Genomic DNA, 57175 nt, shown 5'->3' with positions numbered 1-57175 from the left:
CCAGCCTCGAACGTCCAGCAGCCCAGGAGGAGAACCATGGTTGGGCCCTTCAGGGCCACCATAGAAGGCTTCCGCGTTGTAAATCGGGTTCATCAACTCAGCCACACTCCCCCACCCAGCCGACGGGCGTTGTTGTGCCGATCCGATGGAATCGTGGTCGCTGCCGACGCCGTCGTGCAAATAGTCCATGGAACCGGGGACTGCAAGATTCGCCAGCATCCTAAGCCCCGATTCCTGCAAGGACATCATGATGGCAATCTGGATCCCTTCGATGGGCACGCCGCGGGAAATGCCGACGCCGATGTACGCTCTGGCAACGGCAACCTGAGCAGCAGTGAAGTTGATGGGCGGCCCGGATGCCACAGGTATCGACAGCCCGGCGGTCGGCCCCGTATTGGCGGCAGTGGCAGGCGACGTCGACGCCGCGGTGAGGCACGCGGTCGTCGTTATCTGCGCACCGGCAGCAAGGACGACCAAGCCGCCACAAAGTGCCATGACCATGAGCAGAACCATGGCACTCGCAGCGCCCGCCACAAGCCTGGCCAGAGCGCGGCGTTTGAGAGCGGCCAGCAGGAATGCCGGCGCAGCCATCAGTACACGATCCTGTCCGGAGTTGCATAGAAGCCGACCATGGCACAGCGTCCCTCCGGTGCCGTGGGCGCCGGCGGGCAATTGACCATGATGCTGACCGGAAGCGTGTACGAGTTGGTTCCGCCGGCCTGGTGCTCGGTGACGTTGAGGGTGGCTGTACAGACGTGCAGACCCACCCAGGGTGCGGGATGTTGCCTAACTTCGGCCAACTGGCCGTCGCAGGCGGACCTCGCGACGACCGCCGTTCGGTAGGCCTGGGCACCAGACAGCGTGGCGAACGAGACGGCGTTGATACCTGTTGCTTCAAACTCTTGCGCGAACACAGTGAGCGGGTTCGAGCCGTCCGGCAAAACTTCCCACCACGTCCTCAACGCCGTGTACACATCCGAGTAAGTGGATGTCCTGGTGTCCCAGGTGTAGATGGCTTCGGCAGCTGCCAGCGCTAGAACACGGTAGTCCAGTGTCGCCGGGATGCCTCGGGGCATGGCCGCTGGCTCTAGGCTTTGGGGGTGGGCCAATGGCGTCATCGCTGCCGTCGGGATGGCCGTCGGAGCCGCAATGGAAGGTCCGGAGCTGGTGGATGGCGCGGACTGGGCGGGGCCGGGCGCCCGAACAGCGAAAAGAAGAACGACGGCGGCTGCGATCATCCCCATGACAAGCGGGACCACCAACAGTCTCCGGCGCCCTGCGATGTATCGAGCCCAGCGTGATATCTGCTCCACTAATCCCCCTCTGACAACGTCCATGACAGTGCTGGAGTCCTACGGGAGGACCGGGCTATGCTCCGCGGCAACATCGTCGTCGTCCGACTCGATTTCACCTTGCCAGTTAGCTCGACCCGCTCGCTCCAGAACGTCTCGTGCCGCGTTGTAGAGGTTTCGGGCGTGCCCGATCTTGACCTCGATGTAGCGGACGCTGACACCAACTTCGGCAGACAGCTCTGCAATCGCCTGGGTCCTGGCTGGACCGCTGACGCCGGTCAGAACCAACCGCTCTGCAACCAACCGCAGTAGCGGATTGGGCAGGCAGCCGACCGCGATGGGGTTCAGGGATTCGTCTGCGCCCAGAAGGACCATCTCAACCTCGAAGGCCGCTTTGATGGTCAACGCTGTCTGGCGGAGCACCGTGACGGCGTGCCACCGCCGGCGATCGTCAGCGTCCGACCGCTCGGCCGGCATCCTGTCTCGCGGCGTAGTCAGGCTGTGAACGGCCAGGTCCCACGTTTCCTCCGAAACATGCCTCCGAGCGGCCTCCAGGACCTCCCCCACCCACTCCCGCTCCGCGACCCTGTCCATGCTTTCGGTGGGGGCAAAGTCAACGGGCGATACCGCCGCCGTTTCGGCGTCGAACATCAGAGGAAGCGTCATGTGGGACATCTCCCTCCGGATGAATTCGGCGCACAGATGCCCGGCGATGCCCTGGACCCAGGCCGCAAACGACACCCCAGGAAACTCCCGGTAGCGCTGCCTGGCGAGCCCGTCCCATGCCGCCAGCCGGATGTCCTGCATAACGTCGTCGACGTCGTCGAGTCGGCTCAGGCGCCGCAGCCGCGCGCAAACGTAGGGTCTCGTGCTCTCGACGGCCAACATCAGCTGGTCTGTGGGGATGTCCGGGACGGGCGGGCGCGTCAACGACGCGTCGACTCCCCCGTTGGGCGTAGTGGATTCTGCTGGCTTGGATTTGAGACCCATGGTCTTCACCGCTTCGTACATTTAGTGGCCGCTCGGGAACGGCGTCGCAGTCGACACCGCCTCTGGAGATCCGCTTCAGGCGGCTGTCCGCCGGAACGAGATCGAGTTGGTTGGCCCCAACTCATGCGGCGGGATCCGAGATTCATCGTGTGGCCGCCGCGGCATAAGACTATGAAAGCCAGTGTCGAAGCTAACTAAAGTATTGTCAAGAGTCCATAGCTTATATTGTGGACAACTCTGGGGCAGAATGGTGCCATGCCACGCATAACGCACCCGGGAGATGAGGCCTGGTCCTCCGACGTCGAGGCCGCCGTGGCCACGTTCGGCAACCGTGGGCGAAACGAGATCCTGCGGTTCCTTGCAGCGCATGGGCCCGCTTCCCGCGGGGACATCGTGGCCGCCGTCAGCTCCGGCGAACCCAGCGTGGCCAAGCACCTGCTCGCGCTTGAGGCGGCCGGTGTGGTGACCGCCGACGTCGAACCCGGCCGACGCCATGGCCGTTCGCCGCGCTACTCAGCCGACCAGGAGCGGATCAAGGAGCTGCTGGCAGCTCACCTTCGCTACCTGCTGGAGGAATAGCCGCGGCCTGTTCGCCCTCGGGATGGAGCTGGATGTCCCTGTTCAGGTACTCGGTGATGGCGCGCAAAGTTTCCGGCGACACGTCGCCAAGCGTGCGGGCCGCAAATGACTTGACCCGAGCCGCGCGTAGGGACTTCACGAACTCGAGCTGGGAATCGATGCGTTGCGGTAGCTCGGAGTCTGATTCGCCCAGTAGGTAGGCTGGGTCAACGCCGAAGATCTCGCAGATCGCGGACAGGAGCCGGCGATCCGAGACCAGGCGGCCGGTGCCGTCCTTCATATAGAACCAGCGAGCCCGCGACAGGCTGATGCCCTGGGCTGCCAGCTGGTCCTGTACCTCGCGGAAGGTCACGGGGGTTCCGCGCTCGGCAACGACAACATCCATCAGCAGATTCAACCGGCGGGCCAGAACCGACTGGGCAGACTGGTCCACTGATGTGGCCTCGCCCTCATCCCCCATGGCCGGCTCCTGGTCGTGGTCGCGGCGGCACCGCCGACCGACGATCAGTACGGCGTTCCCTTACGGTCCCCAGTATTGCGCGATGGCGATGCTGCCGCAACGCGGCGGCGCACCGCCTCATCAAGCGCGGTCATCAGGACTAGCTCGGCGTTGGCTTCATCCAGGCCAGGAACTCTTCGTGCGCCCACGGCGGACTGATATGCGGCCAATCCAGCGGAACTCAGGACGTGGCACGAGTCCAGGTGGTAGCAGACCTCGGTGGCCACCTCCGCCAATGCTTGCAGGAACGCGATATCGTCTTCGCTGTTGCGCCGCCAGTAGCGCTCAGCCTTCATCAAAGCCGCGGCCTGCCGAAAGGCCTCAATCTGTGGATGCTCGTTCATTCCATAGCTCCCGTCCTTCGCTGGCCACCCACAACGCCGTGGCCTGCAAGCTTGTTCAACTGCCCGTTCATCGGCGGGCCCACCACTTCCCTCATGATCCGAGGCGGCGTACATTGTTCGGTGTAGACGGGTCTACGATGACCAGCCGGGAGATTTCTGCCTAAGGACGTGGCAAGTGATGTCCAGTGTTTTGTTGAATCGCACACGGAGCCGGATCATCCGGTGTCTCGTTCGGCACGGCCCGGCGGATGCCATGCAGATCGGCCGGTACACCGGACTCTCGGATTCCACGGTGCGTTTCAATGTTCGAATGCTCCAACAGAACGGTCTGGTGCAGGTATCGCTTCCACATACCCTGGTAGGCGCCGGGCAGCGGCATTTCGTTGCGGACCAGTCAGCGGTTCGACAGCACCTGATCGATTTGGCGCAGCAAACCTCGGTAGGTGAGGTCACGTAGTGTTGGTGTCCCTCCGCGATGAATGGGCAAAGATTCGCACCAGCGGCCAAGACAGCAAGCCTGGACCGGCCACCATGAGGAGCCAGCCATGTCTATCGCCCACGATCCAGCAACGGCTATCACAACCGAGCCGGTTGAAGACCAGTGGCTCACGCCCAAGGACATCTGCCGGCTGCTTCAGATTCCCGAGCAGACCTTCTACCAGTGGCGGGTCAAGCACACTGGCCCCCGCGCCCACAGGATTGGCCGGCACCTGCGCATCAGCCGCGCGGACTTCAACGCGTGGCTCGCTTCGACGGAAGACGATCAGATCTAGAACAATGCTACCAATCGGCACATGAAGGTAAGCGAGACGAGACCATCCCACGAACCTAAACATGATTGCCGCGGGCTATAGGTCGCCACATTGCGAGAAGACGGCCCGCAGACCCTGGCAGTTGACGGCTCAGACATTTCGAAGTGCCCGTTCATTCTGCGGCGCCGCGAGCGGCCCAACACCTGCAGACGGTTAATCTGGGGGCGATTCCCTCCAGATGACGCGGCAGGATAGTGAGGGGCCATTCGACTCTCCGGCCCGTACATCCAGATGAACGTGAGTTCAAGAGACAGAGTCCAGCTTTCTCCTCCCCCAGATACTTGGGCGCTCTACTCTATTCCTTCAACGGAAAGTTCTCCGGTGAGTGTTCTGGTGCCAGTACGTATAGTGATGAAAAAGGCGTACCTATAGCGGAATTTGGCCTCGTACGCCCGAAGTTTGAACTTACCCCAGACTTCTGCGTCGCGTGACCTAGCATTGGCTGGCAAGCCGCTGTCCTTCTTCGCTTCAATGACTAGGAAGTTGTGGTTATCGTCACCGCGATGGTAAACCACGATGTCCGGAAATACGGTTCAGAGACCAAGGCGATGATGTTGGAAGATTGACGAAACTCAGCGATCTGACTCTTCTGGATATCCTCAGTTGGTCAAAATAGAATCGGCGGCTTGTTGCTTGGCTGCCTGGGAAGCAGGTAGTCTCTGGGCCGACCATAACCGTTCAGTGCCTGATTGCGCTAATACGGCCCTGTGTATTGCACTATTCAGCGTCTCGGAGTCGCCATCCTTGGCGGATATCGATGATCGCCTCATCCTCAACGTCGCCTGCCCCGTGGATTGTGAAGACCTTATGGTTGGAGCCGAAGTTGCACGTCTTCGAGTAACCGTCACCGTCTGGCGCCTTGCCAGTGACTAGCACGACTCCTTCGGAAGACAGGAAGCTTTGAACAAGTCGTGTCCATGGGCCCCAATCCAAGATGAAGCGGTGGAGCAGGCCTACGTTTTCCGGAAGTGGCTTAACCTGGATCCATACCATGCCTCGATACGGAGCTGGCCAGTCCACTGCATGACGATAGCTGGCGACACCGTAATCCTCACGCCACGGATTCCATTTTGGGCGCCAGAGCGTGCGAAGCGACATCTTGACCCATCCTTCTGCTTCATATAGCTCATCGAGATGCTCTGCGTATGTCAATGAGGGAAGTAGCACACCCTGCTCGTACCTGAAGAGCTGGGACTTGGATAGCACGAGTCGGCCCGGCCCGACCTCCTGCCGACGCGCCAATTTCAGCAGCCCCACCGTACGGAGCGCACGCAATCCATTGCCGAACTCAGTTGGTGACGATGGGATCGCATAGAGCGCCAGTCTATTTTCTTGCACGCTTGTCCCTCTTCTGTCCCCTTTGACTCTCCCGCCAGCGAGCTGTGCGAGTCTGGGATCACGCTACCAGCGGAGGCCAGCGGAGTCGAAGATACACCTGATGGTAGAGCGGCGGAACAAGGCGAGCGAGGGAGGTGATTGAGGTGGGCAACAAAGAAGGAGAGCAGTTCGACCTAGGCGGCGGCGAAAGGCTGACGGTGAACCCGACCGACAACCCTAACTACCCCGGCGGGTGGTACCAAACAACAACCGATGCCGATGGGAATAAGTCAACTGCGGTATACGACAAGGACGGCAACATGCCCTCTGGCAAAGGCACCGGCGACAACGGTTCCTATCGTTGATTTATTGTATAATAAAAATGTGGACTGATTCGCTCGACAGGCATCAGTTAAACGACTTGGAGAGACGCCAAGCATCCACGAGGCGACCATTAAAATTCGGATGGTCGCCTTTTATTTTGGAACAATTCTAAAGCAAGTGATGTTTTGCTTCAGATGCCAACTAAGCACTCGTTTCGAGCCCTTAGATTCCCTAATAATATCGAGCGGCAGCGCCGATGGGATTAGCCATATCTATACTAAAGAGACCCACCATGAGGACTCTTCATAATTAGGCATGGCTGGGAGTTATTCTCTGGACTATTCTTGATCCATCCGAATTTTGATCCGCACCAATCACTGAATTTCCCCAAATCCGCGACGAAATAGCCCTGTGAAAGATATTGACTAACAACTAATGCTCGCCAAACCGCGTTCTAGCGTATCGGAAGCTAATCGAGATCTAGGAGAAATTGTTCCTTGAAACGGGTCATACTGAAAGAGGCTGATCGAATTATCATTTGCAAAATCGATCGCTCCACTCGTGTATCCTCCGAGGGAGAAGAACAGAGCATGCTTTGAGGTACTAGCGGCAACACCAAAGATCTGTCGGACAAAACTGACCCCAACCGGGGCCTGGCGATGCTTGACCTCCGCCACATGATGTGCCGAGACGACGTCGGCTCCTCCGTCACGTGTTGCCTGGGTTACGCGGCATTCAGTGGCACCCAGGAATCTCATCCACTGAGCAGCAATGTACTCGGCCTCTCGTGGGTTACAAGACGACATCGGGGATGGAGGCGGCTCCAAGGGCTGCCAAAAGCCATGAACTAGCTGACGAAGAGCAGCCGGCGACAAATCCGGTGAAAATCGGTGTTTGTCGTATTCAGCGGCCACATGTAGCCCGATCCCGACAAGAGCCTTGCCCAGCACCGCTCTCGACCCTCGGTGATCGTCTGGAATGGGAGCCAGTTGAGGGGTAGGAATCGAATTGTAGTTCGATGAAAATAGCCATCCGAGGCCTCCGCCGATGCCAATGAACCACCAGATTGAGTCATGGGCTTGAACAAATATGCCAAGGACGAATGCCGTGACCATCCAGGCCAGAACGTGTTCGTAGAAGCGACGGGACCTCTTTGATGGCACAGGTCGGGTGTCAACGGGCAAGGGATGCGTGTCGACAGCTACTGAACTTGCCCAGCGTTCCAAATCTGCTCTGACCATTCGACCGTAACCTTGTACTCCTTGAGATGGGTTGTCTGCCCATGTTGATGTGACGGTCGCGTGACTGAGCCAGACTCGGTGGGACTCAGCGACTGCAATCTCGGCAAGATTTGCCGACTGGGGACCGAATCCACCAACGTCACGAATATGGTCTTGTGCTGAAGCAATGAGGGACGCCCGAAGGGCATTCTCGGCACGCTCTTTGACCCTTCCAAGTGGCTCAACCCGCTGAAATGTCGAGTCGTTGTCTTTACGATCAGTGGCCTGAATTTCGAGAGCCTCGGAGGCATCTTCATTCTCAATAAAGCTATCATCTTTGTCAGGCTCACATAATTCCTCAACGGTGTCGCCGGGGGGAACGACAATTCCGCGATCCACATCCCGATTATCAACGCGATTCCTGATCACAGCGCGTTGGAGGAGTTCCTTCTCCATGTTTGAAAGCTCCGGTTTATCAACTTCAAACCTTGGCAGCTCGAGACTTTCGTGGACACTATCGCCAAACGCTTCAACTGCTTCTTCATATGACGAGACCCACAGCCGGGACCTCAAGTCGTTCAGTTCGGTTGCGTCGTTCCAATATTCCCGAATGATATCCGCACTTGTCGCGAGAAGCTGGGATACCGTTTGATCTGCACCCTGGTCTCCCTCAAATTGCACATATATCAGAGACGGGGCGATGAGGCCAAGCGCTTCAAAGATTTCACCCTCGTTGAGAAAAGTTGTAAATTCATCAAAGATTGTGGTGGTATTTTCAAACTCATCCTCGTAATACTCCTCATCTGGGTTGGACTCGTCATAATGTTCTAATGCGATCCTGTTGGCCCCGGAATCCGGACCCGTGTAATCTTGCTGAACTTGAACCGCGAGTTTTAAGAATTCTTCAACGTCGGCTTCGCTCGGTTGCCTATCAAGGCATTTTTCGATGGCAAAGTAAAAACTCGAGATCCTGGGTGCATCCGCGCACTCGGGATGATATCCGGCGAGGCTCTTCCATCCATCAATCCACCCTCGTTGGCGGCTTCTTGATGCTCCAACGTCAACTCGGACGGCGGATGCCAACGGTCCTACTGAATCGAGAACGAATTGAAGGGCTGCGTTGTCGAAGTCTCGGTCCAACCGTATGTCAGCGCACTCAACCCCCAAGTTACCTGTCCGGATAAGATTTCGAAGAAGGAATCTTTCATTCTGCGAAGGGGTATTCGCGGCCGCGACAGCGGCGAGGGCCATGAGATCCATCGCGCACTCGGTGTCACCCGAGCGCAACACCTTGCAAAATTCTTCATAGATGAGGTCCAGCGGTCGTGATTGTGAGGTCACCATCCCGACATTCTAGGTGGAATTCATGCAGGACCGATCCCGGAGACGTTGACTAGATACCAAGAGCCTGTCGCCATCGCATTGCCCGATGCAAGTCCATTCCTACCTACACCCCACCATCCACCTGCATTCACCAGATCTGCGCACGACTTACGGCTGAGGAAGATGGCAATCGATGGCCAGCCATCGTGCCGGCCATGCCGTCTCGCCCTGGAAACCCTAGGGCAAAGAATATGACAGGTACCAACAACAATCTTGATTGGAAATTCTCCTGGTACGAGGCCAATTTTCGGCTAGGGAACTTCAAGAACGCCGTGGCGAGCGGTGTACTCCTTGAAAAATCAAGCCACCGCTTTCGACGGCTGCGACGTGGGTCGGCGTCAAGGACAACGGGTTCATCCCGACAACTGGCTAAAACTACTGACTTCGGAAACTAATCTGCTCAGACGCCACCCGTCTGACCCACGGCACTCAGATGTCCAGACGCATCGATTTCCCCGGCCCTCCAACCTGAGGCAGGACTGCCACACACTGACTAGGCCTACCTGATCATGTTGACGGTCTGGAAAACGGCCATGATCCATCCATGAGGGAATCCACCAACGAGGGTGGTGGCCCGTTCGGGGCAGCGCTAGGACGGAAGGACAGAGTGACTTCATGAAGCTCGAATTCTTTGAACCGGCCGAGGCTGCAGCTCTCCTGCGATGCTCGGAAGCCTGGCTGAGGGATGGAGCCGCCAGAGGCGACTTCCCCCACACCATCTGGGGCAAGGGAAAGGTCATCTTCACGTCTGCCCAGCTAAAGCAGATCGCGCTATTGCGCGAAGTGCCAATCAGAAAGCCAGAACCCACAACGACAAGGATGATCGGGACACGAGCACAGTCCCGCCAGAGGTATTCGTAGCGCCCAAGTCGTTGGACGTTATCGACGCCACACATTCGCGGACCGCTCGACGGCGTCTGCGGCGTCTTGAAGTGCCTGGGGCATCAAGTGCCCGTACACCTGCTCCGTAGTGCGCGTAGAGGCGTGCCCAAGCCTTCTGGAGATGGTGAACAGCGATACCCCGTCCTGAATCAACCACGACGCATGCGTGTGCCGCAGATCGTGGATCCGCGGGTCCTTCTTCAACCCCGCCGCCTTGGCCGCTTTGATGGCCGGCACCCAATTGTTGCGCCAGAAGGTGGTATGCGAGATCCGGGTGCCATTCCGTGTGGTGAACAGCAGGTCTGCCCCCTGCCGACTCGCGACCAAGGGAATCAGAATCTCTACCAGCTGCGGGTTCAATGACACGGTGCGCTTTCCAGCGCCTGTCTTGGTAGGACCCACATAGAAGCTGTTCACGCCATCTCGCTTCCAAGCCTTGTTGATACGCACCGTGGCTGGCTTGGACAGGAGGTCCACATCGGCCACGGTCACTGCCGTTGCCTCGCCGAAGCGAGTGCCGGTCATGACGAGAAACGCCGTGAAGTCCTTGTACCGCTCCCCCATGCATTCGAGGATCAGCCCGAATTCCGCATGGGTAAGAAACCTCACCTCATCCTCCGCCTTCTCCCCCGACGGCAGCTGGACGCCACGGCACGGATTGTCCAGCCGGTACTTGAGCATCACAGCCGTCTCCATGGCGGAGAAGATCAGCGCGTGGTTGTTGCGGATGGTTTTGGCTGACCGGCCCTTCTTCTGCATCTCGCGGATCCAGTGGGTGATCTGGCGGTAGTCCAGCTTGTCGACGGGGACTGCGCCCAGGACGTCGTTGATGTGCAGGTTCAGCATGGTCTGGTAAGTGCGAATGGTGCCCGCTGACGGGCGAACGAGCAGATCGAGGTGTTCCTGGATCACCTCGGCCACTGTGGGGAGGTTTGATTCCTTCGCGACGAGCGCATCCTGGGCAATTTCGAAGGACTGGCCATTGGCGTCAAGGAGCTTCTTCACCGTGGTGGCTTCGGACTCGGTGGCAAAGGTGATGCCCTGCTCGGTGCGGGTCTTGGGATCCCGCCACCGGACGGTATAGGTCTTGGACCCGTCCAATTTTGAGCGAACTCGGATGGAAGCCATGCCTAAAATGCTACGCCGCTGTCCACACTTTTGGGAGATTTGTCCACAGTCAGAGGCCCAAAGGGCCTCTGACCTGCGGAAACACTGTGCCCGAGGTGGGACTCGAACCCACACACCTCTCGATACTGCATTTTGAGTGCAGCGCGTCTGCCATTCCGCCACTCGGGCATGCACCATGTGGTGCAAAGCACAGCACTTGAAACGGGACTCATTCCCGAACAAGTGCGCGAAACTACTCTACATGCCGATAGGCTAATTCACAGAACCGGCGCAGCAGAGCCGGCCATTGCCAGCGGATTTACGGTCCGCCTTACCGAAGTATTGCTTCCAAGGAGCCCCTGTGTCTGAACAAACGGAATCCGCACCCGCCACCCCCGCACCCGCACGCCGTGTGATCGTGGCCGAGGATGAGACCTTGATCCGTCTGGACATCATGGAGATCCTGCGCGGCGAGGGCTACGACGTCGTCGGCGAGGCTGACAACGGCGAGAAGGCCGTTCAGCTGGCCGAGGAGCTCCGCCCCGATCTGGTCCTGATGGATGTCAAGATGCCCGTCATGGACGGCATTACGGCCGCTGAGAAGATCGTGAAGGCCCGCATTGCCCCCGTGGTGCTGTTGACCGCTTTCAGCCAGAAGGAGCTCGTTGAGCGGGCACGTGACGCCGGCGCGATGGCCTACGTGGTCAAGCCGTTCACCCCGGCCGATCTGATCCCCGCGCTGGAAATCGCGCTGTCCCGCCACGAGGAGATCCGTGCGCTCGAGCTGGAGGTGACGGACCTGCAGGAGCAGTTCGCCACCCGCAAGCTCGTGGAGCGCGCCAAGAGCCTGCTGACCACCAAGATGGGCCTGACGGAGCCGGAGGCCTTCCGCTGGATCCAGAAGACGTCGATGGACCGCCGCCTGAGCATGCGCGAAGTGGCCGAGACCATCATCAACCAGGTCAACTAGCACGACGGCGGCGGGCCGGGTCCCGGCGCACGTCACCAGGTCTCGACAAGTTCGACCAGCGAGGCTAGAACGCAGAGGCGGTCCGCACCAATGGGTGCGGACCGCCTCTGCGTTTCCTACGAAGAAATTATGCGGTGGGCCAGGGGCCGACCTTCTCCTTCTTGCTTTCGCCGCTCTTGGTGGTGTCGGCGAGGTCGCCAACCTTGTGCACCTTCAGGGAGTTGGTGGAACCGGCCTGTCCGGGAGGGGAACCGGCGGCGATGATGACGAGGTCGCCATCCACAGCCAGCTTCATCTCCAAGAGCGTGCGGTCAACCTGCTCGGTCATCTCGTCCGTGTGGTGAACCATCGGCACCAGCACCGGCTGGATGCCCCAGGTGAGGGCCAGCTGGTTGCGGACCTGCTCCACGGGGGTGAAGGCCAGCACCGGCTTCTTGGGGCGCAGGCGGGACAGGCGGCGTGCGGAGTCGCCGGACTGGGTGAATGCCGCAATGTACTTGGCATCCAGCTGGTCGGCGATTTCCACTGCGGCGCGGGTGATGGCGCCGCCGCGGGTCTTGGGCTTGGTGCCCAGTTCCGGCACGCGCTCCATGCCGTGGACCTCGGTGGATTCGATGATCCGGGCCATGACCTTGACGGTCTCGATCGGGAACTTGCCGACGCTGGTCTCACCGGAGAGCATGACGGCGTCTGCACCATCGAGCACGGCGTTGGCGCAGTCGGAGGCCTCGGCACGCGTCGGGCGCGGGTTGTCGATCATGGATTCGAGGACCTGGGTGGCCACGATGACCGGCTTGGCCCAGCGGCGGGCGAGCTCGATGGCGCGCTTCTGGACGATCGGCACTTCCTCCAGGGGAAGCTCCACACCGAGGTCGCCACGGGCCACCATGATGGCGTCGAAGGAGTCGATGATCTCGGACAGGTGCTCCACGGCCTGGGGCTTCTCGACCTTGGCGATGACGGGAACGCGGCGGCCTTCGGCATCCATGATCTCGTGTACGCGGGTGATGTCGGTGGCGTCGCGGACGAAGGAAAGGGCAACGAGGTCGACGCCGCGGCGCAGGGCCCAGCGGAGGTCGTCCTCATCCTTCTCGCTCAGTGCTGGCACGTTGACGGCCACGCCGGGCAGGTTGATGCCCTTGTTGTTGGACACCATGCCGGGCACGGTGACCTTGGTGACAACCTTCACGCCGTCGACGGCAGTGGCAACCAGGGACACCTTGCCGTCGTCGATCAGAAGGGTGTCGCCTACGTTGACGTCCTCGGTGAGGCTCTTCAGCGTGGTGGAGCAGATGTCCTTGGTGCCGGGGACGTCTTCGGTGGTGATGGTGAAGACATCGCCCACCTCCAGCTTGTGGGGGCCGTCTACGAAGCGGCCCAGACGGATCTTCGGTCCCTGAAGGTCGGCCATGATGGCCACGGCCTTGCCCAGCTGGGTTGCCGCCTTGCGGACGTTTTCATACGTGTTGTCGTGCACGGCGTAGTCACCGTGGCTCATGTTCATGCGGGCGACGTCGACGCCGGCCTCAAGCACCGCGAGGGTGTTCTCATAGCTGGCGATGGCCGGCCCGAAGGTTGCAACAATCTTTGCGCGTCTCATATACCTAACCCTAATGGTGTGGATTCTCTTCGAAAAACTTGTCTCAGATGGTGGGTGCGGTTTAGACCTAGAAAGCGTTGAGCGCCACATCCGTGGGCGCCACCGGCGCCGACAGGATGGTCCAGCCGTCCAAGTACTTGTCCACGGCAGCGGCGGCCGAACGGCCCTCCGCGATGGCCCAGACAATCAGGGACTGTCCACGGCCGGCATCGCCGGCGACAAAGACGCCGTCGGTGTTGGTCATGTAGTACCCGTCGCGGATGATGTTTCCGCGCTCGTCCAGCTCCACCTTGATCTGCTCGGTGACGCCGGCCGGCTCCGGGCCGGTGAAGCCCAGGGACAGGAAGACCAGGTCAGCCGGGATTTCCCGCTCGGTGCCCGCCTTGGGCACGCGGCGGCCGTTGACGAACTCCGTCTCGGCAACCTTGATCGCCTTCAGCACGCCGTCCTCCCCGATGAACTCGACGGTGGAGGCCAGGTAGGTGCGCTCACCGCCCTCTTCGTGGGCGCTGGCGACCTCGAACAGGGTCGGGAACGTCGGCCAGGGCTGGTGCGAGGGGCGCTCGGCCGGCGGCTGCTTGCCGATGGCCAGCGTGGTCACGGACGCTGCCTGCTGGCGGTGCGCGGTGCCGAGGCAGTCGGCACCGGTGTCGCCGCCGCCGAGGATGACGACGTGCTTGCCGCGGGCATCGATCTGGCCCTCGACGACGTCGCCGGCCACCACGCGGTTGGCCTGGACGAGGTAGTCCATGGCGAAGTGCACGCCCGACAGCTCGCGGCCGGGGATGGAAAGATCCCGCGGCACGGTGGAGCCGGTGGCGATCAGCACGGCGTCATAGCGGCGGCGCAGCTGGTCCCAGCTGATGTCCTTGCCCACCTCGACACCCGGACGGAACCGGGTGCCCTCGGCGGTCATCTGGGCCAGGCGGCGGTCCAGGTGCTCCTTCTCCATCTTGAAGTCGGGGATGCCGTAGCGCAGCAGGCCGCCGATGCGGTCGTCGCGCTCGTACACGGCCACGGTGTGGCCGGTGCGGGTCAGCTGCTGGGCGGCGGCCAGGCCGGCCGGACCGGAGCCGATGACGGCGACGGTCTTGCCCGTCAGGCGGGCCGGCTGCATGGGCTTGACCCAGTCATTGTCGAACGCCGCGTCGATGATGGACACCTCGACCTGCTTGATGGTCACTGCGGGCTGGTTGATGCCCAGCACGCAGGAGGACTCGCAGGGTGCTGGACAGAGCCGGCCGGTGAACTCGGGGAAGTTGTTGGTGGCATGCAGCCGCTCAATGGCTTCCTCCCCCTTGTCGCGCCAGACGAGGTCGTTCCATTCCGGAATGAGGTTGCCCAGCGGGCAGCCCTGGTGGCAGAACGGCACGCCGCAGTCCATGCAGCGGCCGGCCTGGCTCTTCAGGACGCCCTTCTCCTGGGCCTCGTACACCTCTTTCCAGTCCATGATGCGCACCGGAACGGGCCGGCGCGGCTGGGTCTGGCGTTCGCGGACCTTCAAAAACCCCCGGGGATCAGCCACCGGTAACCTCCAAAATCTTCTGCCAAACTTCCTCGGAATCCGGGTCGATGCCCGCATCCGATGCAGCAAGGCGTGTTTCCAGTACGGCGGCGTAGTCGCGCGGGAGCACCTTGGTGATGCGCGCCGCGGCAGCGTCGAAATCTTCCAGCAACCGGGCGGCGACGGCGGAATCCGTCTCCTCGCGGTGCTTGACCAGCAGGCCACGGACAATGTCCCTGTCCTCGGCATCCAGTTCCACCAGCTGCAATTCGCCGGAGTCCAGGGCTGCCTTGTTGACCTTGGCCGGCTGCAGGTCCAGCACAAAGGCCGTTCCACCGGACATGCCGGCACCGAAGTTGCGTCCGGTGCGGCCCAGGACCAATGCCTGCCCGCCGGTCATGTACTCGCAACCGTGGTCGCCAATGCCCTCGACGACGGCGGTGGCGCCGGAGTTGCGCACCAGGAACCGCTCCCCCACCTGGCCGCGGATGAACATCTCGCCGCTGGTGGCGCCGTAGCCGATGACGTTTCCGGCGATGACGTTCTCTTCGGCCGGGAAGACATTGGTGCGGTCCGGTCGGACGATGATGCGCCCGCCGGAAAGACCCTTGCCGACGTAGTCGTTGGAGTCGCCGAACATGCGCAGCGTGATGCCGGCCGGCAGGAAGGCACCCAGCGACTGGCCGGCCTGGCCGGTCAGCGTGATGTCGATGGTGTCGTGCCCGAGCACCTGCGTGCCGAACGTCTTGGTGACGTTGTAGCCCAGCATGGTGCCGACCGAGCGGTCCGTGTTGACCACGGGCACCGAGATCTTCACCGGCGTGCGGTCCGCCAGGGCGTCGCCGCTCATGGCGATCAGCTGGACGTCGAAGTGCTTCTCCAGCTCGTGGTTCTGCGGCACCAGATTGCGCAGGGGTGCGTCGGCGTCGAACTCGATGCCGTGCAGGATCGGATCCAGGTCCAGACCCTCGGTCTTCCAGTGGCTGATGGCCTTGGCCGCGTCCAGGGACTCGGCGTGGCCGATGGCCTCCTGCAGGCTCCGGAAACCAAGGGAGGCGAGGATCTCGCGCACCTCCTGGGCCAGGAACTCGAAGAAGTTCACCACAAACTCCGGCTTGCCGGTGAAGCGCTGGCGCAGCTCGGGGTTCTGGGTGGCCACGCCCACCGGACAGGTGTCCAGGTGGCAGACGCGCATCATGATGCAGCCCGAGACCACCAGCGGAGCGGTGGCAAAGCCGTACTCCTCGGCACCCAGCAGGGCGGCGATGACGACGTCGCGGCCGGTCTTCAGCTGGCCATCCACCTGCACCACCACGCGGTCGCGCAGGCCGTTGAGCATCAGCGTCTGCTGGGTCTCGGCCAGGCCGAGCTCCCACGGGACGCCGGCGTGCTTGAGCGAGTTCAGCGGGCTGGCACCCGTTCCGCCGTCGTGCCCGGACACCAGCACGACGTCGGCCTTGGCCTTGGTCACGCCGGCGGCCACGGTGCCGATCCCCACTTCGGAGACCAGCTTCACGTGCACACGGGCCGTGGGGTTGGCGCGCTTGCAGTCATAGATGAGCTGCGCCAGGTCCTCGATGGAGTAGATGTCGTGGTGCGGTGGCGGGGAGATGAGTCCGACGCCGGGGGTCGAGTGCCGGGTGCGTGCCACCCAGGGGTAGACCTTGCGGGCCATCAGCTGGCCGCCCTCGCCGGGCTTGGCGCCCTGGGCCATCTTGATCTGGATGTCCTCGGCGTTGGTCAGATACAGGCTGGTGACACCGAAGCGTCCGGAGGCCACCTGCTTGATGGCCGAACGGCGCATGGGATCAAGCAGGCGGTCAACGTCCTCGCCGCCCTCACCGGTGTTGGACTTGGCGCCCAACTGGTTCATGGCGATGGCCAGCGTCTCGTGGGCCTCCTTGGAGATGGAGCCGTAGCTCATCGCTCCGGTGGAGAACCGCTTGACGATGCTGGCGACGGGCTCCACCTCATCGATCGAGATGGCCGGGCGGACACCGTCCTTGAAGGCCAGCAGACCGCGGAGGGTCATCAGCTTCTCGGCCTGGTCGTCAATGCCGTTGGTGTAGGCCTTGAAGATGTCGTAGCGGCGTTCGCGGGTGGCGTGCTGGAGGCGGAACACCGTCTCCGGGGAGAACAGGTGCGGCTCGCCCTCGCGGCGCCACTGGTACTCGCCGCCGCCCAGCAGCGGGCGGTGCGGCTGCTCGACGCCGTCCACGGGGTAGGCCATGGCGTGGCGGGCTGCCACCTCGGCGGCAATCACGTCCAGACCGATGCCGCCCAGCTGGGAGTGCGTGCCGGAGAAGAACTCGTCCACCAGGTCCTGTGCAATGCCCAGGGCCTCGAAGGTCTGGGCCCCGCAGTAGGAGGCCACGGTGGAGATGCCCATCTTGGACATGATCTTCAGAACACCCTTGCCCAGACCCTTGATGAGGTTGTAGACACCCTCCTCGGCGGTGACGCCGGTGATGTCGCCGACGCGGATGAGCTCCTCGACGGATTCCATGGCCAGGTACGGGTTCACCGCTGCGGCACCGTAGCCCACCAGGACCGCCACGTGGTGGACCTCGCGGACGTCGCCGGCCTCAACCACCAGGGAGATCTTGGTGCGGTTGGCGCTGCGCAGCAGGTGGTGGTGCACGGCGCTGACCAGCAGCAGGGACGGGATGGGCGCCCACTGGGCATTGGAGTCGCGGTCGGAGAGGACCACGTACTGTACGCCGCGGTTGATCGCGCCGGACACCTGCTCGCAGATCTCCGACAGCCGGGCACGCAGGGATGCCTCGCCGCCGTCGGGCTTGTACAGGCCGCGGACCTTCATGGCCAGCTTGTCGCCGTCGTCGTTCTGGATGTTGGCGATCTTGGCCAGCTCGTCATTGTTGATCACCGGGAAGGTGAGGGCGACCTGGGGCTGGGTGACCTTGGAGCGCGAGAGCAGGTTGCCGTTGGGGCCGATGGTGGTGTTCAGGCTGGTGACCAGCTCTTCACGGATGGCATCCAGCGGCGGGTTGGTGACCTGGGCGAACGACTGCACAAAGTAGTCGAAGAGCAGGCGGGGGCGCTTGGACAGCACGGCAATCGGGGTGTCGGAGCCCATGGCGCCCAGCGGCTCGGCACCGGTGCTGGCCATCGGGCCCAGCAGGATCTTCAGCTCCTCCTGCGTGTAGCCGAAGGTGCGCTGGCGGTGGTTGACGGACGCCGGAGTGTGCACCACGTGCTCGCGCTCGGGCAGGTCCTTCAGGGAAATGATGTTGTCGGCAACCCACTCGGCCCACGGGTTGGCGCCGGCCATCTCGGCCTTGACCTCGCTGTCGGAGATGATGCGGCCGGCGTCGGTGTCCACCAGGAACATCTTGCCGGGGGCAACGCGGCCCTTCTTGACCACCTTGGCGGGCTCGACGTTGAACACGCCGACCTCGGAGGCGAAGATGATCAGGCCATCCTCGGTGATCCAGTAGCGGCCCGGGCGCAGACCGTTGCGGTCCAGGGTGGCGCCCACCAGGGTGCCATCGGTGAAGGACACGGCGGCGGGGCCGTCCCACGGCTCCATGAGCAGCGAGTGGTACTCGTAGAAGGCGCGGCGGGCCGGATCCATCGTGGCGTGGTTTTCCCAGGCCTCGGGGATCATCATCATGATGGCCTGCGGCAGCGGGCGCCCGGCGAGCCAGAGCAGCTCCGCGACCTCGTCGAAGGAGGCGGAGTCCGAGGCGCCGGGGGTGCAGATCGGGAAGAGTTCCTCGGGGCTGTCGCCCAGCAGCGGGTGCGACAGGGTGGACTGGCGGGCGCGCATCCAGTTCCTATTGCCCTTGACCGTGTTGATCTCACCGTTGTGCGCGATGGTGCGGAACGGCTGGGCCAGCGGCCATGAGGGGAAGGTGTTGGTGGAGAAGCGCGAGTGCACAATGCCCAGACGGGTCTTGAAGCGCGCGTCGGAGAGGTCCGGGTAGAACGGCTCCAGCTGCGCGGTGGTCAGCATGCCCTTGTAGACAATGGTCTTGGAGGACAGCGACGGGAAGTAGACGCCGTGCTTGTTCTGGGCACGCTTGCGCAGCCGGAAGGCGCGGGCATCGAGGGCATTGGCTTCGCCCTCGGCGCTGCGTGCGGGGTCGATGGCCAGGAAGAGCTGGACAAAGTGCGGCATGCAGGCACGGGACATGGCACCGACCAGCTCGGCCACGATCGGCACTTCGCGCCAGCCAAGCACCGTGAGGCCCTCGGCGGCAGCCAGTGCCTCCAGGCCCGCGCGGGCCACGGCCGTCTCCGCCGGCTCGGCCGGGAGGAAGGCGGTGCCGACGGCGTAGGAGCCCGCGGCGGGCAGCTCGAAGCCGGCCACCGCGCGGAAGAATTCATCGGGGATCTGCGTCAGCAGGCCCGCACCGTCACCGGTGCCCTCGTCGGCGCCCACGGCACCGCGGTGCTCGAGGTTGCGCAGCGCCGTCAAGGCGGCTGCGACGATGTCGTGCCCGGGCTCGCCGCGAAGCGTGGCCACAATGGCCAGGCCGCAGGCGTCCTTCTCGGCATCGGGGTTGTACAGTCCAGCGGCCTCGGGCATGGCCGCGAAGCGCTTGAACGGTGACACTACCTGCGGCAGGCTTTCGCCGGCTGCGATGGGGCCTGTTGGGTTTAGGCCTGTTGGGATTCGAGTCATGACAATCTGTCCTTCCCCCTGATTGAGCGTATGGAGGGGACGACACTGGCCCTGGGCATCCACCGTCCGCACGAGGCGGCCCGAGGATGGGTTCATTCGAATGCTTGGACAGCACCTGCACTACTTACTTAGAGGGTAGTGCAAAGCTGCCACCCCGCCACCGGGGCTGCTGACATTGAGTTCGTTCAGCAGCCGGTGGTGGCGGTTGAGCCACAACGGCGTGGTCTGCAGCGGACCACGGGCGGTAACCCATGGTCCTCTGCACTGCCCGCGGCCCAAGCGGCAGACCGTGCTACGGCTGCCCCTTTGATGTCGCATCGGGCCCGGAGCTGTTCTCATCTCCGGTATCGGCGAGATTATCACGCTGTGTCAGCTGCGTTACATTTTTCTGCAAAGTGTCCGCATGCTGGACACCCTCCTCGGAGGCCTGGATTTCTCCATTCGACTCTGCATTTCCGGCGTCGGTGGACCTTTGTGCATTTGTCTGAACAACCGGGGAATTTTGGTACTTTTTGAGCATGACCGAGTCATCGACGGAGCCACGCTTGACGAAGGTGAGCAGCAGGAAGACCACCAGGGCCCCCACGAACACCAGCAGGCTGGTCCAGACATTGAGCCGGGTGGTGATGCCGAAGAAGGTGATCTGCTCGGCATCGTCGATGCGCAGCAGCTCGATCCAGACCCGTCCGGCCGTGTAGATCATGGCGTACAGGGCAAACAGACGGCCGCGGCGGAAGCGGAACTTGCGGTCCAACAGCAGCAGCGCGGCCACGCCGGCCAGGTTCCAGACGGATTCGTAGAGGAACGTCGGGTGGAACAGCGTGTCCGGCGGCAGCCCCTGCGGGAAGTCCGCATTGCTCGGGTCCACCTGCAGGCCCCACGGCAGGGTGGTCGGTCCGCCGAAGAGCTCCTGGTTGAAGTAGTTGCCCCAGCGGCCGATGGCCTGGGCCAGCAGCAGGCCCGGTGCCGCGGCGTCAATGAACGACGACAGCTTCACACCAGCACGGCGGCAGCCGATCCAGGCGCCGACGACGCCGAGCACGACGGCGCCCCAGATGCCCAGGCCGCCCAGCCAGATCTGCGGAATCAACGCCAGGTTGCCGGTGCCGTCAAAGCCGGGGCCGAAGTAGGCATCCGGCGAGGAGAACACATGGTAGAGCCGGCCGCCGATGATGCCGAAGGGGATGGCCCAGATGGCGATGTCCCAGAGCGAACCCTCCGGCGCCCCGCGGCGGTTCCAGCGCACGCTGGTCAGCAGCAGGGCGGCAACGATGCCGGCCAGGATGCACAAGGCATAGGCATGGATCCGCAGCGGTCCCAGATCGAAGCCGGACCAGCTCGGGCTGGGAATGCTTGCGGGCAGGGCGGCGGCTGTCGCGGCCAGCAGACCGGTCACGCCGTGGCCGCCGTTCCGCCGGCAACGGCCGGTGCGAAGCCGGTGGCCAGTTCCTTGGTCAGTGCGGCCACTGCGGGGACTCCCCCGTCGCGCAGCGCGGCAACCAGGGCGGTGCCGACGATGACGCCGTCGGCGTAGGCGGCGATCTCGCGGACATGTTCGGGGCGGGACACGCCCAGCCCGACGCAAACGCGCTCGGCGCCGGCCTTGTGGGCGGCTGCCACCACGGCCTCGGCCGCGCTGGAGACGGAATCCCGGGCGCCGGTGACGCCCATGATGGACACCGCGTAGATGAAGCCGCGGCTGGCCTCGACGGTCATGGCCACGCGCTCGGGCGTGGAGGACGGCGCCACCAGGAAGACACGGTCCAGTCCGTACTTGTCCGAGGCGGCAAACCACTCTGCGGCCTCGTCCGGAATCAGGTCAGGGGTGATCAGGCCCGCGCCGCCGGCCTCGGCCAGGCGGCGGGAGAACTCGTCCACGCCCATGCGCATCACGGGGTTCCAGTAAGTCATCACGAGCACGGCGGCATCGGTCGCGGCGGTGATGCCGGCCACGACGTCGAAAACGCTCTCCACGCGGAAGCCCTTGGCCAGCGCCTCCACGGTGGCGGCCTGGATGACGGCGCCGTCCATGACCGGATCCGAGTATGGGATGCCGATTTCGATCAGGTCCGCACCGTTCTGGGCCATGGCGATGCCGGCGTCAATGGTGGACTGGACGTCCGGGTAGCCTGCGGGCAGGTACGCCACCAGGGCGGCACGGCCGGCGGCCTTGGCCCGGTCGATGGCGGCAGCGGACTTGCTGGCGACGGCCGGAGTGTTCTCCGGTGCTGTGGTGCTCATGCCTGTGCGTCCTCACTGTGCGCTGCGGGGCCCTTGTGGGCGCGGGTGGAAAGCGTGGTGCCCTTGACGTTGCCGTCCTCATCCAGCATGCCGAACCAATCGGCGGCCGTCTCCACATCCTTGTCGCCGCGGCCGGAGAGGTTGACGACGACGATGACGTCCTCGGGGTTCTCCTTGCCCTCGGTGAGCCGCTGGCCCACCTTGATGGCGCCGGCCAGGGCGTGGGAGGACTCGATGGCGGGGATGATGCCCTCGGTGCGGCAGAGCAGGCGGAAGGCCTCCATGGCCTCGGCATCGGTGATCGGCTCGTAGCTGACGCGGCCGATGTCGGAGAGGTAGGAGTGCTCCGGGCCGACGCCCGGGTAGTCCAGCCCCGCGGAGATGGAGTGCGACTCGATGGTCTGGCCATCCTCGTCCTGCATCAGGTACGAGCGGGCGCCGTGCAGCACGCCGGGGCGGCCGAGCGTGATGGTGGCCGCGTGCCGGCCGGTCTCCACGCCGTCGCCGCCGGCCTCAAAGCCGTAGATCTTCACCTCGGGATCATCCAGGAAGCCGTGGAAGATGCCGATGGCGTTGGAGCCGCCGCCGATGCAGGCGCAGACGGCGTCGGGCAGACGGCCTGTCTGGGCCAGGATCTGGCCGCGGGCCTCCTCGCCGATGACCTCGTGGAAGAAGCGCACCAGGGCAGGGAACGGGTGGGCGCCGGCGGCCGTGCCTAGCAGATAGTGGGTGGTGTCCACATTGGCGACCCAGTCGCGCAGGGCGTCGTTGATGGCGTCCTTGAGCGTCTGGGAGCCGTTGGTGACGGGAACCACCGTGGCACCGAGCAACTGCATGCGGGCCACGTTCAGAGCCTGCCGGCGGCAGTCCTCGGCACCCATGTAGACCACGCACTCCAGACCCAGCAGGGCTGCGGCGGTGGCGCTGGCAACGCCGTGCTGGCCGGCGCCGGTTTCGGCGATGACGCGGGTCTTGCCCATGCGCTTGGCGAGCAGTGCCTGGCCCAGCACATTGTTGATCTTGTGCGAGCCGGTGTGGTTGAGGTCCTCGCGCTTGAGGAAGATGCGGGCGCCGCCGGCGTGGGCGGAGAAGCGCTTGGCCTCGGTCAGCAGCGAGGGCCGGCCGGAGTAGTTCTTGTTCAGCTCGGCAACCTCGGCAAGGAACTCTGGGTCCACCTTGGCCTTCTCGAAGGTGTCCTCGAGCTCGTCCAGAGCAGCAATCAGGGATTCCGGCATCCAACGGCCGCCGTAGGAGCCGAAGTAGGGGCCGGGTGCGTGCTTCAGGCTTGCGGGCGCACCCTCGGCCCGGCCAGCTTCGGCCCTGCCCCCCGCCAGGAACGCGTCAACCGTTGCGGTCTCCGAAGTGCGCTCAGCTGGGTTCTCGCTCTTGATGTCCCCGTGGGAACCTTCGGCCTGAGACGAAGCTGCTGGCGTGCTGCCCATCAGTTCCACCGTCCTTTTCTGATTACTTGTGCATAAAAAGCCATTGACATGCGGTGGAGCCTGGTGGGGCTAGCGGGCGCTGATGGCCGCCGCTCCAGCCGCTTTGAACTCGTTGATCCGTTCGCGGGGTGTAGCGTCGCTGACGAGCGCCTCCCCCACCAGAATGGCGTTGGCGCCGCTGGCCGCGTAGTCGCGGACGTCGGCGGCATCGCGGACGCCGGATTCGGCGATGATGACGGCCTCGGCCGGAATGAGCCGGGCCAGCGGGGCGAAGACACCGCGGTCCACATCAAGGGTCTTGAGGTTGCGTACGTTCACACCAATCACCTTGGCGCCGACGGCGACGGCCCGGGAGACTTCCTCCTCGGTGTGGGTTTCCACCAGCACCGCCATGCCGAGCTCGTGGGCCAAGGCCAGGTACTCGGCCAGCTCTTCGCCACTGAGCGCCGCCACGATGAGCAGGATCAAATCCGCACCGTGGGCGCGTGCCTCCCAGATCATGTAGGGATCGCAGGTGAAATCCTTGCGCAGCAGCGGCACCTGCGGGTTGGCGGCGCGGACGGCGTCCAGATCCGCAAGGGATCCGCTGAAGCGGCGCTCCTCGGTCAGCACGCTGATGGCAGAGGCACCGCCGTCGGCGTACTGGCGGGCAAGGGCGGCGGGGTCCGCGATGCTGGCCAGATCACCCTTGGAGGGGCTGCGGCGCTTGACCTCGGCAATGACGCGCAGTTCGCTGCGGTCCGGATCCCCCACGCCAAGTGCGGCGTAGGCGTCCAGGGCCGGAGCGGTGGCGGCAACCTTCTCCTGCAATTGCGCGAGGCTGGTCTTGGCCCGGCGTTCCTGAAGGTCCTCTTTGACCCCCGCAATGATGTCGTCGAGGACGCTCATGCCTAGTGTCCGGTGTTCTTCAGCTTGCTGCCGCCCACACCGTAGCCGGCGGCGCGCAGCACCAGGCCGAGGATGAGGCCGACCACCATGACGCCGATGCCCACAATGAACAGGACGGTGGCGTCGACGCCGATCACGAAGGCGATGCAGCTGACGAGGGCGCCGATCAGCATGACGGCTACACAGGTCCATGCGGCCGGGCTGTTTCCGTGGCCCAATTCGCCGTTGTGGACCTCAAGTGCCGTGCTGGAGGCAGGCGTGGTCTGGGTAGCAGTCTTGTTGCTCATGATGAATCTCCCTTTGATGCGGATACTGCAATACATTCTGCCATTAGTGGTCCCCTCGGACCGAAACGCGGTCCCGGTCAGGACGTGGGGTCTTCACCCCTGCTGAGCCTGTCCCACTGTTCAATATCATCCAGCGGTTCCGCAGGCCCCTCGGCCGCTCCGCCGCCGGCCTGGGTGGCGTCCGTCGCGGCGGCACCCACCGTGGTTTGCGGCGTGTCGTATTTGCTCCGGGTCCGCCATCCGCGGCCGGCAATGATGATCGCCACGGCGGTGGCCGCGAGGACGACGGCGGCCACGACGGCCAGGACCGGGAAGATGGTGGTGCTGGCGTTGATCTGCTGCCCGATGACGCCGGTGGCGGTGCCGACAGGGCCCGAGGCAGCGGCTGCCGGGTCCAGGACCACGCCGAGCGAGGCGGCGGCAATGCCCACGGCACTCAGGCCAACGATGGCACCGGCCACGACGCGGGCCACCTTGCCGGCAATGGACGCCGCGAGCGATCCGGCCAGGGCGACAAGCGCCAGGGCGGACACGGCGACGGCGGCCTTGGAGCCGGCAACGTTCAGATCCGCCTGCTGGACCTCGCCCTGGGCCAGGTCAATGTGCAGCCAGGTCTGGGTGGTGGTGCCAAAGACGGCCAGCGCTGCGGCGACGGCCAGCATCACCAGCGTCGACTTGCGGGCGTACCACTTCTGCGTCACAGGACACCGCCGGCGGCCGGGACGGCGTCGGCACCAGGAGCAGGGCCGCCGGCGTGGACGGCCAGATTGCGCAGGGAAGCGGCCTTGTGGACGGCGCGCAGCGGAGCCGCAGCCTTGTTCACGGTTTCCAGGGCCTCGGTCTCATTGACCGAATCGGCCACGATCCCGCCGCCGGCCTGGACATAGGCCCGCCCATCGCGCAGCAGGGCGGAGCGGATGGCAATGGCCATGTCCATGTCGCCGGCGAAGTCCAGGTAGCCCACCACGCCGCCGTAGATGCCGCGGCGGTGCGGTTCCAGCTCGTCCAGCAAACGCAGCGCGCGCGGCTTGGGCGCGCCGGAGAGCGTGCCGGCGGGGAAGGTGGCAGCCAGCACGTCGTAGGCGCTGGCGTTCGGGGACAGCGTTCCCACCACGGTGGACACCAGGTGCATGATGTGGCTGAAGCGCTCAATCTCCATGAACTGGGTGACGTCCACGGTGCCGGGCTCGCAGACCTTGGAGAGGTCGTTGCGGGACAGATCCACCAGCATCAGGTGCTCGGAGCGTTCCTTGGCGTCGGCCAGCAGCTCGGCGGCCAGGTCCTTGTCCGTCTCCACCGTCTTGCCGCGCGGCCGGGAGCCGGCGATCGGGTGCGTGATGACCTCATCGCCCGTGACGGTGACCAAGGACTCCGGCGAGGAACCGACGATCGAGTACGGGCGCCCGTCGGCGTCTTCAAAGCTGAAGAGGTACATGTACGGGCTGGGGTTGGTGTTGCGCAGAATCCGGTAGACATCCAGTGCGGAAGCGTCGCACTCCATTTCGAAGCGGCGCGAAATCACCACCTGGAAGACCTCGCCGTCGACGATGGCCTCCTTGCCGCGGTCCAGGGCTGCCATGTACTCGGACTCGTCCCAGCGCTCACGCACGCGCTCGGCGAAGGTCGCCGCCTGCTCCACCAGAATGGACACGGGCTGGGCGACGGCGGTGCTGACCGTCTCCAGCATCGCGTTCACGCGGGCAACGGCGTCGTGCCAGGCGTCGTCGACGTTGTCCTCGGTGCCGTTGAAGTTGATGGCGTTGGCGATCAACATCACCGAGCCCTCGGCATTGTCGTGCACGGCCATGTCCGAGACCAGGTTCATGGCCAGCTCGGGCAGCTGCAGATCGTCCTCGGGCGGGGAGAGGAGCTTTTCCCAGTGGCGCACGGATTCCCAGCCGACAAAGCCCACCAGTCCGGATGTGAAGGGCGGCAGGCCCTCGAAGCGCTCGGTGGCCAGCACCTCCAGGGTGCGCCTCATGGCCTCCACCGGGTTGCCCTCCACCGGCACACCGGCGGGCGGGGAGCCCTGCCAGTAGGCGCCGCCGTCGCGCGTGGTCAACGTGGCGCTGGAGCGCACGCCGATGAACGAGTAGCGCGACCAGACACCGCCCACCGCTGCGGACTCCATCAGGAAGGTGCCGCTCTGGCCGGCGGCCAGCTTGCGGTATAGGCCGATGGGGGTCTCCGCATCGGCAAGAACCTTCAAGTGCACGGGCACCACACGGCGGGTGCGGGCAATCGTGCGGAATTCCTCAAGGGTGGGGCTGATGACGCCTAGATCCTGCATGAAATGGGTATCTTTCCTTCAAGAGTGCTGCGGGGGCCAATCGGGCGGGGCTGGGCCGGAATTCTCAGGTGGCGGGGCGGGAACCCTCGACGGCGGCCAGCGAGCGTCCGTCGAAACAGGTGTGCGTGCCGGTGTGGCAGGCGGCGCCGACCTGGTCCACGCGGACCAGCAGGGCGTCGCCGTCACAGTCCAGAGCCACGCTCTTGACGAACTGCATGTGCCCGGACGTATCGCCCTTGCGCCAATACTCCTGGCGGGAGCGGGAGTAGAAGGTCACCCGCCCGGTGCTCAGGGTCCGGCGGAGTGCCTCATCGTCCATCCAGCCCAGCATCAACACCTCGTTGCTGTCGTGCTGCTGGATGATCGCGGCAACCAGGCCGGCGGCGTCATGCTTGAGCAGCGCGGCGACGTCGGCGGGAAGAGCCACCGGCCCGTGGCCGGAGGACTGCAGGCCGGACGGCTGCAGGCCGGAGGGTCCAGTGGATGCCGCGGCCTCATCGTGGGCGGCGGACGGAGACTCGGTGCTGGGAACGCTTTGCATCAGTGCAATTCTAGTGCCACGACGGGGTGCGCCCGGCATCGGTGAAGTGGTCAGGCCAAGGGCGGCCGCCGGCTCCGCCGCGCTCCACCGTTCAGGGACACGCGGGAGGCAGAATGCGGCGGTTCAAAGTGCCCCAAGGAGCTGATTGCGTGCTAATTTCACAAGTGATGCATTTTGTAGATCCTTCCCGCGAAGTCCTTGCCGAAACCCTGCTTGCCGCCGGGCCGGGAGCAGACACGCTCTGCACCGGGTGGCTGACCCAGGAGCTGGCCGCCCACCTCTACCTGCGTGAGCGCAGCGCCAAGGTGGGCATGGGTCTGCTCTTCAAGCCGTTGAGCAAGGTCTCCGAGAAGGCCACCACCAGATTGGCCGAGGCGTCGAGCACGCCCGCGGCCTACACGGCCCTGGTGGAGAAATTCCGGGCGGGCCCCTCCGGCTTCTCCCCCATGAAGCTGAAGGCGCTGGATGAAAGCGCCAACCTCATCGAATACTTTGTCCACACCGAGGACATCCGCCGCGCCACGGACCGCTGGGCGCCGCGTGCCCTGGACGCCGCCTACTCGAACGCCCTGTGGAACGAGCTCGTCAAGCGGGCCGCCATTCTGTACCGCGGCGTGGATCTGGGCATTGTACTGGTGCGCCCCTCCGGACCGCGGCATGTGGCCAAGCGCGCCCCCGTCTCCGTGGCCATCATCGGCGAGCCGGGCGAGCTGCTGATGCACGCCCACGGCCGCACCGGCCACTCGCTGGTGTCCTTCGAGGGCCAGCAGGACGCCGTCGCCCTCCTCCAGACCGCAGAAGTCGGGCCGTAACCCTCCTACACCGCACCCGGTCTCGACAAGCTCGACCACCGAGGCTCGCGAAAAAGCAGGTGGGGACAGTGTTCTTGAAAAACACTGTCCCCACCCGCTTTTTCGCGTTAAGCCGTGATGCTGCTAGCGGACCTCGTAGCCGGCGTCGCGGATGGCTGCCTTGACCTGGGCGATGGCATCGCTGGGGCCAAAGTGGAACACGGAGGCGGCCAGCACGGCATCGGCCCCAGCGGCCACGGCCGGCGGGAAGTGCGCCGGCTCGCCGGCGCCGCCCGAGGCGATGATCGGCACGTGGACTGCCGCGCGGACCAGGCGGATGAGCTCCAGATCGAAGCCCTCCTTGGTGCCGTCAGCATCGATGGAGTTCAACAGGATCTCCCCCACGCCACGGTCCGCGGCCTCGCGGGCCCAGGCAATGGCGTCGATGCCGGTGCCCTGGCGGCCGCCATGGGTGGTGACCTCAAAGCCCGACGGCGTGTGCCCCTCGCGGGTGCGCCGCGCGTCGACGCTCAGCACCAGAACCTGGGAGCCGAACTGCCGGGTGATCTCATTGATGACATCCGGGCGGGCAATGGCAGCGGTGTTGATCGATGCCTTGTCCGCACCGGCGCGCAGCAGCGTGTCCACATCCTTCACGGCGCGGACACCGCCGCCCACCGTCAGCGGGATGAAGACTTCCTCCGCGGTGCGGGCCACCACATCAAAGGTGGTCTGCCGGTTGCCGGAGGATGCCGTGACGTCCAGGAACGTCAGCTCGTCGGCGCCGGCCAGATCGTAGCGGCGCGCCAGCTCCACCGGATCCCCGGCGTCGCGCAGGTCCTGGAACTTGACGCCCTTGACCACGCGGCCGGCGTCGACGTCCAGGCACGGAATGACTCGGATTGCTACACCCATGGTGTTCTCCTCCTAGATGCGGCAGGCGTGGATGCTGCTGACCAGAATGGCCCGGGCACCCAGATCGTAGAGCTCATCCATGATCCGGTTGGTGTCCTTCTTGGGCACCATGGAGCGTACGGCCACCCAGTCCGAATCCCGCAGCGGGGACACCGTGGGCGATTCCAGCCCGGGGGTGAGCGCAGCGGCGGCGTCCACGAGGTCCTTGCGGACGTCGTAGTCGACCAGCACGTACTGGCGTGCCACGAGCACACCCTGCAGGCGGCGGATCAGCACGTCCAGACCGACCGGTGCCTCGGTGCCGCGGCGCCCGATCAGCAGGGCCTCGGACTTGAGGATCGGCTCGCCGAAGATTTCCATGCCGGCGGCCTTGAGCGTGTTGCCGGTTTCGACGACGTCGGCAATGGCGTCGGCCACGCCCAGACGCACGGAGGATTCCACGGCGCCGTCGAGGCGGACCACCTTGGCCGAGATGCCCAGGCCGTCAAGGTAGTCGCGCAGCAGGCCGTCGTAGCTGGTGGCCAGGCGCTTGCCGGCCAGCTCGTGCACGGAGCCGAACTCGCCGACGGGCCCGGCGAAGCGGAACGTGGAGGCGGCGAAGCCCAGCGGCAGCAGCTCCTCGGCTTCCACCTGGGCATCCAGCAGCAGGTCGCGGCCGGTGATGCCCACGTCCAGAGTGCCGGAGCCTACATAGACGGCAATGTCGCGGGGGCGCAGGAAGAAGAATTCAATGTCATTGTCCGGGTCGACCATGACCAGTTCGCGGGTGTCGCGGCGCTGGCGGTATCCGGCCTCGGCCAGCATGGCGGAGGCGGCTTCGGACAGGGAGCCCTTGTTGGGGACGGCAACTCTCAGCATTAGTGTTCTTTCGGATCGATTAGGGATGTCTTGACGGGGTGTACAGCTTCGGCCACTGGCAGTGGCTAGAGATGCTTGTACACGTCCGGCAGCGTCAGCCCCTTGGCGATCATCAATACCTGGAGGTGGTAGAACAGCTGGGAAATCTCCTCGGCCGTGGCTTCATCCGATTCATACTCGGCAGCCATCCAGACCTCGGCAGCTTCCTCAACCACTTTCTTGCCAATGCCGTGGACGCCGGATTCAAGTTCGGCGACGGTACGGGAACCGGCTGGCCGCGCCGCGGCCTTCTCGCTCAGTTCAGCAAACAGGGATTCGAAGGTTTTCACGCCCCAAGCCTACTTGCTTTGCCCACTGGAGCTTGAACCGGGTCCGGTTTATGGACAAACAGCAGCCAAATTCCCGGTGCAGCGCCGAGGGCCGGGCCGGTCAATGCGGCCCGGCCCTCGGCGCAGCTGTGGTGCCGCTGGGAAGCGGCTGCGGTGCGGCTGGGTTCCCGTTAGGGTGCGGCGAAGAGCAGCGCCGTGGCCAGCGCGGCCGAGGTGGCCTCGTAGCCCTTGTCCTCAACGGAGCCGGGCAGGCCGGCGCGGTCGAGGCCCTGCTGCTCGGTGTCGCAGGTCAGCACGCCAAAGCCCACCGGGATGCCGGTGCGGATGCTGACCTCGGTCAGGCCCATGGTGGCGGCCTGGCAGACGTAGTCGAAGTGCGGGGTTCCACCGCGGACCACCACACCCAGGGCGACGACGGCGTCGTACTCCCCCGCCAGCCGCGCGGCGGCGACGGGCAGCTCGAAGCTTCCCGGCACCCGCAGCACGGTGGGCTCGGCAATGCCGGCATCCGTGGCGGCGCGCAGGGCGCCGTCGAGCAGTCCGTCCATGATCTGGGTGTGCCAGCTGGCGGCAACAATGGCCAATCGCAGCTTGGACGTGCGGGCCTGCTGCTCGTCGGTGAATCCGATGGTGGGTGCTCCGTGGCCGCTCATTCGTTGGGTCCTTCCGTGGGGGTTGTGGTGGGCAGGGACAGGCTGTGGTTCATCCTGTCCCTTTTGGTTTGCAGGTAGCGCAGGTTTTCCATCCGCGGGGCGACCTCGGTGGCGACCATGGCCACCACCTCGATGCCGTGCCGGGACAGATGGTGGTGCTTGAGCGGGTTGTTGCTCAGCAGCCGGATGGAGGACAGGCCCAGCTGGTGCAGAATGTCCGCGGCGGCGGCGTAGTCCCGCGAATCCACGGGAAGCCCCAGCTGCTCATTGGCCTCCACGGTGTCCGCGCCGCCTTCCTGCAGGGCGTAGGCAGCCAGCTTGTTGGCCAGGCCAATCCCCCGGCCCTCGTGGCCGCGCAGGTAGACAAGGGTGCCGCCCTGCTCCTGGATCCTGGCCAGGGCGTACTCCAACTGCTCGCCGCAATCGCAGCGGTAGGAGCCGAAGACATCCCCGGTGAGGCATTCGGAGTGCAGCCGCACCAGCGGCGGCTCCGCCTCGTATCCGGCCGGCGCGGGGGCGCTGACGCTCATGTGCTCCGTGCCGTTGGCCGGGTCGCTCCAGGCCTGGGCCGCGAAGGTGCCCAGCGGGGTGGGCAGCTGGACCACCGGACCACCGACGACGGCCGTGGTGGTGTTGCGGGTGCTCATGCCGAGGCTCCGTCCCGTGTTTGGAGGTGGATGATCAGATCGGCGATGGACACCAGCGGGCAGCCGTGTTCATCGGCGAAGGCCCGCAGCGCCGGCAGGCGCATCATCGTACCGTCGTCGTGGACCACCTCGGCGATGACCCCGACGGGTTCGCAGCCGGCCAGGACAGCCAGCTCGACGGCGGCCTCCGTGTGTCCGGGGCGCTGGCGGACGCCGCCGGGCACGGCGCGCAGCGGGAAGATGTGACCCGGCCGGGTCAGCTGGCCGGGCGTGGCGGCGGGGTTCGCCAGGATCCGCGCGGTCAGTGCGCGGTCGGCGCCGCTGATGCCGGTGCTGACGCCCTCTGCCGCATCGCAGGAGACGGTGTAGGCGGTGCCCTTGGCATCCTGGTTGACCGCCACCATCGGCGGCAGGCCCAGGGCATCGGCCCGCTCGCCGGTCAGCGGCACGCAGACCACGCCGGAGCTGTAGCGGATGGTCCAGCCCATCAGGGCCGGGGTGCTGTGCTGGGCGGCGAAGATGATGTCGCCCTCGTTCTCGCGGTCCTCGTCGTCGACCACCAGGACGGGGCGGCCGGCGGCCATGGCCGCCACGGCGTCCTCGACGCGGTCCAGCACAATGACGGCTGTTTCGGTGCTCACTTGGCCTCCTCCTGTACGGATGCTGCGGCGGCCGGCTGCGCCGCGAACGCCAGCAGGCGCTCGGCGTACTTGGCCAGCACATCCACCTCAAGGTTGACGCCGCCGCCGATGGCCTTGGCACCCAGTCCGGTTTCCGCCAGCGTGGTGGGGATCAGCCCCACTTCGAACCACGGCTCCGGCTCCGCGGCGGGGCTCACGGCAGTCACCGTGAGGGATACGCCGTCGACGGCGATGGAGCCCTTCTCGGCGATGTAGCGGGCCAGCGGGGCCGGGACGGAGAAGCGCAGGCGCTCCCACTTGCCGAGGTTTTCGCGTTCCAGCAGTGCACCAACGCCATCCACATGGCCCTGGACCACATGCCCGTCCAGCCGTCCACCGGCGGGCACGCAGCGCTCCAGGTTCACCGGGTCGCCTGTGCGGAGCGCGCCGGTGGTGGTGCGCAGCAGGGTCTCCCCCATCACATCCACCTGGACCATGCGGCCGTGGATGGCCGTGGCGGTCAGGCAGACCCCGTTGACGGCCAGTGAGCCGCCCAGTTCCAGTCCCTCAAGGGTGGTGCCTGCGCTCAGCAGCAAGGTGGCGCTGTCCTGGGCAGGGTCGGCGTCAACACTGACGATGCGGCCCTGTTCGGCGATGATTCCGGTAAACATTCAGTGTCCTTCTTCGGTGGTGGTGGCGGCCGCGGGGGCCGGGGTCAGTGTGAGTTTGAGGTCCAGGCCAAGCAGCTGCGGTCCGCCGGCTGCGGCGTCCCACCGCCAGCGTTTGGCCTCGGACAATGTGCCAATGCCCAGATCGGCCAGCGCCGGAAGGCCGGCACCGATCAAGGTCGGAGCAAGATAGATGATGAGTTCGTCCACCAGGTCATCGGCGAGGAAGGCCGCAGCCACACGGGAGCCGCCCTCCACCATCAGATGTCCGACGCCGTGGCCCGCCAGCAGGCGCAGCGCCTGCCTCGGCGAGCGGGTGCGCAGGGCCAGGAAGCCGCCGCCGGCACCCTCTTGAACGGCGCCACCGTCGTGGGTTCCGCCGTGGTTCCCGGTGCGCACGGCGGCACCGGCGGGTGTGTCCCGCAGCCCCAGCACCACGCGCAGCGGCTGCCTGGCGGCGGGCCCGCCATCGGCGGCGCGGGCGTTGAGCCGGGGGTTGTCCACCAGCACCGTTTCCGTGCCCACCAGGATCGCATCCACCCGGCTGCGGAGGGCATGGCCATCGGCCCGGGACTCCGCCGAGGTGATCCATTGGCTGGTGCCATCCGCCGCGGCAATCCGGCCGTCCATCGACTGGGCCAGCTTCAGGGTCACAAACGGACGCCCGGCCCGGGCGGCGGCGAACCAGCGGCCGTTCAATTCCTCGGCGGCGGAACCCAGCAGCCCGGTGCGGACCTGGACCCCGGCGGCGCGCAGGCGCTCGGCGCCGCCGGCCGCGGGAAGGTGCGGATCGGCCACGGCGTAGACCACATTGCCAATCCCGGCGTCGAGGATGGCCTGGGCGCAGGGGCCCGTGCGGCCTTGGTGGTTGCAAGGCTCCAGCGTGACCACCATGGTGGCACCGGCCGGATCGGCCAGTCCGCCGGCGGCACGCAGGTTCGCCAGGGCATCGGCCTCGGCATGGGCTGTGCCCGCCCCGCGGTGGTGGCCCGTGGCCAGGGTGCGGCCCTCGGCGTCGAGGACGATGGCGCCCACGAGCGGGTTCGCGCCCCGGGGCCCACGGGCCGCCAGGGCGAGCGCCTCCTCCATCGCGGCCGTTTCGGCGGCGGAGAAGAGGTCTGCCAGTTCAGTAGCTGCGCTCATCGGCTCGGGCTCGCTTCGGGAAGGGCGGTGCCGGAGGCGGCCTCGGCGTTCTGGTTGCGCACCCGCCACCAGATGAAGAATCCGGTCAGGGTGAAGGCGCCGTAGAAGATGTACATGAAGGCCGAGGCGTAGTAGCCGGCGCTGAAGAGCAGCGGCACGCCCACCAGGTCAACCGCCACCCAGATGAGCCAGAATTCCACCCAGCCCTTGGCCATGCCGTAGGTGGCCAGCAGCGAGCCCATGAAGATCCAGGCATCGGCCCACACCGGCGGGTACGAGCCCAGGGCATTGAAGATGGGGGTCAGGATGGCGGTGCCGGCCACCATGGACACGACCAGCAGGATGCGTGCCCGGGTGGAGGCCCAGCGCGGCTGGACGGCCACACCGTGGGAATCAGCACCCTGTGAATCCGCTCCATGCGAGCCGGACTGTGCCTGCTTCCAGCGCTGCCAACCATAGATGGAGACGGCAATGAACATGATCTGCCGGCCGGCCTGGCCGAGCAGATTGGCGTACACGGGCGATCCGAAGACCGATCCCATGAAGACCGTGAAGAGCAGGACATTGCCGATGATGCCAATGGGCCAGGCCCAGACTTTTCGGCGCATGCCGCCCAGTGCGCTGGCGAGGCCAAACGCATTTCCCAGCACCTCGCGCCAGAGCAGGAATCCGCCGCCGGCGAATTCAAGTTTGGCGTCAAAGAGCCACCGCAGGAAGTCCATCGTTACTTACCTTTCCGAAGACAGCGATGGCTCCGGGGGTAACGACAGACAGGACCGCGCCCATGAAATGGGTGCCGCAAAGGGCGCCCAGACCATGGCAGGCCATGACTGTACGTGCTTCTCCCATCCAGACTTTAACTGTCGGTACTGGAATTCCACCAGTTCAACCGTCCACCCCACACTGTTGCCAGCGTGGTGCGTGCGGGTCGCGGACTATAACCGCCGGTTCGGACTTACACCGACCCCGGAGCACGTTAGTACAAAATCATTATGCCACTGCCAACACAGCAGTTTCCAAAGTTATTCCATGGAAGTAACAGAAGGCCTCCATAGCCATTTCAGAACCATCTGCGGATGCGGCAGAGCCCGGCGGCCGTGGCCGCCGGGCTCTGCCGGTTCATGCATCAGTTCGCGGGGCGTTCGACGCGGGTCAGCCCAGGCTGGACTGACCCTTGGTGCGCAGGGCCTCGATCGCGGCGGCCGGATCGGCGGCGCCGTAGACGGCGGATCCGGCAACAAAGATGCTGGCACCGGCCTCGGCGGCCCGGGTGATGGTCTCCTCGGTGATGCCGCCGTCCACCTGGATGGCCACCGCAGCACCGGAGCCGTCAATGGCGGCGCGGGCGCGGCGGATCTTGGGCAGCACCACGTCCAGGAAGGACTGGCCACCGAAGCCCGGCTCCACCGTCATCAGCAGCAGCATGTCCAGCTCGGAGAGCATGTCCAGATAGGGCTCCACCGGTGTGGCGGGCCGCAGGGCCATGCCGGCCTTCGAGCCGCGGGCGCGCAGTTCACGGGCCAGCTTGATCGGCGCGTTGGAGGCCTCCACGTGGAAGGTCACGCTGTGCAGCCCGGCGTCGGCGTAGGACGGCGCCCAGCGGTCGACGTCGGCGATCATCAGGTGGGCGTCGATCGGCACAGGGCTGACCTGCGCGATGCGCTCCACCACCGGCAGGCCGATGGTCAGGTTCGGCACAAAGTGGTTGTCCATGACATCCACGTGCACGGCGTCGGCCTTGGCGATCCGGGCCAGCTCCGCCTCAAGGTTGACGAAATCGGCGGAGAGGATGCTGGGGTTGATGCAGCAGCGGGAATTGGCGGTCATATTTAGGCTTTCTTCCGGAACAGGGCCATGAACATGGCATCGGTCTGGTGCAGGTGGGGCCACAGCTGGGCCGTCTTGTTGTGGCCGGACTTCAGTCCCCCGGCCTGGGCCACCGATTCAAGCACGACGGAATCCAGCGCCTCGCCGGCGTCGAGCAGTTCGAGGTCCTTGTGGCGGCGCATGACATCTTCGACGACGGCGCTGGTCTCGGCCGGGTGCGGCGAGCACGTCACATAGGCCACCACACCGCCGGGCTTGACGGCCGCCAGGGCCGATTCGAGCAGCTCACGCTGCAGCGGTCCAAGTTCTGCCACGTCGGAGAGCTTGCGGCGCCAGCGGGACTCCGGGCGGCGGCGCAGCGCGCCCAATCCGGTGCACGGCGCGTCAACCAGGATGCGGTCGAAGGCCTGGGGCTGTTCGGTGCCGATCTCGCGGCCGTCGCCGGTGCGCACGGTCCAGACATCGCGCGGCACGGCCACCAGCGCCTGGGACACCAGCTTGGCGCGGTGTGGTGCCGGCTCGTTGGCCAGCAGCGTGGCGCCCGACTGCGCAGCCAGGGCGGCCAGCAGGGAGGCCTTGCCGCCGGGGCCGGCGCACAGATCCAGCCAGCGTTCGCCGTCGTCGGTTGAAGCGGTGGTGTGGACCGGGGCGGCGGCCAGCGCGCGGGCCACCAGCTGGGAGCCGACATCCTGGACGCGGACGCTGCCCTCGCGGACACCGGCCAAGCGGCCCGGATCGCCGCCGGAGGACAACGCGGAATCGGCCACCAGCGGACCCGGCGTGAACCCCTCCGCCAAGGCCTCGTCCAAATCGCCCAGGCCGGGCAGCGCCACCAGGTTCACCACGGGCGCGGCGTTGTCCGCCTCCAGCAGTGCCGTGATCTCCGAGACGTCGCGGCCGTGGCCCACCAGGGACTGGCGCAGGGCGCGCACAATCCACTCCGGGTGCGCGTGCTCAATGGCGGCCACCTTGACGGCGTCGGTCTGGCCCTCGGTCAGCTGCGCAATCCAGGTGGGCAGATCCTGGGCCGAGACCTTGCGCAGCACGGCGTTGATCAGGGCCGACGGTCCGGCACCGATGACGGCGCGGGCCAGGCCCACTGTCTGGTCCAGGGCCGCGTGGGCCGGGACGCGCATGGCCACCAGCTGGTGCACGCCCAGGCGCAGGGCATCCAGAATGGCCGGGTCCAAATCCTTCAACGGACGGTCCACACAGCGGGCCAGAATGGCATCGTAGGTGCCCTGGGCGCGCAGTGCGCCGTAGCTCAGCTCCGTCGCGAAGCCGGCATCGCGACGGTCCAGACGGTGGGCGCGGATCCGGGCGGGCAGCACCAGGTTGGCGTAGGCGTCCTCACCGGACACCGCGCGGAGCACCTCGAACGCTACGAGCCGCGCGGGATCCGCCGCACGCGTGCGCTGCCCGGGGGCCGCTGCGGTGAAGCTGCGCGAGGTGCTGCGGTTGCGCTCACGCCCGGAGGCATCGCGCCGCTTGGTGCCGCCTCCGCCGCCCCTGCCGGCGTTGCCGGGGCTGCCGCCCTGGCCACTGTTGCCGCCTTGGCGGTCATCGCCGCGGCCGCCCGTCGAGCTGCTCATTCAAACACCACATCTTCCTTTGTTGCCAGGCCTCGCGCCCAGTCCACTGCCTTCATAGCTTTTTTGCCCGCCGGCTGGACCTCGCCCAGCTGCACGGCGTGCGATCCGGTGCCCACCAGCACGGCCTTCGGCTCAAAGAGCAGCCGGCCGGGTGCCAGGGATTCGATGTCCGGGCGCAGGGCCACGGGCCCCACCTTGAAACGCTGCCCCGCCAGCACCGTCCAAGCGCCGGGTTCGCTCGTGACGCCGCGGACGCGGCGGTCGATGCCGTGGGCCGGACGGCTCCAGTCAATGTGCCCATCCTCCAACCCCAGCTTGGGGGCCAGCGTGATCTCGCCACTCTGCGGAACGGCCGCCACCATGCCGGACTCGATGCCGGTCAGGGTCTGGGCCAGCAGCACGGCGCCGCTGTGCGACAGCCGATCCAGCAGCACGGTGCTGGTGTCCGTGGGCAGGATGGACTCGGTCATCACGCCGTAGACGGGGCCGGTGTCCAGGCCGGCCTCCAGCAGGAACGTCGAGGCCCCCGTGACATCGTCGCCGTTGATCACGGAATGCTGGACGGGGGCTGCGCCGCGCCAGGCGGGCAGCAGGGAAAAGTGCAGATTGATCCAGCCATGCTTGGGGATGGCCAGGGCGGCCGGCGGAATGATGGCGCCGTAGGCCACGATGGCCGCCACATCCGGGTTCACCTCCGAGATGGCTGCGCGGGCGTCGTCGTCGATCCTGTCCGCCTTGATCACCGGGATGCCCAGCTCGGCGGCGCGGACGGCAACCGGCGACGGCGTGAGCACGCGCTTGCGGCCAATCGGCGCGTCGGGGCGGGTCAGGACGGCGACGACGTCGAAGCCACCGGAGACGAGCACATCAAGGGACGGCACGGCCACGGAGGGCGTGCCGGCAAAAAGAACCTTCACGCACTGGCTCCCAGGGTGGTGCCGAAGCTGGAACCGACCGTCTGGGCGCGCTTGGCAGCGGTCCGGGCGGTGACGGAATCATAGTTCGCATTGCGGATGGACTGCAGGGCGCTCTTGCGGTCCTCGCCCTCCAGCCGGTCCACGTACAGCTTGCCGTTGAGATGGTCCGTCTCATGGACAAAGCAGCGGGCCAGCATGCCGGTCGCCTCCATGTCCACGGGCTTGCCGTGCATGTCCACGCCCGTCAGGCGCACCCAGCGCGGCCGGCGGACCTTGAAGCCCAGGCCGGGGACGGACAGGCAGCCCTCGGCACCGTCGGGCTGGAAGTCATCACTGGCATCCAGCACGGGATTGACCACGTGGCCGCTCACGCCGTCCACGGAATAGGTGAACACCCGCTTGCCCACACCGATCTGCGGGGCGGCGAGGCCGGCACCCTGGACGTCAATCATGGTTTCCATCATGTCTTCGATCAGCTTTGCCAGCTCGGGACCGAATTCGGTGACTTCCTCGGCTGCTGTCCGAAGCACCGGGTCGCCGATGATGCGAATACTCAGGATGGCCATGCCGGTGTACCTCACTTTGGAATTGGCTGGGCGGACCGCTTCCGCGGCGCGCTACTGCTTGGCTCCCTAGTCTAGTTGTCCCGGCCTCCGGCGGCTCTACTGCGCCGGGGGTGAAATGGGGAACAGTGCCTGGCCGGCACCGCCTGCCTCCTTGGACGTCTGCCACACGCGGCGCAGGGCACAGAACTTGAACCAGTGGTATTTCAGCACCTCCGGATTGGCGCGCATGGCCCGCACCTCCGTTTCACCGATGGCCACGCCCAGCAGGATGGGATCCTGGCCGTACTTCCACTGCTCCCAGGTGCCGGCGGCGGCGTCGACGATGGACTCCTCGGCCTTCATCCCCGCCACCAGCTGCATGACCACCTTGTCATCAAGCGGTTTGACCGATCCGTTGCGGTCCGTCCCCTTGGTCTTGTAATCGATCAGGCAGAGCCGTCCACCGATGGTCGCGACCAGGTCCAACGTGCCTGCGTAGCCCACCTCCTTGTTCCACACCGTCAACTCGGGAGCCACGGGCTTGACCTGGTATTCCTTCCACCACGCGTCGAACTGGGCGGCGAAGCCCTCCTCGCCATTCTTCGCGAGCACATCGCGGGCCTCCTGCAGCTGGTGGCCAAGCCCCAGCTCACGCAGCGACACTTGCTCGCAGTAGTTGTGCACCCGGTCCCCGCGGGCGGCCGCGGCATCGCGGAACTGCTCGGCGGCATTGCTGGACTCCCGCACCAGGGTGCGCAGCTGGCCGGGGCTGGAGGCGGCGTCGGCCAGTTTGGGATGCTTCGCCATGGCTGTGGCGGCCATGTAGCCGATCCACCCGTCCAGGGTGTTGGCCTGCTGGCCGATCACCGTGGTGATGGAGGGAACCTCGGGGGCCTCCGTCAGCGAGCGGGCGTACATCCGGCCAAAATCAGTGGAGTGGGCCAAAGCGGGGCTAGTCATGGCTCAACTATTCCACTAGCCCCCGACACGCATCCAAACGCTCCCGGGGTCAAGCCGGCCAGGTGGGATCCGCCGTCGGGCTGCAACGCCGTCGCAGTTAAACACGGAAGGGAACCACCATGATGGCGGTTCCCTTCCGTGCATTCTTGGTGGGCGATACTGGGATCGAACCAGTGACCTCTTCCGTGTCAGGGAAGCGCGCTACCGCTGCGCCAATCGCCCAGAACGGGTTTCCCCGCCTGTGCAAAACTGCCGGACCCCAAGGAGTCCGGCAGCTTTGGTTGCATGCGAGCGGATGACGAGATTCGAACTCGCGACCCTCACCTTGGCAAGGTGATGCTCTACCACTGAGCCACATCCGCATGTTGTTGCTGTACTACTTTACCCGATTCAACACTCGATAACCAATCGAGCACCGGGTTCAACGTTGGACTTGCGTCCAGTTGAGTGGGCGATACTGGGATCGAACCAGTGACCTCTTCCGTGTCAGGGAAGCGCGCTACCGCTGCGCCAATCGCCCATTTTGCAATGGGATTTGCAAACCACCAAGAGTCTGGAGGTGGGAACGGGATTCGAACCCGTGTACACGGCTTTGCAGGCCGTTGCCTCGCCTCTCGGCCACCCCACCGTGTCAGCGTCCTGCATGTTGCATCCATTGGATACTACACGCAAGAACACCAATACAGTGTTCTGCGAGCGGATGACGAGATTCGAACTCGCGACCCTCACCTTGGCAAGGTGATGCTCTACCACTGAGCCACATCCGCAGAAGGAACGCTTGGCCCCGGTTTCTTTCGAACCGGGCCGCTGTGTTCCTTGCGTTGAAAACTGTACCCGACCATTTCCCGAACCACCAAATCGGCGGCCATCCAGGTGCCTGGCGGAGGCGGAGAAACCGCCCCGATCCCAGCATTGGCGCGGATTTTGCCCAACGCCGAACGAACTACAACGGTGTGATTCGATGGCCATTTCCGGCCAAAACCACACAATTTGGCACAAATTGCTTTTGTTGCCTGCGCCACATTCCCGCAATACCGCTTTCCCCGCTGGTTTGACCTTGGCCCCGCTGGTCGAGCCTGGGCCCTCGGCCGCGAGGGGCCCGCGGCGAGCTTGTGAGCTGTGGGAGCGGCTGGGGAACGAGACCTGGTGACACTGACGCATGCCCGCCGGCGACGTCGAATCCCTTCCAGGACGCAGTAACAGTCGCATCCTGGGCGGGGAACTGCGTCATGACCGCAGCCGCGCCCCTGGGTCTCGACAGGCTCGACCGACGGTGTCCCCGGCCGCCGTCGGCCAAGGAAGGTCTCGGCTTCACTCGACCAACGAATCGAGCCAGCAGCTGTGGCGGGTTTGCGGCGACGGAACCCGCCACAACTGCCGTGTCGATCTGAGAAGGGGACGACGACGGCGCACGGTTCCCCACTCTCGCGCCCATCGGGCTGCGGACCCACTCGCCCAGATGCAGGGCGCGGACGATTTCACTGCAAACTGGGGGCTTTCCGCGCCGATTATGCACTTCGGAAAGTTTCGTTTATGCTTTTTGAGCACGCAGGAACGGCAGGCATCACGCGGTGCAAAGGTGAATGTCCTACTACGTTTCTATGGGCGATTGGCGCAGTGGTAGCGCGCTTCGTTCACACCGAAGAGGTCACTGGTTCGAACCCAGTATCGCCCACCAACAAGAAAGTCCCTCTGAACAGCAGAAACGCTGTCCAGAGGGACTTTTTCGTTGCCTCAAACCCGTTTCGGGCAGGTGCACCGCTGAGGATGCCGTTAATCGGTTGGGGCCTAGGCATCAACCGGGCGGGGCCCCGGCGCCGTCCCGATCGACTCCATCCCCCGCAGCATGAGGCACGTCTGGTGCCTACCCTCTGCCATGGGAGCAATTGGAAAAGGCCAAAAGAATTCTGGTGTCGTCACGGGCATTCCTCACCCATTGCCCCGGCATGATGCGGATGCAGCCATGCCCCGGCGAGGGTCGTGGTTTTCCGCCGTACCTTGTCTTCGGAGTCGAGCCACCGATGGATGGGGCCGCGCCACCAGAATTGCGATCGAACGGCCGCCACCGGCACAGCTCTAGTGCAGCACCTTAAGGCCAATAACGCAGCCGACAATCCCCAGAACGAGCAGGATCTTCACCAGGGATACAGTCTCGGTACCCGTGGCCATGGCGTATCCGACCGTCAGCGCCGCGCCAATCCCCACCCAGACGGCATAGGACGTGCCCACGGGCAGCGTCCGCATCGCCCACGCGAGGCCGGCCATGCTGGCCACAATGGACACCGCAAAAACGATGGTGGGGCCAACCTTGGTGAAGCCGGCACTCTTGCCCAGCGCTGTGGCCCATACGGCCTCGAGCAACCCGGACACAATCAAAACGATCCACGCCATGACAAACCTCCCCACGCCGTCTTGTCGCTGTCCGGGTACGGCGCACCTCGTCCGGGGTGCCTGCTGGCTATTCAAGCATTCCACATTTCTCCGCGGCTGGCAGTTAGCTGCGACACACCCCAAATTCACCTCCTTGAGACCCTTGGCGGGCATGGAAACCGGGGTTAGGATCACTGGTGTTGGAGCAAAATGGCTCCGCCGGACGAAGGGAGGTGCCTGTTGTCTATTTTTGACGACATCAAGGGCAAGGCCGAAGAGCTGATCCACGGCCACGAGGACGTAGTCAAGGACGGCATCGAAAAGGTTGGTGACTTCATCGATGACAAGACCGGTGACAAGTTCAAAGACCAGATCGACGGCGCCCAGAGTGCGGCCTCCAACTTCGTAGACGGCGTTGCCGGCGAAGCAAAGCCGGAGGATCCGGCCTAGGAGCCTTGCCCTAAGAATTGCGTCAGAGGACGCCGGTACTGCCGAGAGGCGGAACCGGCGTTCTTGCACTTAAACGGCGTTCTTGAACTTAAACGATCAGTACGAAAGAAGCATCCATGCACCACAGCGCCCATTCGGCCGCCGATCCAGCCGACGCCGTCGACGCAGCAACCCGCCCTGAGCACCACCATCCCGCCGATCGTGGCATCTCCCGCCAAGTGGTCGCGGGAATCGTCACAGCGCTGGTGGGTTTCACGTCGTCGTTCGCGGTGGTGCTCGCCGGGCTCAAGGCCGTGGGTGCCACCGATGCGCAGGCGGCCTCGGGGTTGCTGGCGTTGACCCTCACCTTTGGGCTGGGCGTGCTGCTGCTGTCCTGGCGCAGCCGCGTGCCCGTCACGCTGGCCTGGTCCACACCGGGGGCCGCGCTGCTGGTGAGCACTGGAATGGTCGACGGCGGCTGGCCGGCCGCCGTCGGCGCGTTCCTGGCCGTGGGGGCCATGATCGTGCTCACCGGGCTGGTGCCGGCGCTGGGCAGCCTGATCGGCAGGATTCCGGTGGCGCTGGCGCAGGCCATGCTGGCCGGTGTGCTGCTCTCGCTTTGTCTGGCCCCGTTCAAATCCCTCGGTTCCACTCCCCTATTGGTTGCACCTGTCATCATCAGTTGGCTGGTGGTGATGAAGCTCGCCTCGCGCTGGGCCGTCCCGGTGGCTCTCGCCGTGGCCCTCGCCGTCATCGGCATCTACCTTGGCGCGACGGGGGCCAGCCTCGCGGGCGCCCCGCTCCTGCCGGCCCTGGTGTGGACGACGCCGGCGCTGAGTCTGCAGGCGCTGGCCGGCATTGCCCTGCCGCTGTTCATCGTCACCATGGCCTCGCAGAACATCCCGGGTGTGGCGGTGCTGAAGTCCTTTGGCTTCACCACGCCGTGGCGCTCGTCCATGGTGGTGACGGGAGTGGGCACCATGGCCGGTGCGCCGTTTGGCGGGCACGCCATCAATCTGGCGGCCCTCAGCGCGGCCCTGGCGGCGGGCGAGGAGGCCGGACACGACCCCAAGCGGCGGTGGATCGCCGCGTTCAGCTCCGGCTGGGCCTATCTGGTGCTGGCCGCGACGTCGGCGGCGCTGGTGAGCCTGGTGGCTGCGGCTCCGGCGGGGCTGGTGGAGGCGGTGGCGGGCCTGGCGCTGCTGGGCACCATGGCCTCGGCCATTGCCGCGGCCCTGCAGGACCCGCACGAGCGCATTGGCGCCATCGTCACGTTCCTGATGGCGGCGTCGGGCCTGAGCTTCGGCGGCATCGGTGCGGCCTTCTGGGCGCTGCTGGCGGGCCTGCTGGTGCGCTGGCTCCTCACCAGCCGCCGCAAGGCGCCGGTGCATTCAGCCCGGCAGGACGCCGAGGCCGCTTCCTGATGATGGACGCCCCGCTGTGTGAGGGCCGGGAGCGGGTCACGCGCCAAGGTGCCAGTTTGAGAAGGCCAGCCAGGCGTTGAGGTCCAGGACGTCGGGTGCGAGTGCGCGGGTCGCCGCGAAGTCCGCCTGGTAGGCGGGCGTTTCGGCGAACCAACGGAACATGGCGGCTGTGTCGCCGTAGGCGGCGATGGCCTCCAGCGGCAGTGCCTCGTACCGTGCGGGAAGGCCCGCATGGGCGCCAATGGCCTGGGCGATCTGCGAGCCGGTCAGGGTGTCGCCGGCGATCTCGACGCTGCCGCCCTCGACAGCGGTTCCGCCGAGCAGGATGGCCGCGGCTGCCCGGCCGATATCACGCACGGCGACCATCTGCAGCGCGATGCCGTCGGGAAGCGCCATTCGGACGACTACCTGGCCGTTCTCGACGCTCGTCATGAATCCGGACAGATTGTCCATGAAGAGGACCGGGCGGAGGAAGGTGTGGTGGATGCCCAGCGCTTCGATGTGCTCTTCGACACGGCGTTTGCTCTCGAAGTGCCCGATGCCCGTTTCCCGCTCGGCGCCACCGACGGAGCTGAACACGAGGTGTGGGACGCCGGCCCCGGCCGCGGCGTCGGCAAGAGCGATCCCGTCCGCCGTCTCCTGTTCGGTGCTGCTCTGGAACGGCGTGGTCATCGCGAACGCGGCATCCACGCCGTCAAACAGCGCCGCGAGCGACGCGGGGTCGGTGAAGTCGCCGACCGCCAGGTCGACTCCGCGCTCCGCCAAGGCCCGCGCCTTCGGGGTGTCCGGGTCGCGAACGAGGGCGCGCACCCGCGCGCCGTGGGCCAGCAGAGCGTCGATGACGGATCCGCCCTGCTTGCCGGTTCCGCCGACGACGGCGACCAAGGGCGCGCCGGTGGGTGCTGAAAAACGTGTCGACATGATGTTCTCCTCTGGACCAGTTGGACCATTAAGAAGAACGGAACCCAGGGCATGAACATTCCGGATGCGCCCACGGCGGGACGGACCCTCCACCGGCCGGGAGGAATTGAACGGCTAGGCGTCAGCTGGGCTCGTGCGTCTGGGCCTCGCGGGCCAGTGCCGTGAGGCGGGAGACAGCGCGGAAGTACTTCTTCATGTAGCCGCCGTTCATCATTTCCGGGGTGAAGAGCTCATCCAGCGGAACGCCGCTGGCCAGGATCGGCACATCCTTGTCGTAGAGCCTGTCGGCCAGCACCACAAAGCGCAGCGCCACCGACTGCTCGGAAATGGTGTGGACGTCCTTCCAGACGACGGCGTCCACACCGTCCAGCAGCTGGCGGTACCGGGAGGGGTGCACGCCGGCGAGGTGTTCCACCAGCGTGGCGAAATCGTCCACTGCCACCGTCTGGCCGTCAAACTCGCGCTTCATGGAGGCGTCCAGATCGCTGTTGTGCAGCGGCTTGGGCGGGGTGGGCAGGCCGCGGTGGCGGAAGTCCTCGCCGTCAATGCGCAGCACATCGAACTGGTCCGCCAGCACCTGGATCTCACGGGCGAAGTCGACGGCGGCAAAGCGGCCCTCACCCAGCGAACCGGGCAGCGTGTTGGACGTGGCGGCAAGCTTCACGCCGGCGTCGGCCAGCTCGCGCATCAGGCGGGACATCAGCACGGTGTCGCCCGGATCGTCCAGCTCGAACTCGTCGATGCACACCAGCGTGTAGTGGCTGAGCGCCTCCACCGTCTTGCGGAAGGAGAGCGCACCCACCAGGTTGGTGTACTCCACAAAGGTGCCGAAGGCCTTGGGGCCCTCCACCTGGTGCCAGAGCGAGGACAGCAGGTGGGTCTTGCCGACGCCGAACCCGCCGTCGAGGTAGATGCCGGCGCGGCTGGTGTCCTTTTTGGCCTTGCCGCCAAAGAGTTTGCGCAGGCCGGTGGCCTTGGTGCGGCCGATGGTGGAGCCGAAGTGCTCCAGAGCCTTGACGGCCGCGGCCTGGGACGGCTGCGACGGGTCCGGCCGGTAGCTGGCGAAGGAGACCTCGCCGAAGCGCGGCGACGGGTGGAAGCCCTTGAGCAGCTCATCCACCGACATCGACGGTTTACGGGAGGAGAGTTGCTCAAGCTGTACCAAGGGGGTCCATTCGTTGCGATGCCGGAAACGTCTGGTGCGGTAAAAATGCGCACCTGGGTGAAGGGTGGCCCGCGGGAGGGCCACAGCAAGAATACCGCCAACCAGGTGCGCACCATGTTGCGCCAGATTAACGCCGGGAATTTTTGAACCAGTGCTGTGGCTACGCTGTGGAGAGGGGAGCGCGGACGCTTGGGGCGCCCGCGCACCGAAACGACAACCATTGATCCAAGAAGTGAGGGCACTATGGCCGTTGCAGTTGAAACGAACGAGAAGTTCACCGCGTACGCGCACCCGGAGCGTCTGGTCTCCACGGCGTGGCTCGCCGAGGCCCTGGCCAGCGGCGCCACGGCCGATGGCTCCCTCGTGGTGGTGGAGTCCGATGAGGACGTACTGCTCTACGAGACCGGCCACATCCCCGGTGCCGTGAAGATCGATTGGCACACGGACCTCAACGATGAGGTAACCCGCGACTACATTGACGGCGCCGACTTCGCCGCCCTGGCCGCTGCCAAGGGCATTTCCCGCGACAGCACCGTGGTCATCTACGGCGACAAGTCCAACTGGTGGGCCGCCTACGCCCTGTGGGTCTTCACCCTCTTCGGCCACGAGGACGTCCGCCTGCTCGACGGCGGCCGCGACAAGTGGATTGCCGAGGGCCGCGGGCTCACGACGGACAAGACCGAGGCTGCCCCCGGCGAGTACCCCGTGGTGGAGCGCAATGACGCCCCGATCCGCGCCTTCAAGGAGGATGTCCTCGCGCACCTGGGCAAGCCGCTGATCGATGTCCGCTCCCCCGAGGAGTACACCGGCGTCCGCACCCACATGCCCGCCTACCCCGAGGAAGGCGCCCTGCGCGGCGGCCACATCCCCACCGCCGCCTCCGTGCCGTGGGCCCGTGCCGCAGCCGAGGACGGCACCTACCGCAGCCGCCCCGAGCTCGAGGCCATCTACCTGGACGAGGCCGGCCTCACCGCCGGCGACGACGTCGTGGCCTACTGCCGCATCGGCGAGCGTTCCAGCCACACCTGGTTCGCGCTGAAGTACCTGCTGGGCTTCGACTCTGTGCGCAACTACGACGGCTCCTGGACCGAATGGGGCAACGCCGTGCGCGTACCCATCGTCAAGGGCGCCGAGCGGGGAGAGGTTCCCGGAAGCAACTAGACGAAATGCGGGCCTCGGGGCCCGCATTTCTTCAGTACGCTTGAAGAGATGACTACTTACAAGTTGCCGGCCGCCCTGGCCGAGATTGTTGAAGACTTCCAGGCCCTTGACGAGCCCGAGCGCCTCCAGCTGCTGCTGGAGTTCTCCCGTTCGCTCCCGCCGCTGCCCGAGAGGTTGAAGGACCACCCCGAACTGCTCGAGCAGGTGGTGGAGTGCCAGTCGCCGCTGTTCCTGACCGTTGAGGCCGAGAAGCACGACGACGGCGACCGCGTGCGCCTGTACTTCCAGGCGCCTCCGGAGGCGCCGACGACGCGCGGCTTTGCCTCGGTGCTCTTTGACGGACTGGATGGGCTGACCGCCGAGGAGATCCTCGCCGTTCCCGATGACATGCCGCACCAGCTCGGCCTCACCCGGGCCATCACGCCGCTGCGCATGCGCGGCATGACGGCCATGCTGGGGCGCATCAAGCGCAAGGTTGCCGGCGGCCTGCGGGCCATCGAACCCACCGCGTAGCCCAATGGCCAAGACAACCAGGGTCAAGGGGTCGGCTGGAAAGCAGGCTCCGGGAACCCCCGCCACCGTGGCTTTGGCTGCGGCCGGCGTCCAGTTCACGGCGCACCCCTACGCCCACGACCCGGCGGCCTCCAGCTATGGGCTGGAAGCCGCCGAGGTTCTGGGCATCGACCCGCAGCGCGTCTTCAAGACGTTGATGGCCGATGTCGAGGGCACCCTGGTGGTGGCCGTCGTTCCGGTCAGCGGCTCCCTGGACCTGAAGGCATTGGCCGCGGCCGTGGGCTCCAAGAAGGCCGCCATGGCCGATCCGGCCGCCGCACAGCGCCGCACCGGCTACGTGCTCGGTGGCATCTCGCCCCTGGGCCAGCGCTCCCCCTCCCCCACGGTGGTGGATTCCTCCGCCCTGGGGTTGGAGACGATGCTGGTCTCCGGCGGGCGCCGCGGGCTGGACATTGAGCTGGCCCCCGGTGACTTGATTGCCCTCACCCGCGCGTCCGTCGCACCGATCGGCACCGGCGCCGCCTAGGACCGTCCCGGCGCCCCGAGCTGCAGAGGGCGCGGCTACTCCTCGCCGCCGTTGCGCGGAAGCTGGTAGCGGCCCAGCCGCGGGCGCAGCCAGGCATCCACCACGGCATCCCAGCGCACCGGATCCACGTTGTATTCCTTCGTGTGGCGGGCGTGGCTGAACGGCTCGAACTCCACCATTTCCGGGTTCTTCCGCGCCAATTCCGCCGTCGGGCCGTACGGCACAAAGTCGTCGTCGATGCTGTGGATGATCAAGGTGGGCGTGCGCAGCTCCACCGCCCGGACCACCCAGTCCATGCTTTTCAGATCGACGGGCGCGGCCAGCCCCGTGACGCGCCTGCCCAACGGGTGGGTGAGCATCAATTGGCCATAGCGCCCCACGGCCTCCGGCAGCCGGTTCAGCCGGGCCTGGTGGGCCAGCACGTCCACCCAATTGATCACGGGGGCATCGAGCACCAGCGCCTTGATGTGCCGGCGCAGCCTGCTGCGGTCCGCCGCCTGCAGGGCAATGGCACCGCCCATCGAATAGCCGAATAAGACAACATCGTGCGCACCGTGGGCCAGCGCGTACTCGATGGCGGCCTCCACATCGGCCCATTCGGTGACGCCGAGCCCATAGCGTCCATCGTCCGCCGCCGCAGCCTCTCCGTCGTTCCGGTAGGAGATCAGCAGCGAATTCAGACCCAGGGCACGCGCCGCGGGAACGGCGCGCAGGCCCTCCATCCTGGAGGTGCCGCGGCCGTGCACCATGATGGCCCAGGTGGCCAGCGGCTCATCCGCCGGCACCAGCCAGGCCGGTGCGGGGCCGCCGGGAAGTTCCAGGGTCACGTCCTCGCTCCCCAGGCCCAGCTGCGAGGGATGGGTGAAGATGGATCCCGACCACCAGCCCTGCCGCGCGTGGCGCAGGTCCCCCGCCGTGGTGCGGAGCACCTCGCGGGTGACGGTTCCCTCCCGGGGCACGTGGGAGATGATGCGGCCGACGACGGCGTGGCCGGCGCCGCGGTCGAAGAAGAGCCCGTAGCTGCCCTCCACGGTGGTGTCGGCGGTGGCTGGCAGGACGATCTGGAGTTTGGTGCCGTCGGGGATCACTGCCAGGATGGGCAGGTCCTCCTCACGGACCCGGTCCGGCGTCACCACCTTGCGCGCAAAGTAGCCGGCGAGGGCCGACGTCGTCGTCGCCACCACGGAGGCCCCCGCCACACCGGCAGCGGCGGCGAGCGCCGACCATTTCAGCCACGAGCTGCGTGTTTGTCCCGCCGTAGATGCCATGACTCCATTGTGTCCAATGGCTCCGGGCACGTCGAGCGGCACACCGGGGCGCGGCGAAAGCGGCGGCACAAATCGTGGGCCAAATCGTCGGGGGAAAAGCGGAACGAAAACGCGCCGCTGGCATACTCTTGGCACATGAGCGATTCGATCATCATCCTGACCGAGGAACCGCTGGTGGCCGCGGATGCCGCCAACATCACTCGCCTGTACGACGACGGTGACGACGTTGTGCTGGTGCTGCTGGTTCCGGCCGACACCAAGCGCAACCTCCTGGTCGATGTGGTGGACCAGTTGACGATGCTCGACCTGCCCGGAGCGCTGCGCGAGTTCCGCGAACACCGCGACGCCGAGACGGTCAAGGCCGAGGCCTCCGAGATCCTCGCCGCCTCCCTGGCGACGCTGGGGGCCGCCGGCGCCCATGCGACGGGCAGGGTTGCGGAGGGCAACGCCGTCGACTCCCTGGTGGCGGAGGTCAAGGCCACCGACGCGCGGCAGGCCGTGGTGGTCACCCGCCCCCATGCACTGGCGGACACCTTCCGGCAGGACTGGGCCAGCCAGGCGCAGCACAAGCTGGGGCTTCCCGTGCTGCATTTGTACTCCGGATCGGGATTCATCGGGGACTCCTAGGCGTTACATAGTCATGAACACCGACGACACCAAGACCCCTGCCACCACCGCACCAAAGTTCGCCAGCATTGTGCCAGTGGTGAAGACCGACGAGCAATGGCGTGCCGAGCTGACGGCCGAGGAATACGCCGTCCTGCGCAAGGCCGGCACCGAGCGCCCCTACACGGGCGAATACTGGGACACCCACACCGAAGGCGTCTACGCCTGCCGCGCCTGCGGGACGGAGCTGTTCACGAGCAACGAGAAGTTTGATTCGCACTGCGGCTGGCCGTCCTTCTTCGCCCCCTTGGCGGAGGGCACGGTGAAGTACATCCACGACAGGACCATGGGCATGGACCGCGTGGAGGTGCGCTGCGCCGCCTGCGATTCCCACTTGGGGCATGTCTTCGAGGGTGAGGGCTACAACACCCCCACCGACCAGCGGTTCTGCATCAATTCCGTCTCCCTGTCGCTCCGCCCCACCCAGGCTGGCTGATTCCGGCACGGCGTCGAATGCCGCAGGCAGTGCACTTTCACGTGCGCCGCCTGCGGCATTCTGCATTCCCGGGTGCCGGCGCCGCCGGGCAACCCTTCCCGCTGCTGGGCCAGAGGTGCTCCGCATTGCGCCCGAGCATGACTGTTTCTTATGCTTATGCCAATTCGAAGTAAGTCTTGCTGTTCTGTTGCTACGCTCGATCCACAGCCTCCGGCCCCGCGAATCCATTGCGCGCAGGCCCTGCCGAGACATGAAGGACGTGGCAAGAAGTGAACACCGCACTCGACACCCAGGGCACCCCCCGAACCAGCGCCAAGAGCGCCATCCAGCACAACACAGCCATCCAGCACAGCCCAGCCATCCAGCACAGCAGCCAGGACAACGACGCCCTGGCCCTCTCCCCCGCCTGGCTCTCGCTCAAGGCCGCCGCAACGGCGCTGCAGCAGTTGCAGGTCAAGGACGGCTCCGTCCCCGTGGCGGGCGACCATGCCGCTGCGCGCACCCATGTCGCGGCCATCACCGCCGGCATCGCGGAACTGGCCCCTAACTTCCCCCACGACGGCGAGTACCTGCGCCTGCTCGTGGCCGATTTCCAGCACTGGGCCGCCGGGGACTTCGCCGTCCCGGACTTTCTGGACTCCCTGCTCGCCTTCGCTCCGCAGGAGCACCGCGTCAACGGACTGGGCCACCTGGTCCTCTTCCCCATGTACACGCAGAACGGCAGCACCAACCGCTTCGTCGAGGCAGTGCTCGTTGAGGTCATCTGGCCCGAGTTCATTGGCGAGCTGGAGGCCGGCGACTACTCCAACAAGCTCTTCGTACCGCTGCGCTTCATCGACTTCACCCCGGGCTACGACACCAACTCCGCGGTGCTCTTCCCGGAGAGCGTCGCCGTGCGCGAAACCCCCACCTTCACCTGGGGCGCCATCTTCCAGGACCGCGAGGCCGCCCGCTTCCGCCGGGTGCTCCGCGCCGCTGCGGAGGTCACATCCCTGGAACTGCCCGCGGATGCCGCCGAGCTGCTCGACAACCAGGCGCTGGCCCAGGAGACCTTTGTGATGTGGGACCTGATCCACGACCGCACGCACATGCGCGGGGATCTGCCCTTTGACCCGTTCATGATCAAGCAGCGCATGCCGTTCTTCCTGTACTCCCTGGAGGAACTGCGCTGCGATCTGACCGCCTTCCGCGAATCCGTCCGGATTGAACACGATGAGAACGCCTCCGAGGACGCCCGCAGGCAGGCCAAGCTGGTCCAGTACGCGGTGATCTTCGACAGGATCTTCCGCTTCGCCATCACCGGCTCCCGGGTGCGCAACTACGACGGCCTCGGCGGCCAGCTGCTCTTCGCCTGGATGCACCAGCACCACGTGCTGCACTGGACCGACACCAAACTGGCCATCGACTGGGAGTCCGTGCCCGACGTCGTCATCGCCCTGGGTGCGCAGATCGAGGAGCTGTACTGGCGCTCCATCGACCGCCCCAAGACGGCACACTGGCTGGCGGCCTACGAGCTCATCTCGGCCACCGTCACCCCGAACCCGGCCTCCGTCTGGGCCAAGGGGCCGGATGCGCTGCCGCTGGACGGCGCCCCGCGCGGGTTGACCGACCAGGTGCTCGACGACGAGTTCCCGCTCTCCATGTTCTATGAGGCGCTGGAGAAGAAGATGCGCCCGGTGATCGACTCCACCTCCGGCATCACGGGAGCCAGCGACATGTCAGGCACCAACGCCGCACACGCCGCCTAAGTGGCTACGCTGGGAACTGTGCCCCACGGAAGCGAAAAACCACTTGTCCTGATTGCCGGCGGCAGCAGTGCCGCCGGCATCGCCACGGCCTCGGCCCTGCTCGGCGCCGGCATGCGCGTGCTCACGGTGGGCTCCGATGCCGACCGCATCCGGGCCGCGGCCGATGCCGCCGGCCCTGCAGTGGTGCCGCTGGTGTGCGACCTTGCCGATCCGGTGGACGTCGCACGCCTCGCCGAGGTCGTCCACCGGGACTTCGGCCCGCTGGATGGGCTCATCCAGCTGGTGGGCGGCTGGCGCGGCGGCAAGGGAATTGCCGGACAGTCGGACGAGGATTGGGACGTGCTGCACCGCAACGTTCTGACGACGCTGCGCAACACCTCGCGGGCCTTCTACGCGGACCTTGACGACTCCGCGGCCGGCAGGTTGGTGATTGTCTCCTCCACCTCCGTCACGGCCCCGACGGCCGGCAATGCCAACTACGCGGCGGCCAAGGCAGCGGCAGAGGCGTGGACTCAGGCAGTCGGCCAGGGGTTCGCCTCGGGCACCGGCCGCGGCGCCGCCGTCGTGCTGGTGGTCAAGGCCCTGGTGGATGACGGCATGCGCGCCGCGTCCCCCGAACGCTCCTTCCCCGGCTTCACCGGCGTTGCACATCTGGCCGACACCATAGTTGGCTTGTTCACCCAGCCAGCGGACGCCGTCAATGGCGCCCGCATCGACCTCTCCTGACTTTAAGGCGGATTCTCCACGTGACTGACAGCAGCTTCACCGCATTGCACGACACCGCACTGCGCGGCTTTGCCTCGGACAACTACTCCGGCGTCCATCCCCAGGTGCTGGCGGCCATGGCCGCCGCCAATGACGGCCACCAGGTGTCCTATGGCGAGGACGTCTACACGGCGCGGCTGCACGAGGTCATGGCGGAGAAGTTCGGCCGCCCCGTGGAGGTCTTCCCGGTTTTCAACGGCACTGGCGCCAATGTGCTGGCCCTGCAGTCGCTGCTGCCACGCTGGGGTGCGGTGGTCTGTGCGGCCACGGCCCACATCAACTGCGATGAGAATGGCGCGCCGGAGCGGGTGGGCGGCATGAAGCTGCTGGCCGTTCCCACTCCCGACGGCAAACTGACCCCGGATCTCATCGACAAGGAGGCCTGGGGCTTTGGCGACGAGCACCGCGCCCAGCCGCTGGCCGTCTCCATCACCCAGACCACCGAGCTGGGCACCTGCTACACGCCCGAGGAGGTCAAGGCCATTGCCGACCACGCCCACTCCCTGGGCATGAAGGTGCACATGGACGGCGCACGGCTGGCCAACGCGGCGGCACATCTGGGCGTACCCCTGCGCGCCTTCACCTCCGACGCCGGTGTGGACGTCCTGTCCTTTGGCGGCACCAAGAACGGGCTGATGTTCGGCGAGGCAGTGGTCGCCCTGAACCCCGAGGCCACCGATGGCCTCATCTACCTGCGCAAGATGAACATGCAACTAGCCTCGAAGATGCGCTTCATCTCCGCCGGGTTCATCGCCCTGCTCGAGGGAGACCTGTGGCTTCAGTCCGCGGGCCACGCCAACGCGATGGCCACCCGGCTGCGCGCCGCTGTGGAAGGGCTCGACGGCGTCGTCCCAACCCAGCCCACGCAATCCAACGGCGTCTTTGCCATCCTGCCCGAGGGTGTGGCGGACCGCCTGCGGGAGGCCTTCCGGTTCTACGACTGGAACGAGGCGGCCCGCGAGGTGCGCTGGATGTGCTCGTTCGACACCACCGAGGCGGACATCGACACCTTTGCCGAGGCCATCCGGGCCGAGCTCTCGCGCTGACCGGACATCCTACGTCCGCACCGGCGGCAGGAACGCCATTCGGCGCGCCTGCCGCCGTTTGTGGTGCTTGGCACATAATCTGCCATGGTGAGCGCGCTAGCACAGCTACCTTCAGACTTCCTGACCGCCCTGGCCTCCCTCCGGGAGGGCCGGTGCCGCCCGGAGCTTCGGTTGTCCGAACTACCGGCCCCCGCCCGGCTGGCCCCCTTCTCCGTCGCACTGGAGGCCGAAGTGGCCCCTGCCCCGGCACCGGGGCTCCATGTGGTGGGCAGCCACCAGCCCCTTCACCTGCCGCCGGCCTCCGCCGTCACGGGCGAGCCAGAGCTGGCCACCGGCCGCTTCATCCTGCTGCACGACCCGGCGGGCTCCACCATCTGGGACGGCACCTTCCGCATCGTCACCTACATCCGGGCCCAGCTGGAGGCCGAGCTCGGCAATGACCAGATGCTCGGTTCGGTGGCCTGGACGTGGCTGGTCGATGCCCTGGAGAACCACGACGCCGGCTACCGCGAGGCCGGGGGCACGGCCACCCGCATCCTCAGTGAGAGCTTCGGCACGCTGTCCGAGCGCGCGGATTCCATCGACATCGAACTGCGGGCCTCCTGGACGCCCGACGGGCCGGATGTGCAGGCGCATTTGGAAGCCTGGAGCGACATGGTGTGCACCTTTGCCGGCCTTCCACCGCTCCCCGAGGGCGTCAGCGCACTGCCCCGGCTGCGGCGCAACTAGCGTCGAGGCCGGTGTCAGCGGGTCCGCTCGGTAGACTGGAAGCATCATGACCAGCTCCAGCACCCAAAAGCGCACCCGAGTCCGCAGCGGCAGAACGCCCCGCTCGGCAGCCCCGGCCACCACTTCCGCCACCGATTCGGCCGCAGCCCTGCTGGAGTCCGGACCGTCCAACGGCACAGACGGCTCAGAGGACATCAATGACTCCGCCGAGGGCGGCCTGCCGCCCATCACGGTGAACGGCCAGTCATTGGACCTCTCGGACATTCCCGCCGTGGTTGAGCTGGACACCCCCCGCGACGGCGTTCCGCATGTGATCGCCACCCCCGAGGGTCTGGCCCGCTGCGCCGCCGCCCTGGCCGCCGGCACCGGCCCCGCCGGCGTCGACGCCGAACGCGCGTCCGGCTTCCGCTACGGACAGCGCGCCTTCCTGATCCAGATCCGCCGCGAGGGCGCCGGCACCTGGCTCATCGACCCGGAGCCCTTCGAGGACCTGGCCATCATCAATGACGCCCTGCGCGGCGTGGAGTGGATCCTGCACGCCTCCACCCAGGATCTGCCCTGCCTTGCCGAACTCGGCATGTGGCCTGACATGCTCTTCGACACGGAGCTGGCCGCCCGGATCGCCGGCATGCCGCGCGTGGGGCTGGCCGCCGTCATCGAGAACCTGCTCGGCTTCGGCCTGGCCAAGGAGCACTCCGCCGCCGACTGGTCCACCCGCCCGCTGCCCGAGCCGTGGCTTCGCTACGCCGCCCTGGACGTCGAGGTGCTCGCCGAGCTGCGCGAGGAGCTCGTTGAGCTGCTGGCCGCCACGGGCAAGCTGGACTATGCCGAACAAGAGTTCGAGGCGATCCTGGCCGCCGGCCTGCCCGAGCCCAAGACGGATCCGTGGCGCCGCACCACAGGCACCCACCAGCTGCGCAACAAGCACCAGCTGGCCGCCGTGCGTGAGCTGTGGAATGAGCGCGACCAGCTCGCCCGCAAGCGCGACGTCGCCCCCGGCCGGTTGATCCCCGACTCCGCCCTGGTGGCGGCCGCCAAGGCCATGCCCTCCACAGTGCCCCAGCTGCTGGCCGTCCACGGCTTCCACGGCCGCGCGGCCTCCCGCGAGGCTCCGCGCTGGCTGCGCGCCATCACCACGGCACGGGACCTGGCGCCGTCGGAGCTGCCGCCGCTGCAGGTCTCCACCAACGCCCCGCCGCCCCCGCGCGTGTGGGCCGACCGCGATCCCGTCGCGGCCGCCCGCCTTGCCACGGGGCGCCGCCTGCTGGGCGAGCTGGCCAAGGAACTGAACATGCCGGTGGAGAACATCCTGACGCCGGACTACCTGCGCCGCGTCACCTGGCGCCCGCCGGCGGACACGTCCAGCGCCGGGATCGCCGCCGAGCTCGCCAATCTGGGCGCCCGCCGCTGGCAGGTGGAGCATGTTGCCCCGTTGCTGGCCGGCGCATTCGCCAACCCGGATCCGCTGCCCGTCAAGGAACCCAAGGCCGCCAAGGGCGAGGAACTCTAGCCGAGACGCTTCCCGCCGTGATCTGCGCCACGCTTGCACCCTAAGTTACCGACGAGTAACATAACTCTTGACGCCGTCGGGCGCCCCTTTCGGGCTGCTCGGCACCCAAGTCTCGACGAGGAGTTACAGGTGGAGAAAACCCGGCAGATTAGAGACGTCGTCTTTGTGGACGGGGTCAGGACGCCGTTTGGCAAGGCGGGCGAGAAGGGCATCTACGCCGGCACCCGCGCCGACGATCTTGTGGTCAAGTGCATCCGCGAACTGATGCGCCGCAACCCCTCGCTGCCCGCCGCCCGTGTCGATGAGGTGGCCATCGCCGCCACCACGCAGACCGGCGACCAGGGCCTGACCATCGGCCGCACCGCAGCCCTGCTGGCCGGGCTGCCCAAGTCCGTGCCCGGCTTCGCCATCGACCGCATGTGCGCCGGGGCGATGACGGCAGTGACCACCACCGCATCGGGCATCGGCTTCGGAGCCTACGACGTCGTCATCGCCGGCGGCGTGGAGCACATGGGCAACCACCCGATGGGTGCCGGCGCGGACCCTAACCCCCGCTTCATGGCGGAGCGCCTGGTGGACCCCGCCGCCCTGAACATGGGCAACACGGCCGAGAACCTGCACGACCGCTTCCCGGCCATCACCAAGGAACGCACGGACGCCTATGCCCTCGCCAGCCAGCAGAAGCTGGCCGCCGCGTACGCCAACACCCAGATCCAGCCCGATCTGGTCCCCGTCGCCACCATGAAGCCCGAAGCCGGCTGGGCCCTGAACAGCGTGGACGAGCCGCCGCGGCCGGGCACCACCCTTGACGATCTGGCGGGCCTGCGCACCCCCTTCCGCGCCCACGGCCGCGTCACCGCCGGCAATGCCGCA

54 protein-coding genes, 7 tRNA genes and 2 riboswitches (2 of these 63 cut by a window edge) are annotated in these 57175 nt (G+C 66.0%); of the genes, 19 read left to right on the top strand and 42 right to left on the bottom strand.

Annotation, left to right across the window (positions count from 1 at the left end; genetic code table 11):
- From K254_RS26100 to K254_RS0104205, 3 genes are all read right to left on the bottom strand, one after another.
- Positions 1-591, bottom strand: the 5' portion of a protein-coding gene (locus tag K254_RS26100; protein WP_051388792.1) for a C40 family peptidase. Its footprint begins 534 nt before the window's first position; the window shows 591 of its 1125 coding nt (coding positions 1-591); it begins with the start codon at positions 589-591; the stop codon falls past the left edge of the window.
- Complete coding sequence (locus K254_RS0104210) at positions 591-1076, bottom strand: hypothetical protein (RefSeq protein WP_155848444.1); 486 nt, start codon at positions 1074-1076, stop codon at positions 591-593. The genes K254_RS26100 and K254_RS0104210 overlap by 1 nt, the downstream gene beginning before the upstream one ends.
- A 276-nt stretch (positions 1077-1352) precedes the next feature.
- Entirely contained in the window at positions 1353-2303 is a 951-nt protein-coding gene (locus K254_RS0104205; RefSeq protein WP_081709875.1) for an RNA polymerase sigma factor, read from the bottom strand.
- 234 nt (positions 2304-2537) lie between these two features.
- On the opposite strand from K254_RS0104205, the gene K254_RS21675 reads away from it, so the two are divergent.
- Positions 2538-2861 carry an ArsR/SmtB family transcription factor gene (locus K254_RS21675; protein ID WP_035748979.1) on the top strand — a complete coding sequence of 108 codons (324 nt, stop codon included), beginning with the start codon at positions 2538-2540 and terminating at the stop codon, positions 2859-2861.
- On the opposite strand, the gene K254_RS21670 is transcribed toward K254_RS21675, so the two are convergent.
- Together K254_RS21670 and K254_RS0104190 are read right to left on the bottom strand one after the other, a co-directional pair.
- Complete coding sequence (locus tag K254_RS21670; RefSeq protein ID WP_051388790.1) at positions 2815-3321, bottom strand: hypothetical protein; 507 nt, start codon at positions 3319-3321, stop codon at positions 2815-2817. The genes K254_RS21675 and K254_RS21670 overlap by 47 nt on opposite strands.
- A 44-nt stretch (positions 3322-3365) precedes the next feature.
- Positions 3366-3704 (bottom strand): hypothetical protein, encoded by a 339-nt coding sequence (locus K254_RS0104190; protein WP_026554317.1) that lies wholly within the window; start codon positions 3702-3704, stop codon positions 3366-3368.
- A 545-nt stretch (positions 3705-4249) separates the two neighbouring features.
- On the opposite strand from K254_RS0104190, the gene K254_RS0104180 reads away from it, so the two are divergent.
- Positions 4250-4477 (top strand): helix-turn-helix domain-containing protein, encoded by a 228-nt coding sequence (locus tag K254_RS0104180; protein WP_051388789.1) that lies wholly within the window; start codon positions 4250-4252, stop codon positions 4475-4477.
- A 1520-nt stretch (positions 4478-5997) separates the two neighbouring features.
- Positions 5998-6198 carry a hypothetical protein gene (locus tag K254_RS25600; protein WP_155848443.1) on the top strand — a complete coding sequence of 67 codons (201 nt, stop codon included), beginning with the start codon at positions 5998-6000 and terminating at the stop codon, positions 6196-6198.
- A 384-nt stretch (positions 6199-6582) separates the two neighbouring features.
- Here the strand turns inward: K254_RS25600 and K254_RS26095 are convergent, their stop codons facing one another.
- The 3 genes from K254_RS26095 to K254_RS0104145 form a co-directional block, all read right to left on the bottom strand.
- Positions 6583-8721: a restriction endonuclease gene (locus K254_RS26095; protein WP_231391740.1), complete on the bottom strand. Its 2139-nt coding sequence runs from the start codon at positions 8719-8721 to the stop codon at positions 6583-6585.
- 918 nt (positions 8722-9639) lie between these two features.
- Positions 9640-10743 carry a tyrosine-type recombinase/integrase gene (locus K254_RS0104150; protein WP_231391739.1) on the bottom strand — a complete coding sequence of 368 codons (1104 nt, stop codon included), beginning with the start codon at positions 10741-10743 and terminating at the stop codon, positions 9640-9642.
- Positions 10744-10857: 114 nt separating this feature from the next.
- Positions 10858-10938: transfer RNA gene (locus K254_RS0104145), tRNA-Leu, on the bottom strand.
- A 172-nt stretch (positions 10939-11110) separates the two neighbouring features.
- Here K254_RS0104145 and K254_RS0104140 point away from each other — a divergent pair.
- Entirely contained in the window at positions 11111-11719 is a 609-nt protein-coding gene (locus tag K254_RS0104140; protein WP_026554311.1) for an ANTAR domain-containing response regulator, read from the top strand.
- Between the two features lie 127 nt (positions 11720-11846).
- Here K254_RS0104140 and pyk read toward each other — a convergent pair whose 3' ends face one another.
- The 11 genes from pyk to hisI form a co-directional block, all read right to left on the bottom strand.
- Entirely contained in the window at positions 11847-13319 is a 1473-nt protein-coding gene (gene pyk / locus K254_RS0104135; protein ID WP_026554310.1) for a pyruvate kinase, read from the bottom strand.
- A 67-nt stretch (positions 13320-13386) separates the two neighbouring features.
- Positions 13387-14844, bottom strand: a complete 1458-nt coding sequence (locus tag K254_RS0104130) for a glutamate synthase subunit beta (protein ID WP_026554309.1) — start codon at positions 14842-14844, stop codon at positions 13387-13389.
- Positions 14837-19471, bottom strand: a complete 4635-nt coding sequence (gene gltB / locus K254_RS0104125; protein WP_026554308.1) for a glutamate synthase large subunit — start codon at positions 19469-19471, stop codon at positions 14837-14839. Before gltB ends, K254_RS0104130 begins: the two co-directional genes overlap by 8 nt.
- Before the next feature lie 292 nt (positions 19472-19763).
- Positions 19764-20867, bottom strand: a complete 1104-nt coding sequence (gene lgt / locus K254_RS21660) for a prolipoprotein diacylglyceryl transferase (protein WP_051388787.1) — start codon at positions 20865-20867, stop codon at positions 19764-19766.
- Positions 20864-21712 carry a tryptophan synthase subunit alpha gene (trpA, locus tag K254_RS21655; protein ID WP_035748974.1) on the bottom strand — a complete coding sequence of 283 codons (849 nt, stop codon included), beginning with the start codon at positions 21710-21712 and terminating at the stop codon, positions 20864-20866. The genes lgt and trpA overlap by 4 nt, the downstream gene beginning before the upstream one ends.
- On the bottom strand, positions 21709-23154 hold the full coding sequence (gene trpB / locus K254_RS0104110) for a tryptophan synthase subunit beta (RefSeq protein ID WP_081710061.1): 1446 nt from the start codon (positions 23152-23154) through the stop codon (positions 21709-21711). The genes trpA and trpB overlap by 4 nt, the downstream gene beginning before the upstream one ends.
- Positions 23155-23223: 69 nt before the next feature.
- Positions 23224-24042, bottom strand: coding sequence for an indole-3-glycerol phosphate synthase TrpC (trpC, locus tag K254_RS0104105; protein WP_026554306.1), 819 nt, complete (start codon positions 24040-24042; stop codon positions 23224-23226).
- Positions 24043-24044: 2 nt separating this feature from the next.
- Positions 24045-24329 (bottom strand): HGxxPAAW family protein, encoded by a 285-nt coding sequence (locus tag K254_RS0104100; protein ID WP_026554305.1) that lies wholly within the window; start codon positions 24327-24329, stop codon positions 24045-24047.
- Between the two features lie 77 nt (positions 24330-24406).
- A complete protein-coding gene (locus tag K254_RS21650; RefSeq protein WP_051388785.1) occupies positions 24407-25030 on the bottom strand; it encodes a Trp biosynthesis-associated membrane protein in 624 nt (207 codons plus the stop codon).
- Entirely contained in the window at positions 25027-26619 is a 1593-nt protein-coding gene (locus K254_RS0104090) for an anthranilate synthase component I (RefSeq protein WP_026554304.1), read from the bottom strand. The genes K254_RS21650 and K254_RS0104090 overlap by 4 nt, the downstream gene beginning before the upstream one ends.
- A gap of 64 nt (positions 26620-26683) precedes the next feature.
- Positions 26684-27160: a phosphoribosyl-AMP cyclohydrolase gene (gene hisI / locus K254_RS0104085; protein WP_081709873.1), complete on the bottom strand. Its 477-nt coding sequence runs from the start codon at positions 27158-27160 to the stop codon at positions 26684-26686.
- A 167-nt stretch (positions 27161-27327) separates the two neighbouring features.
- Here hisI and K254_RS0104080 point away from each other — a divergent pair, with 167 nt between their 5' ends.
- Entirely contained in the window at positions 27328-27972 is a 645-nt protein-coding gene (locus K254_RS0104080; protein ID WP_026554302.1) for a TIGR03085 family metal-binding protein, read from the top strand.
- 123 nt (positions 27973-28095) lie between these two features.
- Here the strand turns inward: K254_RS0104080 and hisF are convergent, their stop codons facing one another.
- The 19 genes from hisF to K254_RS0103985 form a co-directional block, all read right to left on the bottom strand.
- Positions 28096-28866, bottom strand: a complete 771-nt coding sequence (hisF, locus tag K254_RS0104075) for an imidazole glycerol phosphate synthase subunit HisF (RefSeq protein ID WP_026554301.1) — start codon at positions 28864-28866, stop codon at positions 28096-28098.
- 12 nt (positions 28867-28878) lie between these two features.
- Positions 28879-29724, bottom strand: a complete 846-nt coding sequence (hisG, locus tag K254_RS0104070; protein WP_026554300.1) for an ATP phosphoribosyltransferase — start codon at positions 29722-29724, stop codon at positions 28879-28881.
- Positions 29725-29789: 65 nt separating this feature from the next.
- Entirely contained in the window at positions 29790-30053 is a 264-nt protein-coding gene (locus K254_RS0104065) for a phosphoribosyl-ATP diphosphatase (protein ID WP_026554299.1), read from the bottom strand.
- Positions 30054-30223: 170 nt separating this feature from the next.
- Positions 30224-30706: a 6,7-dimethyl-8-ribityllumazine synthase gene (ribH, locus tag K254_RS0104060; protein ID WP_026554298.1), complete on the bottom strand. Its 483-nt coding sequence runs from the start codon at positions 30704-30706 to the stop codon at positions 30224-30226.
- Positions 30703-31353, bottom strand: coding sequence for a GTP cyclohydrolase II (gene ribA, locus K254_RS21645; RefSeq protein WP_051388783.1), 651 nt, complete (start codon positions 31351-31353; stop codon positions 30703-30705). The genes ribH and ribA overlap by 4 nt, the downstream gene beginning before the upstream one ends.
- On the bottom strand, positions 31350-31937 hold the full coding sequence (ribB, locus tag K254_RS0104050) for a 3,4-dihydroxy-2-butanone-4-phosphate synthase (RefSeq protein ID WP_081710059.1): 588 nt from the start codon (positions 31935-31937) through the stop codon (positions 31350-31352). Before ribB ends, ribA begins: the two co-directional genes overlap by 4 nt.
- Before the next feature lie 53 nt (positions 31938-31990).
- Complete coding sequence (locus tag K254_RS0104045) at positions 31991-32644, bottom strand: riboflavin synthase (protein WP_026554296.1); 654 nt, start codon at positions 32642-32644, stop codon at positions 31991-31993.
- The gene (gene ribD / locus K254_RS21640) at positions 32645-33784 is read right to left on the bottom strand and encodes a bifunctional diaminohydroxyphosphoribosylaminopyrimidine deaminase/5-amino-6-(5-phosphoribosylamino)uracil reductase RibD (RefSeq protein WP_051388782.1); all 1140 of its coding nucleotides are present in this window, start codon (positions 33782-33784) and stop codon (positions 32645-32647) included. It lies immediately after the preceding gene.
- Positions 33781-34506, bottom strand: coding sequence for a nicotinamide riboside transporter PnuC (gene pnuC, locus K254_RS0104035; RefSeq protein ID WP_026554295.1), 726 nt, complete (start codon positions 34504-34506; stop codon positions 33781-33783). Before pnuC ends, ribD begins: the two co-directional genes overlap by 4 nt.
- Before the next feature lie 110 nt (positions 34507-34616).
- Positions 34617-34763, bottom strand: a riboswitch (FMN riboswitch).
- Positions 34764-34936: 173 nt separating this feature from the next.
- Positions 34937-35611 carry a ribulose-phosphate 3-epimerase gene (gene rpe / locus K254_RS0104030; protein WP_026554294.1) on the bottom strand — a complete coding sequence of 225 codons (675 nt, stop codon included), beginning with the start codon at positions 35609-35611 and terminating at the stop codon, positions 34937-34939.
- 2 nt (positions 35612-35613) lie between these two features.
- Entirely contained in the window at positions 35614-37203 is a 1590-nt protein-coding gene (locus K254_RS0104025; RefSeq protein ID WP_026554293.1) for an RsmB/NOP family class I SAM-dependent RNA methyltransferase, read from the bottom strand.
- On the bottom strand, positions 37200-38120 hold the full coding sequence (gene fmt, locus K254_RS0104020) for a methionyl-tRNA formyltransferase (protein ID WP_026554292.1): 921 nt from the start codon (positions 38118-38120) through the stop codon (positions 37200-37202). Before fmt ends, K254_RS0104025 begins: the two co-directional genes overlap by 4 nt.
- Positions 38117-38686 carry a peptide deformylase gene (gene def, locus K254_RS0104015; protein WP_026554291.1) on the bottom strand — a complete coding sequence of 190 codons (570 nt, stop codon included), beginning with the start codon at positions 38684-38686 and terminating at the stop codon, positions 38117-38119. Before def ends, fmt begins: the two co-directional genes overlap by 4 nt.
- A 96-nt stretch (positions 38687-38782) precedes the next feature.
- Positions 38783-39625: a hypothetical protein gene (locus tag K254_RS0104010; RefSeq protein WP_026554290.1), complete on the bottom strand. Its 843-nt coding sequence runs from the start codon at positions 39623-39625 to the stop codon at positions 38783-38785.
- A gap of 147 nt (positions 39626-39772) precedes the next feature.
- Positions 39773-39847: transfer RNA gene (locus K254_RS0104005), tRNA-Val, on the bottom strand.
- A 68-nt stretch (positions 39848-39915) separates the two neighbouring features.
- Positions 39916-39987 (bottom strand) — tRNA-Gly (locus tag K254_RS0104000).
- An 86-nt stretch (positions 39988-40073) separates the two neighbouring features.
- Positions 40074-40145, bottom strand: a tRNA-Val gene (locus K254_RS0103995).
- 34 nt (positions 40146-40179) lie between these two features.
- Positions 40180-40253, bottom strand: a tRNA-Cys gene (locus K254_RS0103990).
- A 67-nt stretch (positions 40254-40320) separates the two neighbouring features.
- Positions 40321-40392: transfer RNA gene (locus K254_RS0103985), tRNA-Gly, on the bottom strand.
- 836 nt (positions 40393-41228) lie between these two features.
- On the opposite strand from K254_RS0103985, the gene K254_RS0103980 reads away from it, so the two are divergent.
- A tRNA-Val gene (locus K254_RS0103980) sits at positions 41229-41303 on the top strand.
- 398 nt (positions 41304-41701) lie between these two features.
- Here K254_RS0103980 and K254_RS0103975 read toward each other — a convergent pair.
- Positions 41702-42016 carry a DMT family transporter gene (locus K254_RS0103975; protein WP_026554289.1) on the bottom strand — a complete coding sequence of 105 codons (315 nt, stop codon included), beginning with the start codon at positions 42014-42016 and terminating at the stop codon, positions 41702-41704.
- Positions 42017-42026: 10 nt separating this feature from the next.
- A riboswitch (guanidine-III (ykkC-III) riboswitch) is annotated at positions 42027-42098 on the bottom strand.
- A gap of 137 nt (positions 42099-42235) precedes the next feature.
- Between K254_RS0103975 and K254_RS0103970 the strand changes: the two genes are divergently transcribed.
- Positions 42236-42445: an antitoxin gene (locus K254_RS0103970; RefSeq protein WP_026554288.1), complete on the top strand. Its 210-nt coding sequence runs from the start codon at positions 42236-42238 to the stop codon at positions 42443-42445.
- Positions 42446-42561: 116 nt separating this feature from the next.
- Positions 42562-43848: a benzoate/H(+) symporter BenE family transporter gene (locus K254_RS0103965; protein WP_081709872.1), complete on the top strand. Its 1287-nt coding sequence runs from the start codon at positions 42562-42564 to the stop codon at positions 43846-43848.
- A 36-nt stretch (positions 43849-43884) separates the two neighbouring features.
- Here K254_RS0103965 and K254_RS0103960 read toward each other — a convergent pair whose 3' ends face one another.
- Together K254_RS0103960 and zapE are read right to left on the bottom strand one after the other, a co-directional pair.
- The gene (locus tag K254_RS0103960; protein ID WP_026554286.1) at positions 43885-44769 is read right to left on the bottom strand and encodes an NmrA/HSCARG family protein; all 885 of its coding nucleotides are present in this window, start codon (positions 44767-44769) and stop codon (positions 43885-43887) included.
- A 121-nt stretch (positions 44770-44890) separates the two neighbouring features.
- On the bottom strand, positions 44891-45934 hold the full coding sequence (zapE, locus tag K254_RS0103955; RefSeq protein ID WP_026554285.1) for a cell division protein ZapE: 1044 nt from the start codon (positions 45932-45934) through the stop codon (positions 44891-44893).
- Positions 45935-46177: 243 nt separating this feature from the next.
- Here zapE and K254_RS0103950 point away from each other — a divergent pair, with 243 nt between their 5' ends.
- Genes K254_RS0103950 through ybaK form a run of 3 tightly spaced genes read left to right on the top strand, consistent with a single transcriptional unit; the run spans position 46178 to position 48134 of the window.
- Positions 46178-47095, top strand: coding sequence for a sulfurtransferase (locus tag K254_RS0103950; protein ID WP_026554284.1), 918 nt, complete (start codon positions 46178-46180; stop codon positions 47093-47095).
- 48 nt (positions 47096-47143) lie between these two features.
- Entirely contained in the window at positions 47144-47608 is a 465-nt protein-coding gene (locus tag K254_RS0103945; RefSeq protein WP_026554283.1) for a SufE family protein, read from the top strand.
- A 4-nt stretch (positions 47609-47612) separates the two neighbouring features.
- On the top strand, positions 47613-48134 hold the full coding sequence (gene ybaK / locus K254_RS0103940) for a Cys-tRNA(Pro) deacylase (protein WP_026554282.1): 522 nt from the start codon (positions 47613-47615) through the stop codon (positions 48132-48134).
- A 35-nt stretch (positions 48135-48169) separates the two neighbouring features.
- Here the strand turns inward: ybaK and K254_RS21635 are convergent, their stop codons facing one another.
- Positions 48170-49402, bottom strand: a complete 1233-nt coding sequence (locus K254_RS21635) for an alpha/beta hydrolase family protein (RefSeq protein ID WP_051388778.1) — start codon at positions 49400-49402, stop codon at positions 48170-48172.
- Between the two features lie 135 nt (positions 49403-49537).
- On the opposite strand from K254_RS21635, the gene K254_RS0103930 reads away from it, so the two are divergent.
- The 8 genes from K254_RS0103930 to K254_RS0103895 all read left to right on the top strand — a co-directional run.
- Complete coding sequence (locus K254_RS0103930) at positions 49538-50029, top strand: hypothetical protein (protein WP_026554281.1); 492 nt, start codon at positions 49538-49540, stop codon at positions 50027-50029.
- A 13-nt stretch (positions 50030-50042) separates the two neighbouring features.
- The gene (msrB, locus tag K254_RS0103925; RefSeq protein ID WP_026554280.1) at positions 50043-50504 is read left to right on the top strand and encodes a peptide-methionine (R)-S-oxide reductase MsrB; all 462 of its coding nucleotides are present in this window, start codon (positions 50043-50045) and stop codon (positions 50502-50504) included.
- A gap of 359 nt (positions 50505-50863) precedes the next feature.
- Positions 50864-52252 carry a DUF6421 family protein gene (locus tag K254_RS0103920; RefSeq protein WP_026554279.1) on the top strand — a complete coding sequence of 463 codons (1389 nt, stop codon included), beginning with the start codon at positions 50864-50866 and terminating at the stop codon, positions 52250-52252.
- An 18-nt stretch (positions 52253-52270) separates the two neighbouring features.
- Positions 52271-52978 carry an SDR family NAD(P)-dependent oxidoreductase gene (locus tag K254_RS0103915; RefSeq protein ID WP_026554278.1) on the top strand — a complete coding sequence of 236 codons (708 nt, stop codon included), beginning with the start codon at positions 52271-52273 and terminating at the stop codon, positions 52976-52978.
- Positions 52979-52998: 20 nt separating this feature from the next.
- Positions 52999-54063 (top strand): threonine aldolase family protein, encoded by a 1065-nt coding sequence (locus tag K254_RS0103910; RefSeq protein WP_035748971.1) that lies wholly within the window; start codon positions 52999-53001, stop codon positions 54061-54063.
- Positions 54064-54147: 84 nt separating this feature from the next.
- Positions 54148-54792 (top strand): DUF3000 domain-containing protein, encoded by a 645-nt coding sequence (locus tag K254_RS0103905; RefSeq protein WP_051388775.1) that lies wholly within the window; start codon positions 54148-54150, stop codon positions 54790-54792.
- A 46-nt stretch (positions 54793-54838) separates the two neighbouring features.
- Complete coding sequence (locus K254_RS0103900) at positions 54839-56302, top strand: HRDC domain-containing protein (protein WP_081709871.1); 1464 nt, start codon at positions 54839-54841, stop codon at positions 56300-56302.
- Between the two features lie 129 nt (positions 56303-56431).
- Positions 56432-57175, top strand: the 5' portion of a protein-coding gene (locus tag K254_RS0103895) for a thiolase family protein (RefSeq protein WP_026554274.1). Its footprint extends 561 nt past the window's final position; 744 of the gene's 1305 nt are visible here — the first part of the coding sequence; its start codon is at positions 56432-56434; its stop codon lies off the right edge, out of view.

This window comes from Arthrobacter sp. 35W (genome assembly GCF_000482545.1).
Lineage (GTDB): Bacteria > Actinomycetota > Actinomycetes > Actinomycetales > Micrococcaceae > Specibacter.
The sequence above is the reverse complement of the archived record's forward strand: the minus strand, read 5'-3'. Positions and strand labels throughout refer to the sequence as shown.

Coding starts and splice junctions, on each gene's coding strand:
- trpC (WP_026554306.1), bottom strand. CDS start 24,042: ATGAGCGTCCTCGACGACATCATTGCGGGGGTCAAAGAGGACCTTCAG.
- K254_RS0104180 (WP_051388789.1), top strand. CDS start 4,250: ATGTCTATCGCCCACGATCCAGCAACGGCTATCACAACCGAGCCGGTT.
- K254_RS0104205 (WP_081709875.1), bottom strand. CDS start 2,303: ATGTACGAAGCGGTGAAGACCATGGGTCTCAAATCCAAGCCAGCAGAA.
- K254_RS0104010 (WP_026554290.1), bottom strand. CDS start 39,625: ATGACTAGCCCCGCTTTGGCCCACTCCACTGATTTTGGCCGGATGTAC.
- ribB (WP_081710059.1), bottom strand. CDS start 31,937: ATGGCCGCCGGCCGCCCCGTCCTGGTGGTCGACGACGAGGACCGCGAG.
- hisI (WP_081709873.1), bottom strand. CDS start 27,160: ATGCAAAGCGTTCCCAGCACCGAGTCTCCGTCCGCCGCCCACGATGAG.
- K254_RS21635 (WP_051388778.1), bottom strand. CDS start 49,402: ATGGCATCTACGGCGGGACAAACACGCAGCTCGTGGCTGAAATGGTCG.
- K254_RS0103950 (WP_026554284.1), top strand. CDS start 46,178: ATGGCCGTTGCAGTTGAAACGAACGAGAAGTTCACCGCGTACGCGCAC.
- K254_RS0103930 (WP_026554281.1), top strand. CDS start 49,538: ATGAGCGATTCGATCATCATCCTGACCGAGGAACCGCTGGTGGCCGCG.
- pyk (WP_026554310.1), bottom strand. CDS start 13,319: ATGAGACGCGCAAAGATTGTTGCAACCTTCGGGCCGGCCATCGCCAGC.
- K254_RS0104210 (WP_155848444.1), bottom strand. CDS start 1,076: ATGCCCCGAGGCATCCCGGCGACACTGGACTACCGTGTTCTAGCGCTG.
- rpe (WP_026554294.1), bottom strand. CDS start 35,611: ATGACCGCCAATTCCCGCTGCTGCATCAACCCCAGCATCCTCTCCGCC.
- K254_RS0104045 (WP_026554296.1), bottom strand. CDS start 32,644: ATGTTTACCGGAATCATCGCCGAACAGGGCCGCATCGTCAGTGTTGAC.
- K254_RS0103975 (WP_026554289.1), bottom strand. CDS start 42,016: ATGGCGTGGATCGTTTTGATTGTGTCCGGGTTGCTCGAGGCCGTATGG.
- K254_RS0103900 (WP_081709871.1), top strand. CDS start 54,839: ATGACCAGCTCCAGCACCCAAAAGCGCACCCGAGTCCGCAGCGGCAGA.
- ribD (WP_051388782.1), bottom strand. CDS start 33,784: ATGAGCGCAGCTACTGAACTGGCAGACCTCTTCTCCGCCGCCGAAACG.
- msrB (WP_026554280.1), top strand. CDS start 50,043: ATGAACACCGACGACACCAAGACCCCTGCCACCACCGCACCAAAGTTC.
- K254_RS21670 (WP_051388790.1), bottom strand. CDS start 3,321: ATGGGGGATGAGGGCGAGGCCACATCAGTGGACCAGTCTGCCCAGTCG.
- K254_RS0103960 (WP_026554286.1), bottom strand. CDS start 44,769: ATGTCGACACGTTTTTCAGCACCCACCGGCGCGCCCTTGGTCGCCGTC.
- K254_RS0104025 (WP_026554293.1), bottom strand. CDS start 37,203: ATGAGCAGCTCGACGGGCGGCCGCGGCGATGACCGCCAAGGCGGCAAC.
- K254_RS0104100 (WP_026554305.1), bottom strand. CDS start 24,329: ATGAGCAACAAGACTGCTACCCAGACCACGCCTGCCTCCAGCACGGCA.
- hisG (WP_026554300.1), bottom strand. CDS start 29,724: ATGCTGAGAGTTGCCGTCCCCAACAAGGGCTCCCTGTCCGAAGCCGCC.
- def (WP_026554291.1), bottom strand. CDS start 38,686: ATGGCCATCCTGAGTATTCGCATCATCGGCGACCCGGTGCTTCGGACA.
- K254_RS0104190 (WP_026554317.1), bottom strand. CDS start 3,704: ATGAACGAGCATCCACAGATTGAGGCCTTTCGGCAGGCCGCGGCTTTG.
- ybaK (WP_026554282.1), top strand. CDS start 47,613: ATGGCCAAGACAACCAGGGTCAAGGGGTCGGCTGGAAAGCAGGCTCCG.
- K254_RS26095 (WP_231391740.1), bottom strand. CDS start 8,721: ATGGTGACCTCACAATCACGACCGCTGGACCTCATCTATGAAGAATTT.
- K254_RS0103965 (WP_081709872.1), top strand. CDS start 42,562: ATGCACCACAGCGCCCATTCGGCCGCCGATCCAGCCGACGCCGTCGAC.
- ribA (WP_051388783.1), bottom strand. CDS start 31,353: ATGAGCACCCGCAACACCACCACGGCCGTCGTCGGTGGTCCGGTGGTC.
- K254_RS0103905 (WP_051388775.1), top strand. CDS start 54,148: ATGGTGAGCGCGCTAGCACAGCTACCTTCAGACTTCCTGACCGCCCTG.
- K254_RS0104090 (WP_026554304.1), bottom strand. CDS start 26,619: ATGCAGGATCTAGGCGTCATCAGCCCCACCCTTGAGGAATTCCGCACG.
- K254_RS21675 (WP_035748979.1), top strand. CDS start 2,538: ATGCCACGCATAACGCACCCGGGAGATGAGGCCTGGTCCTCCGACGTC.
- trpA (WP_035748974.1), bottom strand. CDS start 21,712: ATGAGCACCACAGCACCGGAGAACACTCCGGCCGTCGCCAGCAAGTCC.
- hisF (WP_026554301.1), bottom strand. CDS start 28,866: ATGGGTGTAGCAATCCGAGTCATTCCGTGCCTGGACGTCGACGCCGGC.
- gltB (WP_026554308.1), bottom strand. CDS start 19,471: ATGACTCGAATCCCAACAGGCCTAAACCCAACAGGCCCCATCGCAGCC.
- trpB (WP_081710061.1), bottom strand. CDS start 23,154: ATGGGCAGCACGCCAGCAGCTTCGTCTCAGGCCGAAGGTTCCCACGGG.
- K254_RS0103945 (WP_026554283.1), top strand. CDS start 47,144: ATGACTACTTACAAGTTGCCGGCCGCCCTGGCCGAGATTGTTGAAGAC.
- K254_RS0104080 (WP_026554302.1), top strand. CDS start 27,328: ATGCATTTTGTAGATCCTTCCCGCGAAGTCCTTGCCGAAACCCTGCTT.
- pnuC (WP_026554295.1), bottom strand. CDS start 34,506: ATGGACTTCCTGCGGTGGCTCTTTGACGCCAAACTTGAATTCGCCGGC.
- ribH (WP_026554298.1), bottom strand. CDS start 30,706: ATGAGCGGCCACGGAGCACCCACCATCGGATTCACCGACGAGCAGCAG.